Genomic DNA, 47304 nt, shown 5'->3' on the forward strand with positions numbered 1-47304 from the left:
CGATTGAACGTAAACGGAAAATTTGCGAATGCATCCCGATGGCATTTCGACGTCAAGTGATTGTCAACAGCCCCTAGCGGAGCGCCAGCCAGTAGTCCATCTCCGGGGCTTCCGAAAATGGCGATCGGGCGACGTCAAAGGTGAAGTACGCGGGCTGATCCGCTACAGCGAAGTGGCTATCCGGCAGCCATGCTCCAAAGATGTACTGCAATGTGTATTCCCACGCTTGACCGGCGCCGCGGTGGCGGAACCGCGCCTCGCGGCAGGGGGGGCGCATCAGTGCTACGACGCCCTCCGGCAGTCCCGCGAATTCAGTCACTTCGACGCAGGCCATGACGTAACCTTGGATGCTGGTTTCGTCGGCGCCAACAATGTCGCTGCAGAGTCCGGCAAGCGCATTTGCGCGAACCGGGATCCGGCCGATGAGGGGCTCAAATGTCTTCCACGCCTCGGCCCCAAGTTCGATCAAGTCGAACGCCTCGGGCGTGACCGAGAACTCGGTCTTTACGCCCACCAGTCGGCGAGCCGGGCTGTCGATGAACTCGGGGGTCGTGCTGAGCCCCTTGTGCATGTGCGCGAGGTAGTCGGTGGTGATGTGCGGGATACCGCGTGGCAGCTTCGGCGGCTTGCCGGCTGCACGGAACTCCCGTGGGCTGGTACCAAACTGCGCTCTGAAAGCCCGCGTGAATGCCTCGTGAGTTTCGAAGCCGGCGCCTAGCGCGATGTCGATAATGTTTTGTTGCGTTTCAAGAAGCTCATAGGCGGCGCGAGTCAGGCGCCGGCGGCGGATGTAGTCCTTGACCGTTTCGCCAACTGTTGCGCGAAACACACGCAGGAAATGCCAGAACGACATCTCGGTTTGCGCGGCAAGTTCCTGAATGTCGAGCGGGTCATCGAGGTGGTCATCGATGTAGTCGATCGTGGCCTGGATTCGGACGATGCTGGCAGGTAAGCGTTCCATGGCAAGACTGTACCGCAGAGGCTGTGCACTTCGAAATCCGCCGCCGCAAGTTTCGCGATTCTGGCGGTTGACTGTAGTCAAACTACATTATGGGCTCATAAGAATTCTTGACATATTTCGCAGCCACGAGCACATTTGCGCCTCGATCGCCATCGGCTGCGCGCACACATAAGTAACAAAATTACAACATCGGCGATCGGATAACCAATCTTTGCTTGGAGGTGACAAATGACAAGTCAAAGCATTGGGGAAGTCATGAAGCGCGCGCGCTCAATGGTGGCTATCTCCTGCTTGGCAATCCTGGCCGCGTGCGGCGGTGGCGATGATAATCCGCCGCCACCCCCTCCGCCGGAAACGGAACTCTCGTTCCTGAATTCGACCGAATTCCAGAAGGTCCTCTATCCTGTGCCGGCTGAAGCTGCGGCGGCAGCAACTGCGGCTGCAGGTACGACGACGCTGACCGTTCATTACAAGCGCAAGGATGGTGTCTACACCGGCTGGCAGCTCCATACTTGGGGTGCGGGCAAGGACCCGGGCTGGAACGTGGGCTACAACGCCACCGGCACCGATGCATTCGGCGCGATTTACACGCCGGAGCTTTCTGCCAGTACTGGCGATGTCGGCTACCTGTTCCACAAGGGTGATACGAAAGACCACGGCGGTGCTGATCAGAAGTACACGCTGGTCGCGGGCGCTAACGAGATCTGGCGCATCGAGGGTGATTCCGCAACCTACACCAAGAACCCGGATACCGCTGGTCCTGTCGATGTCTCGACGATTCGTGTTCACTACAAGCGCTTTGACTCAAACTTCGATGTTTGGGGGCTTCACCTCTGGCCGGCAAACGGCATTGACGTGACGAAGCTTCCGGCAGGCGTTGTGATCGACAAGTGGGATACGCCGGTGACCTTCGCCCAACTGGGTGGTGTCGTGACGGGTGCGGATGTCGTGTTTGATCTTCCGGTTGTGAATCCCAAGGACGACGCGACCAAGAAGACGCTTGAGTTCATCATCCATGGCACCGCGGCAAACTCGAACGGTGGCACCAACAACAAGGATGGTCGCTCGGACAACATCAAGATCAACTATGCGAACCTGACGGTTACCAATGGTGTTGCGGATGTCTGGCTGGTGCAGGAAGACTCGACCGTCTACACCGCGGTGCCCGATACGCGTTCGGCTTCCACCAAGGATGCAAAGGCCTACTGGCTGAGCAAGTCGCTGATCCAGTGGCCGCGTGTTGATGGTACGGGCAAGTTCAAGCTCTATTACTCCGCAAAGGCGCAGATTGTTGCCAAGAAAGACGCTGCTGTTTCGGGCGCCGATGGTTCTATCACATTGACAGCTGGCGGCACCGTGCCGACGGATGTCGCTACCCGCTTCAAGTACGTGCCGGCCGGCGTGGTGCTCTCCGTTGCCGATGCGGATGTTGCAAAGCTGGGTTCGGCGCTGACCGGCCAGGTTGTCGTCGTTCAAGAGAACGCAGAGGGTAAGGTTCAGAACGCAACGACGGCGCAGCTTGCTGGCGTGCTTGATGACCTCTTCTCGGGTGCTGGTGCGGCCACTGATCTGGGCGTAACCATTGCTGACGGTAAGACGACATTCAAGGTCTGGGCGCCGACCGCTCAGCAAGTCAAGCTTGGTCTCTACGACACAGCGACGGGCGAGGGCAAGACGCTTGATCTGATGCAGAAAGATGCTGCAACCGGCATCTGGTCGCTGACCCTTTCGGCGGATCTGACTGGCAAGTACTACGTGTTCGTCGCCGATGTGTTCGTGCGCGGCGTCGGTATCGTGCGCAACCGTGTGACTGACCCGTACTCGGTCAGCTTGAATGCCAACTCCAAGCGCAGCTACATTGCGGATCTCGGGGCGGCAAACCTTAAGCCTGCCGATTGGGATACCACTGCAGCGCCCTCGCTTGCAGCCCAAGAGGACATGACCATCTACGAACTGTCGGTGCGCGATTTCTCAGCGAACGACAGCTCCGTTTCGGCGGCGAATCGTGGCAAGTACCTTGCCTTTACCGAGGTGGAGTCGAACGGCATGAAGCATCTGAAGGCGCTGGCGGATGCTGGCCTGACGGATGTTCATCTCCTGCCGGTCTTTGACTTGGCTACGGTTCCTGAAGTCGGCTGCGTGACGCCTGATACCTCGGGCTCGACCGCAGATTCGACCAAAGCGCGCGATGCAATCAATGCCGTGAAGGACAAGGATTGCTTCAACTGGGGCTACGACCCGTTCCACTACACGGCACTTGAGGGTAGCTACGCGACCGACGCAGATGATGGCGCTAAGCGTATTCTTGAGTTCCGTCAGATGGTGGTGGCAATGCACAAGGCGGGCCTGCGTGTGGGTATGGACGTGGTGTACAACCACACCAGCGCACATGGGCAAAATGCCAACTCGGTGCTTGATCGTCTGGTTCCGGATTACTACCAGCGTCTGAATTCGACTGGCGGCGTCGAGAACTCGACCTGCTGTTCGAACACGGCAACCGAAAACCTGATGATGGGCAAGCTGATGGTGGACTCGGTGAAAACCCTGGCTACCCAGTACAAGATTGACTCCTTCCGTTTCGACTTGATGGGGCATCAGCCGCGCAAGACGATGGAAACCCTCAAGACCACGGTGAATACTGCTGCAGGTCGCGATGTGTTCTTGATCGGTGAAGGCTGGAACTTCGGCGAAGTCGCTAACGGTGCGCGTTTCGAGCAGGCTTCGCAGCTTTCGCTCAATGGTTCGGGCATCGCAACCTTCAGTGACCGGGCTCGTGACCGTATCCGCGGTGGCGGCTGCTGTGACGACGGTAGTGCTTTCCGTACCCAGGGTTATGTCACGGGTCTCTTCTATGACCAGAACGACGCGGCCTCTGGGCACACGAAAGAAAGCCTGATGGATCACGCCGACATCGTTCGCGTTGGCCTGTCTGGTTCGATCCGTTCGTTTGCCTTCGAAGGGCGTGATGGCGTTGTCAAGACCACCGAAGCGTTTAAGTATGGTGACGACCCGGCAGGCTACGTTCTTGATCCGCAGGAAGTGGTCAACTATGTGGAGAACCATGACAACCGCACTTTCTGGGATGGTTCTGTAGCGAAGCTGCCGAAGGCTACGAGTCTTGATGATCGTGTTCGCGTCCAGACGCTGGCTTCTGCGCTTAATGCATTCAGTCAAGGTGTCGCGTACTTCCATGCAGGTCAGGACATCCTGCGTTCGAAGTCGATGGACAACAACAGCTACAACTCGGGTGACTGGTTCAACCGTATTGACTGGACATACAACGCCAACAACTTTGGTGTTGGCCTGCCGGTCAGTGGCGACGAGAGCCTGGCGAAGACCTTCCTGAGTGCTGCCGTGGTTGGCAACTACACACCGGGCAAGTCGCAGATCACCGCAGCTGCGGGCATGTTCCGCGACCTGCTTGCGATCCGTAAGAGCTCGGAGCTGTTCCGCCTGCGTAGCGCCGACGACATCAAGAAGTGTCTGAAGTTCTACAACACCGGTGCCGCGCAGGAGCCGACGGTCATCGTTGGTCACCTCAACGGTACGGCGTGCCCGACCAATGCCAACTTCAAGCAAGTGATCTATCTGGTCAACGTCGACAAGCTCGCACACGACGTAACGATCGATGCTCAGAAGGGCATGGCCTACACGCTGCATCCGGTTCAGGCTGCAGGTGCCGATGCAGTCGCCAAGACTGCAGCGTATGACAACGCAACCGGCAAGTTCTCGATCCCGGCACGTACTGCGGTTGTGTTCGTGACGAGCATTGATGCTCCGACAGCCCCCACCGGGCCTGTGACCGTGACCTTCAAGGTCACCGCCAGCACGGTTTTTGGTGAGAACGTCTATATCGTCGGTGATCAGCCGGAAATCGGGAACTGGGGTACTAGTGCCGACACTTTCCGCCAGTGTTCGGCTGATGCCTACCCCGTTTGGAGCTGTGCCATTACGTTCCCGACAGCTGGTACCGCGATCAACTACAAGTTCCAGAAGATCAATGGGTCTGCTGTGACTTGGGAGAGCGGCGACAACTATTCGTATGTGGTTCCGTCGGCAGCTGCGACTGTCGATAATGGCGCCTTCCGGTAGTAGTCTCACTCGCTTAAGTAAGCGGAAAGCAAACCGCCCAGTTTCGACTGGGCGGTTTTTTTTGGGGCGCCCGATTAAGGGCTGGGTCGTTCGGGAGAGCCGTGGATAGCCGTAACACGTTCCTCGGGGGCTCACGATCGTTTGGTTGGCGCGATGTATTTAGCGCTGGCCGAACTGGCAATGCCGCACCGATGCCGTCCCTTGGCTAAGCGAACAGCCGGATTCGTGCCGCAGCCGGTTGCGGCATGCACACTACGCTGTTAGCTGGCTTTCTTCTGCTGCCGGTAAAAATGGTCCGAAACGGTCGCTAGAAACTCCGGCGTCATCTCGTTCCAGTTGCGCCAGGTTGGTACGCCATCAAGGCGCATGAAGGGCACGGTGATCCCCAGTGAGCGGGAGCGTTCCATGAGCTGCCGGTACTGCGGCGGCGCACAGCCTTCGGTAGTGCAGAAGAGATGCAGCCGGAAGGGTTGCTTGTCGAGCTGACCGGCGATGACTTCGTCGCTGAAGGTTTCATTCATCGGTACTACCAGACTGAAGGCCTTGGGGTGTGCGAGCGAAAGCGCCAGCGGGCCGAATTCGCTGATCGACATGCCGCCAATTGCGCGTTGCGCAGGGTCGTTTGTGACCGGGTATTGTTTGGCCAGCCATGGCAGTGCGGTCTGCACGACAGCCTCGGCGTACTTGGGCATCGGGTGACCGGCATGCCCCCCTGGCAAGAATACGGCGAACGGGCGCAGCAGGCCTTGGGCAAGCAAGTTATCCATGTATTGCTTGATGCGCCCATTGGTGGCCCATTGGTTTGCGCGCATCTGGTGGCCGTGCATGAGCACGAGCAGCGGGAGCTTGTCTTTTTCCTTTGTGCCGGGCGGCAGATAGAGCTGGCCCGGCAGGCTGCCGTTGAGTTTGGGGCAGGGGATGCTCAGATCCAGCAACTCGCCGCGGGCGACTTTGGGCTTGTCTAGCCAGTCACCTTCGCCGAGAAACAGGTAGGAGTGGCACTCGCCCATGCCCATGCCGTCTTCTGCCAGCAAAGGGTTGAGCGGGTCCGGGATGCGACGGGTGTCGACGTCGAATTTGTAGTGCCACTGGCCACGCCGCAATTGCAGCTTCAGATGCCACTCACCGTCTGGCTTGCGTGACATGGGGAGCCGCGCGTTCTGCCAGTGTGTCATGTCGCCGAACAGGAATACTTCTTTCGCTGAGGGTGCATAAAGCGAGAACTCGCAGGGCAATAGCGAACCCGCGAGATCTGATTGTGTGAGGATGAGCGAATGAAGTCCGAATGGCATGCATACCTCCTGGGAGCGCGATTCTAGCAGTCACGGCGCACAACAGTTCGCTTGCTCCCGCCTGTTTGATTGCCGGCTTGATTCGGCGCAACACGCGTTTGCGCTGCAACGCGCTTGGTCTATGCGCTAAGCTCGACAAAGATACGACCCGACAGCGCTGCTGTGGTTCCGTTGCTTGTCATGGCGTTAATGCCCTGCGCGGGCCTGCAATGCGCTCTGCAACTCGTTGCGCAGTGTACGGTAGTGGTTGAACCGCATGGTCGAGATGCCGCCCGATACAAGTGCGGCCAATAGCGCGCATCCCGGTTCAGCGTCGTGGCGGCAGTCACGGAATCTGCATTGTCCCAAATGCGGCCGGAACTCACGAAACGCCCACGCGAGGGCGTCTTGCGAGAGATGCGCCAGTCCGAACATCTGCAGTCCAGGGCTGTCGATCAGTTCGCCGCCGCCGGGCAGCCGGTACAGGCGTGAGAACGTGGTGGTGTGTTTGCCAGAATCGAGCGCGGTCGAAATCTCAGCGGTGACGGCTTGCGCATGCGGGATCAGTCCGTTTGTCAGCGTCGACTTTCCCATGCCGGATTGCCCGACGAGCAGGCTCACTTCGCCTGCAAGGTGGTGACGGACAATCTCGACACTTTGCTTTGCGCGGGTTTCCAGCACGGTGTATCCGAGTGACGCAAAGTTCGCCAGTGCGGCGCGGGCCGTCTCAAGGCGATAAGTTAGGTCCGCCTTGTTCAGCAGGATCAGCGCCTTGACGTCCTGGTCCTCAGTTGCGCAAAGGCAGCGGGTGAGGAGCTCCGGGCTGAAACTGGGTTCGGTGGCGACGACGATAACGACCTGCGTGACGTTTGCGGCAATCAGTTTCTGCTTGAAGGCATCTTCCCGGTAAAGCAGGCTGGTTCGTTCGTGCAGCCGTTCGATCACGCCTTGGTCGGGAGCAGTCGGGGTGGCCGTCACTTCAACACGATCGCCACAGGCGAATGCGCTCTTCTTTGCGCGGGTGTAGCACAGCAGGCGGCTGCCATCGGCAAGCTCAACCTCATACTGCCGCCCAAAAGCGGCGACGATTGTGCCGTCAAGGCCTGACTTCATGCGGCGCGCAACCGGGCAACGCGAATCGGCGCTGGCGGATGGGAATCGTAGAACGCCGAGTAAAGCGGGTCTGGCGTGAGCGTCCCCGCATTATCGCGATAGAGTTTCACCAGCGCGGAGACGAGGTCCTCCGCCCGTGCGTGTCGTGCTGCGTACGCATCGGCCTGGAACTCATGGCGGCGCGACCAGAGACTGGTCAGTGGCGTGAGCGGGAAGGTGAATACTGGCAGCGCAAACAGCACCAGCGCAAGCGCGGCTGCGTCCCCCGTGGCCGACATGCCGAGCCCGGCAAAGAACCAGTCTTGCGTCATTAGCCAGCCGAGTAGCCCGAGTACCGCAAGGCTCATCAGTGCCATGACGGCGACCCTCTGCCACAGATGCTTGAGCTTGAAGTGCCCGAGCTCGTGGGCAAGCACGGCTTCAACTTCTTCCGGTGCCAGCTTTTCGATCAGGGTGTCAAAGAAAACGATTCGCTTGGCTGCGCCAAATCCGGTGAAGTAGGCATTGCCGTGTGCCGAGCGCTTTGAGCCGTCCATCACGAACAAGCCGGAGCTGCGGAAGCCGCAGCGGGCCAGCAGGGCTTCAATGCGCTGTTTCAGATCGCCCTCTGCGAGCGGTGAGAATTTGTTGAAAATCGGGGCGATCACGATGGGGTAGAGCACCATCACCAGCATGTTGAAGCTCAGCCAGAATGCCCACACCCAAAGCCACCAGTTCGGGCCCGTCGCTCGCATCATCCACAGGACGACCGCCATGACCGGTAGGCCAATGATGATGGCCACCATTGAGCCTTTCACCAGATCGAGCACAAAGGTCGTCGGTGATGTCTTGTTGAAGCCGAATTTCGCTTCGGTAACGAAGGTGCGCCAGATCGAGAATGGCAGTCCGACCATGAACGAAACCAAGGAAATCGCAGACAGGAAAGCCACGCCATGCCAGAGCCCGCCCGACTCAAACCAATTGGCGCAGGTGGTGTGAAGCCATTGCAGCCCGCCGCCGAGGGTCAGGCCGAGCAACAAGCCGGTCTCGACCAGCAGTTCGAACGTGCCAACCTTGAGCCGCGCCTGGGTGTAGTCGGCCGCCGTCTGGTGTGATTCGAGGGAAATGCGGTCAGCAAATGCGGCTGGTACCGCCGGGCGATGCGCGCCGACGTGCCTTGACTGCCGATGGGCCAGCCAAAGCCTCAACCCAAGGGTGAGCGCAAGGGCTGTCAAGAAAAGCGTGCTGAATCCCGATGCTGTCATGTGCTGGTGCCAAATGGCGCGATGCGTTTGCGCGCCGGGGCCTGTGAGAGAATGGAGCTTTGAAACAGGAGCGTGCGATTATGGCACAGGACCCGAATTGCCTAGTCTGGGTGGATATGGAGATGACCGGCCTGGAGCCCGACCGTGATCGTGTCATCGAGATCGCCGCAATCGTCACCGATGCGCAGCTCAATGTATTGGCAGAGGGGCCGGTTCTGGTCGTGCGTCAATCGGATGCGGTGCTCGATGGCATGGACGACTGGAACAAGAAGACGCACGGCAACAGCGGCTTGATTGACCGGGTTCGTGCTTCGGCCACCGATGAGGCGGCTGTTGAGAAGCTGATGTTGGAATTTCTGACGCAGTATCTGCCGCCTCGCTCAAGCCCGATGTGCGGCAACTCGATCTGTCAGGATCGTCGCTTCATGGCCCGCCACCTGCCGGGCCTGGAGGCATGGTTCCACTATCGCAACCTTGATGTGAGCACTCTCAAGGAGCTTGCCAAGCGGTGGAACCCGCCCGTGTTTGCCGGGCTCAAGAAACAGGGCGCTCACACTGCGCTTGCCGACATCCGTGAATCGATCGAGGAGTTGCGCTACTACCGCGACACCTTCCTCAAGCTTGCCTGAGGCAGGCCGGCTGCCTTAGCCGCGGCGATAGAGCACGAACTGCTCCTCGGTGCGGCGGCGGCCACGGATCAGCTCCCAAGCCTGGTTCCAGCCAGATCCGGGCTGCAGGGCTTGCGAGCGCCCGCTGCGATACACCAGCAGCCACTCGCAACGGGTGACGCCTTGCTCTGCCGGCTCGAACACCAAGTCTTGGTGGTAAAGCAGCGCGGCACGCTGGGCGTGCCCCATGCCGGTTTCACCCACGCACGCATGAGGCTTCGCTGCGATCTCGGCAGCCAGGGTCTTGGCGACTTGGGCGTAGGACTTGTCGTAGTCCGCGTAGGGAAGAAACAGCGTGATTGCCAGTGCCCACACGAAGCTTGTGCCCACCGCCCACGACAGAGCGCCGCGCAGCGGCGAACGCGGCGGGCGCAGAATCAGCGCCAGCCAGCCGAGCGTCAGCGCTACACCAAGCGCGACCGCCCAGCCGGAGATATCGGGCGTGTAGCCGGGCACCAGACGGGCCACGTTGCGCGAGATCGGGGCTGGCCAGCCGAAGTGCTGGGCGTACCACGCCAGCCAGATGAAGATCCCGAACGCGAGGAAGGCCATCCGGCCAAACCAGTCGAAGGCACTTGCGGCGCCGCGTCTGAGCGTCATGACGCCGTCTGAGGCCAGCAGAACCAGCGGTGGAATCAGCGGCAAGGCGTGGGCCGGGCGGAGCGGGCCCGTCGTGGCGACCAACAAGCCAGCCAGGATCAGGGCGGCGAGTGGAAGCAGAATTCTGGTCTCCCAGATGCTCTTCCGCTCGTACCAGATCGTCCACAGTGCGATCGGCCACAGCGGCCACATGAACCAGGCAAGCAGTTCGACCAGTTTTCGGGCGTTGAAGAGGTGCTCGCCATGCGGCGTGATCGAATAGATCTCGTTGTACCACCATTCGGCGAAGTGCTCGGGCTGGGTGGCGAGAATCATCAGCGGCCAGATCAGCGCGATGGCAACCGCGATTGCGGCGCCAAGCCAGAGCGAGGCGATCCGCGCGGGTGTCCGGCATTCGGAACACAGCCCGGGCAACAGCACCCAGAGTGGCATCAGGATCATGATGGCGGGCATGCCTGCCGCAAGCGTTGCGAGCCCGATCGCGGTGCCGGCGATGAGCGCGCCACGGCGGGGGGTCTTGAGAAATTCCGCGAATCCGAGGAAGGCTGCCGCGGTGCAGGCAAGCAGGGCGAGTTGCGGTTGCACTTCGTGTGCATGCGTCAGCAGGCCGAGTGTTCCAAGTCCCAGCAGCACCGCCGCGCGATCTGCGGGGCTTCCGTAGAGGCTGCGGGCTGCCTTGGCGAGGCAGATCAAGGTAGCGGCGACGAACAGGCCCGACGCGAGTCGGGCTGCATTTGGAGTGTCGATCAAGCCGCCAAGCAGCTTTGCGAGAAGCGCGCTGACCCAGAAATACAGCGGGCCTGCATCAAAGTAGGGGCGATCCGCAATGGCGAGCGAAAGCCAGTCGCCAGTGCGCAGGATTTGATGCACGACGCCGAAGTTCGCTGCATCGTCCCCGCGCCAAGGGCCATGATCGATCAGGCCCGGCAGGGCGTAGAGCGCAAAAAGGAGCCAAAGCGCCCAGACGGGAAGGCTGACTGTCGATGGGGTGCGTGGTGGATGGGCCATGCCTGTTTTTCTTGGAGGAGCCCTGGGGTTTCGGGCCAGCCCGGATTCTAGCGCGTCGGCTTTGCGGCGCGGCTTTGCCGGTGGGGTGTTTGCGGTGCGCAAAACAAAAAAGGCAGCCGGAGCTGCCTTTTCTGGTGGGGCGCCAGCTTAGGCTGGGCGACCGTACTTCTGGCGGAAGCGCTCGACGCGACCCGCGGTGTCAACGATCTTTTGCTTGCCCGTCCAGAACGGGTGGCATTCCGAGCAGACTTCGATGTGGTAAGCATCTTTGGCCATCGTCGAACGGGTGGTGAAGGCGTTGCCACAGGAGCAGGTGACCTTCACTTCGTTGTACTTCGGATGAGTATCGGCTTTCATTTGCAATCCTTTGCGCGCGATCGGCGGGTGTGACCGACCAAGTCGGAGAATCGGCGATGATCGCATGCAATCTCTGAATAAGTCAAGGTAGTGATGGCTGGCATAATCGGGACCGTTGATTCTTCTGGTGGTGCCTCGATGACTGCCGTACTCGCTGATCCCGGAGGGGAGTTCCTGGTTGCATGCCTTTGTGCGCAGTGGTGCGGTACCTGCCGCGACTATCGACCCGGGTTCGAGTCGCTTTCGATGCAGTTTCCGCAGGCGGGTTTTCTATGGGTGGACATCGAAGACCACGCGGATGAAATTGGCGATATCGACGTTGAGAACTTCCCGTCCATCCTGATTCAACGCGACGAGGCCGTGCTGTTCTTTGGCACCGTGTTGCCGGATACGGCCTTGCTCAAGCGCTTGCTTGAAACCTTCATTGCTCAGACAACAGCTGAGAGCGCGGCCTACGCCCAGGCGACGCCTGAACGCCGTACTTGGCAGCAGGAAGCAAACCTGCGGCGACTACTTCTTGGCGGCTGACTTTCCGATGGCAGAAAAGCAAACGGCAGCGCCGAGGCGCTGCCGCTTTTGTTGGGCCCTTGCTGAAGCTTAGCGCTTCATGGCTGCGGCCAGCGCGTCCGCGACGTAGTCGAGGTTTTTGCTGTTCAGCGCGGCCACGCAGATGCGGCCGGTCGAAACTGCGTAGATGCCGAATTCGTTCTTCAGCACCTCGACCTGCTCGGCCGATAGGCCGGTGTAGGAGAACATGCCGCGCTGACGCGTCACGAAGGACAGGTCACGCGTGACGCCGCGGGCGGCGAGGCGCTCGGCGAGGCCCTTGCGCATTTCGCGGATGCGCAGGCGCATGCCGGCCAACTCGTCTTCCCACTGTTGGCGTAGTTCTGGGTTCGACAACACGGCTGCAACCACCGCGCCACCGTGTGTCGGCGGGTTGGAGTAGTTGGTGCGGACGACGCGCTTTACTTGCGAGAGCACGCGGGCGGACTCTTCCTTCGATGCGGTGACGATCGACAGCGCGCCGACGCGTTCGCCGTACAGCGAGAAGGACTTCGAGAACGAGCTCGAAACAAAGAATTGCAGGCCGCTGGCCGAGAAGGCCCGCACCGCGACGGCGTCGGCATCAATGCCATCCGCAAAGCCCTGGTAGGCCATGTCGAGGAAGGGGACGAGACCCTTGGCGCGGCACACTGCAACCACTTCTTCCCACTGCGCGTCGGTGATGTCGGCGCCGGTCGGGTTGTGGCAGCAAGCGTGCAGCACGATGATCGAGCCGGCTGCAAGGCTCTCGAGCTTGGCCTTCATGCCCGCGAAGTTGGCGCCGCCGGTGGCCGCGTCGTAGTACGGGTAGGTGTCGACCGGGAAGCCGGCGGACTCGAACAGCGCGCGGTGGTTTTCCCAGCTCGGGTCCGAGATGTACACGGTCGCCGCCGGGTTGAGACGCTTGAGGAAGTCGGCGCCGACCTTGAGTGCGCCGGTGCCGCCGAGCGCTTCGACCGTAATCACCTGGCCGTTGGCGATGAGCGCTGAATCCTTGCCCAGCAGCAGGGTTTGCACGGCGTTGTTGTACGCGGCAAGGCCTTCGATCGGCTGATAGCCGCGCGGCGGCATGGCGTCGAGGCGCGCCTTCTCGGCCGCCTTGACTGCGCCGAGCAGCGGGATCTTGCCGTTGTCGTCGTAGTAGACGCCCACGCCCAGGTTCACCTTGGTGGTGCGGGTGTCGGCGTTGAAGGCTTCGTTGAGGCCGAGAATCGGGTCGCGCGGGGCCATCTCCACCGCGGCAAAAATCGAGGCAGTCATCGGAACTCCAGGTCGTTTGGTCGCGACGTTTCGGGGGGAAAGCCGCTGGAAATCAAGCTTTTAAGTTTAGCACGCACGCCGGAGGGCAGTCGCCGCCAAGCGTACGTGGGCGAAGTCGTCAGAGGATCAGGTTCTTGATGGCATCGTCTTTGCGGGCAAGGTAGTGCGTCGAGTGGATGCGGCGGATCGTGCGCGATTTGCCCCGGATCAGCAGCGTCTCGGTGGTTGCGAAGGTGCCGTCGCTGGTGACGCCTTCGAGCAGATCACCCTTGGTGATGCCGGTGACTGCGATGATCACGTTGTCGGTGCGGGCCATCTCGTCCAGTGTGAGCACGGTTTCTACCGCGATGCCCATCTTCGCGCAGCGCGCACGTTCCTCGGCGCCGAGCGCGACATTTTCCGGCGTCGCGCCCTTGGCTACGTCGCGCGGAATCAGGCGGCCCTGCATGTCGCCATCGAGCGCGCGGGCAACGGCGGCAGAGACCACGCCTTCGGGGGCGCCGCCGATGCAGTAGAGCATGTCAACTTCGTTGTCCGGCATGCAGGCCATTACTGATGCTGCGACGTCGCCGTCCGGGATCGCGAAGACCTTGCAGCCGAGCGCGTGCATTTCCTTGATTGCGGCTTCGTGGCGCGGTTTGGCCAGCGTGATCACGGTCAGGCGGTTGAGCGGTTTGCCGAGTGCAGCCGCGACCGAGCGCAGGTTCTCTTCAAGGGATTTGTGCAGGTCGATCGCGCCCTTGGCCGGGTTGCCGACGATCAGCTTCTCCATGTACATGTCTGGCGCGCGCATGAAGCTGCCCTTGTCGCCCGCAGCCAGCACTGCAACTGCGTTGTTCTGGCCCATCGCTGTCATGCGGGTGCCGTCGATCGGGTCGACCGCGATATCCACGCCGTCGCCGCCGCGGCCGACGTGCTCGCCGATGTAGAGCATGGGCGCTTCGTCGATTTCGCCTTCGCCGATGACGATCTCGCCGTCGATCTGGATCTGGTTCAGCACGAAGCGCATCGCCTCGACGGCGGCGCCGTCCGCCTTGTTCTTGTCGCCGCGGCCGAGCCACTTATAGCCAGCAAGTGCGGCGGCTTCGGTGACACGGGTGAATTCGATCGCAAGTTCGCGTCTCATGGTGTGAGTCCTGTCGTGAGCGGGCGCGCGGGTGGCGGGCCGGCGGGTAAATTCAGGGGCGGGATTGTAAACGGAAGGGGCGCCGCGTGCCGGCCGGCGTGAAATGGCCGGCTGGCGAACTCCCGGCGCGGCATACAATCCAAGGTTCGGCCAGTTTCCCCGGAGCGCCCGTCGTGATCGTCGAATACCCCGGTAGTCCTTTTCGTTTGCACCAGCCGTTTCCGCCGGCTGGGGATCAGCCCGTGGCCATCGAAAAGCTCGTCGAAGGTGTTGAGGACGGGCTGATGTTCCAGACCCTGCTGGGGGTGACGGGCTCGGGCAAGACCTACACGATGGCGAACGTCATCGCGCGTACCGGCAAGCCCGCGCTGGTGTTGGCGCCCAACAAGACGCTCGCCGCGCAGCTGTATTCCGAATTCCGCGAGTTCTTCCCGGAGAATGCGGTCGAGTACTTCGTTTCGTACTACGACTACTACCAGCCCGAGGCTTACGTGCCTTCGCGCGACCTCTTCATCGAGAAGGATTCGGCCATCAACGAGCACATCGAGCAGATGCGGCTCTCGGCGACCAAGAGTCTGTTGGAGCGGCGCGATGTGGTGATCGTCGCGACGGTATCGTGCATCTACGGTATTGGCGATCCGGTGGATTACCACAGCATGATCCTGCACCTGCGCGAGGGCGAGAAAATGCCGCAGCGCGAGGTGGTGCAGCGGCTTGTCGGCATGCAATACAGCCGATCGGACATGGATTTCAAGCGCGGCACCTTCCGTGTCCGCGGGGACGTGATCGACGTGTTCCCGGCCGAGAACGCCGAGCTGGCGGTTCGTCTGGAGTTGTTTGACGACGAGATCGAGCACATCACCCTCTTTGATCCACTGACCGGGCACCTCAAACAGAAGCTTGGGCGCTTTACGGTCTTCCCTTCCAGCCACTATGTGACGCCGCGCGCCACCGTGCTTCGGGCGATCGAGGGGATCAAGGAAGAGTTGCGCGAGCGAGTGGCCTTCTATGTGAAGGAGCAGAAGCTGGTCGAAGCGCAGCGCATCGAGCAGCGCACGCGCTTCGATCTTGAGATGCTGACCGAGCTGGGTTTCTGCAAGGGCATCGAGAACTACTCGCGGCACCTGTCCGGGCGTGCGCCGGGCGAAGCGCCGCCAACCCTGATCGACTACCTGCCGCGCGATGCGTTGATGTTCGTCGATGAGTCGCACGTCGCGATTCCGCAGGTGGGCGCGATGTACAAAGGCGATCGCGCCCGCAAGGAGAACCTGGTCGGATACGGCTTTCGCCTGCCCTCGGCGGTGGATAACCGGCCGCTGAAGTTCGATGAATTCGAACGCTTGATGCCGCAGACCGTTTTTGTCTCGGCGACGCCGTCCACCTACGAAGAGCAGCACCAGGGGCAATTGGTGGAGCAGGTGGTGCGGCCCACCGGCCTGGTTGACCCGACGATCCTGGTACGGCCCGCGATCACCCAGGTCGATGATTTGCTGACCGAAATCCGCAAGCGCACGGCAGTGGAAGAGCGCGTACTGGTAACGGTGCTGACCAAGCGCCTGGCGGAAGAGTTGACGGATTACCTTGCCGAAAACGGCATCCGGGTGCGCTATCTGCACTCGGATATTGATACGGTCGAACGGGTCGAGATCATTCGCGATCTGCGGCTTGGCCAGTTTGATGTCCTCATCGGTATCAACCTGCTGCGCGAGGGGCTGGACATCCCCGAGGTGTCGCTGGTGGCGATTCTCGACGCGGACAAGGAGGGTTTCCTGCGTTCGGTGCGCAGCTTGATCCAGACTATTGGCCGTGCCGCGCGCCATCTGAATGGCACCGCGATCCTGTACGCCGACCGGATGACAGATTCGATGCGTGCCGCGATTGATGAGACCGAACGTCGCCGCAATAAGCAGATCGCCCACAACACGGCGAACGGCATCGTGCCAAAGTCTGTGAACAAGCGCATCCGCGACATCATCGACGGCGTTTACCACGAGGGCGATGCCGCCGCGGCACTCAAGGTCGCCGAGGCGAATGCCGACTACGCCTTGATGGATGAGAAAGCGCTGGCCAAGACCATCAAGAAGCTTGAGAAGGAAATGCTGGAGCACGCCCGCAACCTTGACTTCGAGAAGGCCGCGGCCGCGCGCGATGAACTATTCCGTTTGCGGCAGCGCGCATTTGGCGCTGATCAGCACGGTTCAAGCTGAAACCGATTCACCACCACAGAAAAACTAGATCAGAGCATGAAGCGCGTATTGTTTGTATGTACCGGCAACATCTGTCGATCGCCCACCGCCGAAGGCGTGGCGCGGGTTTTCTTCAACCAGGCCGGGCTCGATGTCGACGTCGACTCGGCCGGTATTCAGGGTATCCATGCCGGTGAGGCGCCCGATCAGCGATCACAAAAGGCGGCAATGCGGCGTGGCTTTGACTTGTCGAAGCAGCGCGCGCGCAAGATCGCCGCGGCTGACTTCACCCAGTTCGACCTCATCTTCGCAATGGATCGTGGGCATCTGACGCAAATGAAGCGGATCTGCCCGCCGGAACTGCAAGGCAAGCTCAAGCTCTTCCGTGATCTCTTGCCCGGGCAGGAAGGTCTGGATGTACCAGACCCTTACTACGGCGGTGAGGCGGGTTTCGAGCATGTCCTCGATCTCTGTGAGGACGGGGTTGGTGCCTTGATGGCGGCGCTGCGCGCAAACGCCCTCTGAAGCCCCGCCGGGGAAGGCCCGGCAAGGGCACGCCTGAAGGAGAAACGGGCCACTCGCTTGCGCGGGTGGCCCGTTTTGCCGTGGTGCGACCGCAGCTTAACCGTTGCGGGTTTCCACTTGCTGCAGCGGCTCCTCAGCCACCGGCGGGCGGCTCACGCGCGGGCTGCGGCGGCGTGCGGGCGCTTGCGGCACCTCCGGCGCGGCAAGCGGCGCGCGGCGCTCGCTTTGGGTTTCGATCATCACCAGGTCATCGCTGCTCAGCACCGCGCTCAGGTCGAACGGAAGCTGTGCCTGGGCGCGCGCTGCGGCTGCGCGAACGGGCAGGGGCTCGTCACTGACTTGCGCAGCCGGCGCCGCTTGGGCCGGCTTGGTCACGACTTCAACGAACTCGCTCGCGGCCGGTGCCGGCGCGGGCTGCGCAGGTTCAAGCGGCGCCGCTTCTGTCGCGACGGCTGCCGCCGCTACGGGTTCCACTGCGGCCGGTGCGTCAATGGCGGCCGATGTGGTGGCTTCGGCGACGGCCGGTTCCGCCGGTGTCGACGCGATGGCCTGAGCGGGCTCAGTGACCGGCGACTCGGCGACCGGGGCTGCGGCGGCAGCCTCTGCGGCGCTGGCGATCGCAGCGGCTTCAGCCTCTGCGGCAGCCTTGGCCGCGGCTTCAGCAGCCGCTTCCGGCGTCGGGTAGAACATGGTCTCGACGGGTGCGCGGCGCTGGCGACGCTCACGGTGAGCCTGCCGTTCGGCATCGCGCTCAGCGCGGCGCGCCTTCGCTTCGGCGCGGCGTGCAGCCTCGGCTGCGGCCTGGGCTTCGGCTGCGGCTGCAGCAGCTTCGGGCGTCGGGTAGAACACCTGCTCGACCGGGCGCAGCTCGTCGCTGCCTTGGGCTTGTGCTTCGCCGGCGCCTTCATGGTTGCGACGTTCGCCGCCACGGCGACCGCGCCGATTGCGGCGGCGGCTGCTGCCTTCCGCTTCTGCGGGGGCATTGGCGATTTCCGTTTCCGGGCCGGCTGCCTGCGCGGCGGCGTCGCTGATGGCGATCTCGGTTTCCGGTGCGGCCTGCTTGGGCTGGCGCGGTGCGCGTGGCTCACGCGGCTCGCGTGCTTGGCGCGGGCGGCGTTCCTGATCTGCCTGGGCCTCGCGCTTCTCGCCCCGCTCGGCACGCTGCTCGTCGCGGCGGCTGCGCTCGCCTTCGTCGCGCTGCGGTTTGTTGGTGTCGACTTCCGCTTCTACCTTGGCCGACTGCTGACGGTCGCGACCACGTCCTTCGCCACGGCTGCGGCCTTCTTCGCGGTTCTTCTGGCCGTCGCGGTTGCGCTCTTCGCGGTTGCCACGTCCACCGCGCTCGCCGCGGTTGCGCTCACCCCGGCGGCCTTCGCGGGGGCTGCTCTTGGCCTCGCTTGCCGGGGCGGCGACCACCTGGGCCGGTTCGGCTTCGCCACCACGCAGCCAGGTCATGATGCGCTGGAAGAGGCCGGGCTTGGCCGGTGCTGCGGCAGCCGGTGCTGCGGCAGCCACGGGCTTGGGCTCGACGACGGGCGGCGGCTGATCCGGCACGAAGGAGCGCAAGGCTGCTTCCTGCCGCGCCGGCTTGGCCTCCGTGTTGGCCGAGGGCGGCGTGTAGGTGGCGTCCGCGGGCATGGCGGCCATCTTGTAGCTGGGCACGTTCAGCTCTTCTGCGTTGAGCTGGTCGTGACGCAGGCGAACGATCTCGTGCGCCGGCGTTTCAAGGTGGCGGTTCGGGATCAGCAGCAGATTGACTTTGTGGCGCAGTTCGATCTTCGCGATATCAACCCGCTTCTCGTTCAGCAGGAAGGTGGCAACGTCGACCGGCATCTGGCAGTGCAGGGCGCCGGTGTTTTCCTTCATCGCCTCTTCTTCAAGGATGCGCAGGATGTGCAGCGCAGCCGATTCGGTCGAACGGATGTGGCCGGTGCCGGTACAGCGCGGGCAGGTGATGTAGCTGGTCTCGGCCAGGGCCGGACGCAGGCGCTGACGAGAGAGTTCGAGCAGGCCGAAGCGGCTGATCTTGCCCGTCTGGACGCGCGCACGGTCATGGCGAAGGGCGTCGCGCAGGCGGTTTTCCACTTCGCGCTGGCTCTTCGGGTTTTCCATGTCGATGAAGTCGATGACGATCAGGCCGCCAAGGTCGCGCAGGCGCAATTGGCGGGCCACTTCGTCGGCGGCTTCAAGGTTGGTCTTGAGGGCGGTTTCTTCGATGTCGGCGCCACGGGTTGCGCGGCCGGAGTTCACATCCACCGATACCAGTGCTTCGGTGTGGTCGATCACGATGGCGCCGCCCGAGGGCAGGCTCACCTGCCGCGAATAGGCAGACTCGATCTGGTGCTCGATCTGGAAGCGCGAGAACAGCGGCACATCGTCGCGGTAACGCTTCACGCGGTGGATGTTGGCCGGCATCACATGGTTCATGAACTGACGCGCCTGCTCGTAGACGTCGTCGGTGTCGATGAGGATTTCGCCAATGTCGCTCGAGAAGTAGTCGCGAATCGCGCGGATCACCAGGCTGCCTTCCTGGTAGATCAGGCATGCGCCTTTCTCTTCTTTGGCGGCACCTTCAATGGCGCGCCAGAGTTGGGCGAGGTAGTTCAAGTCCCACTGCAGTTCTTCCGCGGCGCGGCCGATTGCGGCGGTGCGTGCAATCATGCTCATGCCGGAGGGCACGTCGAGTTGGTCGAGCGCGTCGCGCAGTTCGGTGCGCTCATCACCCTCGATACGGCGCGATACGCCGCCGCCGCGCGGGTTGTTCGGCATCAGCACGAGGTAACGGCCGGCGAGCGAGATGAAGGTGGTCAGGGCTGCGCCCTTGTTGCCACGCTCGTCCTTCTCGACCTGGACGATCAGTTCCTGGCCTTCCTTGATCGCGTCCTGAATGCGCGCGCGCGAGGCCTCGACGCCTTCCTTGAAGTAGGCGCGCGAGATCTCCTTGAACGGCAGAAAACCGTGGCGCTCGGCGCCATAGTCGATGAATGCCGCTTCGAGACTGGGCTCGACGCGTGTGACAACGCCCTTGTAGATGTTGCTCTTGCGTTGTTCCTTGGCGGCCGATTCGATATCGAGATCGATCAGTTTCTGACCATCTACGATTGCGACGCGCAGTTCTTCGGCCTGCGTCGCGTTAAATAACATGCGCTTCATTTGGTCTTGTTCTCCCGCGCGCAAGCGGGCAGAACGAACCGCACCGCCCGATTCGGGCGGCGTACTCAGATTGTCGGGAACGCTGTCATGCGATGGTTCGTTTTCAAAAAGAGTCGCGGGATTCGTACTGAACGGCCCTGCAGTCTCGGCGAAAAACGCCGACCGCTCAGGGCCTTACATTCTGCAAGCTGCGCGCCAACTATGTGGTCAAGTGTTTTTTGGGTACCATCGCGAGCTTTTGTGCTCCAGCGACGGTTGGCTTGGCGTTCATTCAGGGAGCAGAGCTCATCGCCAACTGGTCAGCACCTGCATTCTGCAAGGTGCAGCCCGAGCCGGACGTACCGGACGAACCTAGGCAGTATATTCAACATGGTCTTGCAAGGCAAAACCCCGTCCGCCCCTCCGGCTGTTCAGCGCGTTCTCATCGACGAACATGACGCGGGCCAGCGGATCGACAATTTCCTCATCCGCATCTGCAAGGGCGTTCCCAAGAGCCTCATCTACCGGATTCTTCGCAGCGGAGAAGTGCGCGTGAACAAGGGGCGCATTGACCAGACCTATCGCCTTGCGCTGGGGGACGAGGTCCGCATTCCGCCTTTGCGTCTCGCCGAGAAGGCTGACAAGGCCGCCATTCCCGGGCGGGAGTTTCCGATCCTGTTTGAGGATGAGGCGCTGCTTGCCATCAACAAGCCGGCGGGCACGGCCGTGCATGGCGGAAGCGGCGTGAGCTTTGGTGTGATCGAACAGTTGCGGCAGCAACGGCCAGCGCAGCGGTTTCTGGAGTTGGCGCATCGGCTTGATCGCGAGACGTCTGGAATCTTGCTGATCGGCAAGAAGCGTTCGGCGCTGAGCCGGCTGCATGACGTGTTGCGCGAAGGCGGGCTCGACAAGCGCTACTTCGCGCTGGTGGCGGGCAAATGGCCGAATCCGGTGCAGCACATCAAGCTTGCGCTGACCAAGTACCTTACCGAGGACGGCGAGCGTCGCGTCGCGGTGGACAAGGATGGCAAGGCCTCGCACAGCATCGTCCGTCTCGTTGCGCGCTGGGAACGATTCAGTCTGGTCGAAGTCCAGATCAAGACAGGGCGAACCCACCAGATCCGGGTGCATTTGACGCATCTGGGGTTTCCGCTTGCCGGTGACGACAAGTACGGCGACTTTCCCCTCAACAGAGCTTTGCAAAAGGAAGGGCTCAAACGGATGTTCCTGCATGCCGCCAGCCTTGTTGTGCCGCATCCGGTTTCTGGCGAGCCGCTCGAGCTCAAGGCGCCGCTGCCGGATGATCTGGCTGCGTTCGTCGCGCACCTCGATTCCACCGAGCCCCGCAGCTATGGCTGAGCGCCGCTTTGATCTGATCGTCTTCGATTGGGATGGCACGCTGATGGATTCCACCGCAACCATCGTTGTGGCGATCCAGGCGGCGTGTGCGGATCTGGGGCTGCCGGTTCCGACGCGTGAGCAGGCCAGCCATGTCATCGGACTGGGTCTCGCGGACGCCCTTCACGCGGCGGTTCCGGCGCTGGATCCGGCTGACTATGCGCGGATGGTTGAGCGCTATCGGCATCACTACTTTGCGCGCGATGCCGAACTGGTGCTGTTCGACGGCGCGAGCGACATGGTCGCGGCACTCAATGACGCCGGTTATGCCTTGGCTGTTGCAACCGGCAAGAGCCGAAAGGGGCTTGACCGTGCGTTCGAGGCGAGTGGCCTGGGCGCGCAGTTCCATGCTTCGCGGACGGCAGATGAAACCTTCTCGAAACCTCATCCGGCCATGCTGCTGGAACTGATTGAGGAGTTCGCCGTCTTGCCGTCGCGGACCCTGATGATCGGCGATACGACTCATGACTTGTTGATGGCGAAGAATGCGGGCACGGCTTCGGTGGCGGTGAGCTTTGGCGCTCACCCGCGCGAAGCGCTGGCGGCAGAGGCGCCGCTGGCCCTGGTGGATTCGATCGCCGAGCTTCATCAATGGCTGCAGTTGAACGCCTGATCTGCGCGAGCGAAAGTGTCCTTGAAGGGGGCGATGGAATTCGTTTCCCGGTCAAGACCGCATTCGGTGAAGAGACCGGTTTTGTCGTGCGATATCGCGGTGAAGTGCGTGCGTACGTGAATCGCTGTGCGCATGTGCCGGTTGAACTGGATTGGCAGCCTGGCCGGTTCTTTGATGACTCGGGCTTATACTTGATTTGTGCAACGCACGGTGCGCTTTACGACCCGGCCGGCGGGCATTGCCTGGCCGGCCCTTGCCGCGGCGGACGCCTGCCGCGGCTCGATGTAGTGGAGCGCGACGGAAACATTTACCTGATTGAGAAGGCTGCATGAGCGAACAAAACTGGGAACGCAGTTTGATTGAGAATCTGGCAACCGAGGCACTCAAAGAGCAGCGCCGGCGTCGGCGCTGGGGCATCTTCTTCAAGTTTCTTGGTATTGCTTACGTTGGTGCCTTTTTCTGGATCATGTGGTCAGGCCGCAGTCCGGATGGCGTGGATGGCGGGCCTCATACCGCGGTGATCGAGATCGACGGAGTCATTGCGTCGAACACACCGGCCAGCGCGGCCCGGGTGAATACCGCCTTGCGTGAGGCCTTCAAGTCCGAATCGGTCAAGGGCGTGATCCTCAAGATCAACAGCCCCGGCGGCAGTCCGGTTCAGGCTGGCGCGATCTACGACGAAATCCGGCGCCTGAAGGCGAGCAAACCTTCCTTGCCGGTGTATGCCGTGGTTGAAGAGCTTTGCGCATCGGGCGGTTACTACGTTGCGGCCGCCGCCGACAAGATCTATGTCGACAAGGCCAGTCTTGTCGGTTCAATCGGCGTCGTCATGGATGGCTTTGGCTTCACCGACGCGATGCAGAAATTTGGCGTCGAGCGGCGCGTTTATACGGCGGGCGACAACAAGGCGTTTCTTGATCCGTTCTCGCCGTCGGTGCCGCGCCACGTTGACCATGCAAACGCGATGCTGCAAGAGATCCATGCGCAATTCATCGACGCGGTCCGCAAAGGGCGTGGCAAGCGCTTGAAGGAGAGCGCGGATACGTTCTCTGGACTTGTCTGGACGGGATCGAGAAGCATCGAGCTGGGTCTGGCTGATGCCACGGGTACGGTGACCTCGGTTGCGCGAGATGTCATCAAGGCCGAAAAAATGAACGACTACACCCAGCGCGAGCCCGCGTTCGAGCGGTTTGCCCGCCGACTCGGCGGTGTTGCCGCCGAGGCTTTCTCTGAGGCTTTGGTGGAGACCCGCTTCCGCTGACCGGTTCAGGTGCGCCGGCTCGCTTCAGCCAGAACCAGGAAAACCGTGGGGCGCCGGTCAAGATCCGGCGCTTCGCGTTTTCGCCAGCGCGCGATGGTGTCAGTGCTGATCCATTCACCCTCTGTGGTGACCTCGCGCGCAACGCATAGCCGGGTGTCTGGCGCGAGCACCGTGGTCAGCGCGTTGAACATCGAGAGGTTGCGGTAGGGCGTTTCGATGAAGATCTGCGTGCGCTGATGTTTGCGCGACTCTTTCTCCAGTTCGCGTAGCGCGATGATCCGATCGGCGTCCTTGACTGGAAGGTAGCCGTGAAACGCGAAGCTCTGCCCGTTGAGGCCTGAAGCCATCAGGCTCAAGAGAAGTGAAGATGGCCCGACAATCGGCACCACGCGAATGCCCAGTTCGTGCGCGCGCCGAACCAGAAGTGCGCCAGGATCTGCGACCGCCGGGCATCCGGCTTCCGACATCAGTCCGATGTCATGACCCGCAATGGCGGGTGCCAGCAATGCGTCGAGTGCCGTGTCTGGTGCGTGCTTGGGCAACTCGCTGATCGAGAGGGTCTGCACCGGCGCCGGGTGCCCCATGCGCTTGATCTCAGCGCGTGCCGTCTTCGCGTTTTCGACAACGAAGTGGGTGAGTCGGTGAGTGAGCGTCTGGCTGGCGGGCGGATGGAGCCACTCGGGTGCGGCGGGGCCGAGGGCGACGGGGATCAGGTAGAGAGTGCCGGTCATCAGATTGTTTGCACGCCCGCGTCGCGCAAGAGTTTGCAAAGTGCAATCAGCGGCAGTCCGACCAGTGCGTTGGGGTCGTCGCCGCGAATGTAATCAAGCAGCGTGATGCCCAGCGCTTCGGACTTCGCGCTTCCAGCGCAATCCAGCGGCAATTCGCGTGCGACGTAGCGTTCGATCTCGGCCGCGCTCAGCTGTCGGAAACCCACGTCGGTGGGCGCGCAGATCACCGGAGCATTGCCGGTTTGCGTGTCGAGCAGGCATACCGCAGTGTGAAAGGTGATCGCTCGTCCGCTCATCTGGTGCAACTGCGCGATCGCGCGCTCAACGCTGCCCGGCTTGCCGAAGCGCTCCGCGCCTACGCTAGCCACCTGGTCGGATCCGATGATCAGTGCGCCGGGGTGGCGTACCGCAACGGCGCGCGCCTTCTCGACGGCGAGGCGCATTGCGGTGGCGGCCGGTACCTCGTCGGGTAGAGGGGTTTCGTCGGTTTCTGGGCGGTCCGTTTCGAAGGGGATTGCCAGTCGTTGCAGGAGCTCTCGACGGTATTGAGAAGTCGAGGCGAGGACGATCTTGCGCATTGGGGGTGATGGCCATGCAGCACGCGGACTGCAATCGCCTTTGACAGGAAGGGCTTCGGATAATATCATTGCTCGTTTATGTCGCAAGAGCATGCAGTTTTGCCGGCGTGGGTGATAGCCGATCCGTTCGAGTTTGCACGGCGCGGAAGCATCTTGTCGGGCACCGTCGAGTTCGAGTCGATGCCGCGGTTCATGGGTGAATTGGCGAGTCCTCAAGGTCAGGTGCAGGCCGAAGTGCGGGGTAGCGTCGTCGATGGCGAGTGCTATCTTGAAATTTCGCTTGAAGCTGAGCCGACGGTAGTCTGTCAGCGCTGTCTCAAGCCTCAGCAGCTGAATCTCGCGCTGGATGCGCGGCTTCTGCTGGTGGCGCCGGGGCAGCCAATGCCTGATGACGAGCTGGAGGATGATTCCTTCGATCCGGTCCTCGCGGACCGGAATCTCGACATGCTGGCGATCATCGAAGACGAGTTGCTGCTCGGACTGCCGATTTCGCCGCGACATGATGTTTGCGACACCCCGCAACCCCGCGAACGGGACGACAGCGAGTCGCCCTTCGCCGCGCTGGCGAACCTGCGCGGGGCGGGAAAGAAGCGTTAAGCGTTGAATCCACCCGTTTCGGGCTGGGTCTGGTTATTGAATATTGAGCGAAGGAGCATCAAATGGCTGTTCAACAGAACAAGAAGTCGCCGTCCAAGCGCGGCATGCATCGTGCCCACGATTTTCTGACGGGGCCTGCGACCGCTGTCGAGCCGACGACCGGTGAAGTGCATCTGCGTCACCATGTGTCGCCGTCGGGTGTGTATCGTGGCCGTAAGGTCATGAAGGCAAAAGGCGAATAAATTCCTCTTTTGACGAAACGGCGCCAGGGTGCCTGGCGCCGTTTTCATTCGTCCCTACCCTCCAGTCCAAATTCGATGCAGGTGACACTCGCGATCGACTGTATGGGCGGTGATTTTGGCCCTTCGGTCACACTGCCGGCAGCCCGCAAGTTCCTGCGCGATGATCCATACGCCAGCGTACTGCTCGTCGGCTTGTCTTCAATCGAGTCAGACGCGGCGGCGCTCGCTTCTGAATTCTCCGGTCGTGTCCGTTTTGTGCCTGCGACTCAGGTCGTTGAAATGCACGAGGCGCCCGCGTCGGCGATCCGCGCGAAAAAAGACTCGTCGATGCGCATCGCCATTAACCAGGTCAAATCCGGCGCTGCTCAGGCTGCCGTGTCTGCCGGCAACACTGGGGCGCTGATGGCGATTGCGCGATTTGTCCTCAAGACGCTTGATGGCATTGACCGCCCGGCGATTGCTTCGATTCTCCCGGCGATGAACGGTCAGACCTATGTGCTTGATCTGGGCGCAAATGTCGACTGTTCGGCCGAGCATCTGTTGCAGTTTGCGATCATGGGTTCAATGTTGGTCTCCGCCCTTGAGCACAAGGAGCGGCCAACGGTTGGTCTGCTCAACATCGGCGAGGAAGAGATCAAAGGCAATGAGATCGTCAAGCGGGCGGCCGAATTGCTGCGTGATAGCGGCCTGAATTTCTACGGCAACGTCGAGGGTAATGACATCTACAAAGCGACGACCGACGTCGTGGTTTGCGATGGTTTTGTCGGAAACGTTGCGCTCAAGGCGTCAGAGGGTGTCGCGCAGATGCTGGCGACAACCCTGCGCGAAGAGTTGACGCGCTCCTGGTACACGAAGGCGGTCGCCCTGCTGGCGGCGCCCGCATTGCGGCACTTCAAGCAAAGAGTTGACCATCGGCGCTACAACGGCGCGGCTTTGCTCGGGTTGCGCGGCGTGGTGTTCAAGAGCCACGGCTCTGCCGACGCATTTGCATTTGAGTGCGCGTTGATGCGTGCTGCCGAGGCGGCACGTAACCAGGTGGTCGATCGGATTGCGGCGCGGATGAGCGCACATATGGCAACTGAGGAGGTGACGCAGTGATCTATTCGAAGGTCGTAGGGACAGGCAGCGCGTTGCCGGGGGAGCCGGTGACCAATGACGATCTGGTCGCGCGCGGCATCGATACGACCGATAGCTGGATCATGGAGCGCACCGGGATTCGCGCGCGCCACCTTGCTGGTGAGGGGGTCACTTCAAGCCAGCTTGGCGCGCAGGCGGCACGCAAGGCGCTGGAGGCGGCCGGGTGCGCGGCGGCAGATGTCGATCTGATCATTGTTGCGACCTCGACGCCGGATCAGGTCTTCCCGAGCACCGCTTGTCTTGTGCAGTCGGCCCTGGGTGTGTCGGGTTTCCCGGCGTTTGATGTCCAGGCCGTTTGCAGTGGTTTCGTTTATGCACTGACGATCGCTGACAAGTTCATTCGCTCTGGCTCGCATCGCCGCGCCTTGGTCATCGGCGCCGAAGTCTTTTCGCGGATCATTGACTGGAACGATCGACGCACTTGTGTGCTGTTCGGCGACGGTGCCGGCGCTGTGCTGCTGGAGGCCTCCGACAGCCCAGGATTGCTCGCAACCTCGTTGCGTGCAGACGGTAGCCAGCACGAGATCCTCGAGGTGCCGGGCAATATCAGGAACGGCCATTTTGAGGGCTCGCCATTCGTTCACATGGATGGTTCGGCGGTGTTCAAGCTGGCCGTGCGCGTATTGGGTGAGGTGGCGGTTGAGGTGCTTGAGCAGGCGGGTCTCGCGCCGGATCAGCTGGACTGGCTGATTCCCCATCAGGCCAATATCCGGATTCTGCAGGCAACCGCCAAGCGCCTCCATTTGCCATTCGAGAAACTGGTGGTGACGGTCGATCGGCACGGGAATACGTCTGCGGCCTCGGTGCCGCTGGCGCTGGATACGGCGGTGCGCGACGGCCGAGTGAAACCCGGTCAATACGTCATGCTGCAAGGTGTGGGTGGCGGGTTTACCTGGGGCGCAGCACTGCTGCGCATGTAATCCCGAGTGAGGACATGATGACTTTTGCTTTTGTGTTTCCTGGTCAGGGTTCGCAATCGGTCGGCATGATGGCCGCTTACGGCGACTCGTCGATCATCCGGGCGACGTTCGACGAGGCGTCTTCGTCTCTCGGCGAAGATCTTTGGGCGATGTGCAGCGAAGGGCCTGCGGAGCGTCTTGCGCTGACCGTCAATACGCAACCTTTGATGTTGACCGCCGGCGTAGCGGTCTGGCGCGCCTGGTTGGCGGCGGGCGGCGCCAAACCGGCTCTGATGGCGGGCCATAGTCTGGGCGAGTACTCCGCCTTGGTCGCGGCGCAGGCCTTGTCGCTGGCGGACGCCGTGAAATTGGTGCGTTTGCGTGCGCAGGCGATGCAAGATGCGGTGCCGGCTGGCACAGGTGGAATGGCCGCGATTCTTGGTCTTTCGGCGGACTTGGTTGCTCAGGCGTGTGCCGACGCGGCTCAGGGTGAAGAGGTGGGTGCTGCCAACCTGAACGATCCGAATCAGATTGTGATCGCAGGTCATGCGGGTGCGGTTGCTCGCGCTTGTGAGCTCGCAAAATCCTTGGGCGCCAAGCGTGCGCTACCTTTGCCCGTCAGCGCACCCTTCCACAGCGCCCTGATGCGCCCAGCAGCCGAACGCTTGCGGGTGGCACTAGATGGCGTCGACGTTTGCACGCCTGTAATCCCGGTTATCAATAATGTCGATGTTGCGAAGCTTGCTGACCCGGCATCGATCCGGGATGCGCTGGTACGGCAGGCCTATTCGCCGGTTCGTTGGATCGAAACCGTGCATTCGATGGCGGCGCAAGGTGTGTCGCGGATCGTCGAGTGTGGGCCCGGCAAAGTCTTGATGGGCTTGGTCAAGCGCTGCGCGGCAGGCCCCGAGGCCTTGGCTTTGTCCGACAGTCAGAGTCTTGACACCGTACTCGCATTGACAAAAGAGGAATTGGCATGAGCGCTCTAGAAGGACAAATCGCGCTGGTGACTGGTGCGAGCCGGGGCATCGGCCGCGCAACGCTGCTTGAGCTTGGGCGCCAAGGAGCTGTGGTCGTGGGGACCGCGACATCCGATTCGGGCGCGGCTTCGATCACTGCCGCACTGGAAGAGGCGGGTCTGAAGGGCGCAGGCTTGCGTCTTGACGTGACCAATCCGGATGACTGTGAAGCCGCTATCGCAAAGATTGAGGCTGATTTTGGCCAGATCGCGATTCTGGTCAATAACGCCGGAATCACGCGCGACAATATCGCAATGCGGATGAAAGACGACGAGTGGGATGCGGTGCTCGATACCAATCTTAAAGCCGTGTTCCGAATGTCCAAACTGGTCATGCGTGCGATGATGAAGGCGCGCTACGGCCGCATCGTGAATGTCACGTCGGTTGTCGGTTCTTCTGGCAATGCCGGGCAGGCGAACTACGCTGCGGCAAAGGCAGGCGTTGCGGGCATGACACGCGCACTGGCGCGAGAGCTTGGCAGCCGCAGCATTACCGTGAACTGCGTTGCGCCTGGATTCATCGATACCGATATGACACGCGCGCTCAGTGATGGGCAACGTGATGGCTTGCTTGGGCAGATCGCCTTGGGGCGTCTTGGTCGTCCTGAAGAAATCGCGGCGACGGTGGCGTTTCTGGCGTCGCCGGCCGCAAGCTATGTGACGGGCGTGACCCTTCATGCTAACGGCGGTATGTATATGTCCTGACTGGGCTGATGCCTAGGCAGGATAGGCCTTCGGGCCGTTTTTGTGGTTTCTTTTTTGATAAAATAGGGCGGTTAATCACCCCCGCTATATGGGAAGGAGTAGTCAATGGAGAACATCGAACAACGCGTCAAGAAGATCGTTGCCGAGCAACTCGGGGTCAATGAGGCTGACATCAAGAATGAGTCTTCCTTCGTAGACGATCTTGGCGCTGACTCGCTGGACACCGTTGAACTGGTCATGGCGCTCGAAGAAGAATTCGAATGCGAAATCCCGGACGAAGAAGCCGAGAAGATCACCAGCGTTCAGCAGGCAATCGACTACGTCGTTGCCAACAAGAAGTAAGTCGTTCTTTTAACCTTCTTACTCGATCCGGAGCGCACTTTGGGCGGTCGTAGAGTCGTCATCACCGGACTGGGCATCATCAGCCCGGTCGGTAATTCAATCTCCGAAGCCTGGGACAACATCCTGAATGGGCGTTCCGGCATCTCCCGCATCACGAAATTTGATGCTACGACCTTGCCGGTGCACATTGCCGGCGAGGTCAAGAATTTTGACGTGTCGGCGTATGTTTCCGGTAAGGAAGCGCGGCGGTATGACACGTTTATTCATTTTGGCCTTGCAGCGGCAATCGATGCGCTGAAGGATGCCGGGATCGCTGAGCATCCGGCTGACGCAGAGCGGGTTGGCGTTTGCATCGGGTCTGGTATCGGAGGCTTGCCTCTGATCGAAGATACCTGCCAAGCCACTGCACAGGGTGGGGCGCGCAAGATTTCGCCTTTCTTTGTGCCGGGGTCAATCATCAACATGATCTCTGGCTTGCTGTCGATTCAGTACGGATTCAAGGGGCCGAACTTCGCGACCGTCAGCGCGTGTGCAACTGGCAATCATGCAATCGGTGAAGCGCAGCGCTTGATCGAGTACGGCGATGCCGATGTGATGATCGCCGGCGGAGCGGAATCCACCGTGTCCTTCCTTGGGATGGGTGGCTTCTGTGCAGCACGTGCTTTGTCGGGCCGTAACGACGACCCGGCAGGGGCGAGCCGGCCTTGGGATGCGGAGCGCGACGGCTTCGTGCTGGGCGAAGGTGCTGGTGTCTTGGTGCTCGAAGAGTATGAGCATGCCAAGGCACGTGGCGCCAAGATCTATGCCGAATTGGCTGGTTACGGCATGAGTGCCGATGCCAACCATATCACCGCCCCTTGCGAAGATGGCGAGGGTGCTTCGCGAAGCATGCGCAATGCACTGCGTAACGCAAAGGCGGAAGTGAGCGATGTGGCCTATGTTAACGCGCATGGCACTTCGACGCCTTTGGGTGACAAGGCTGAGACAACGGCGGTCAAGCGTTGCTTTGGCGATCACGCATTCAAGCTTGCGGTGAGTTCTACCAAGTCAATGACCGGCCATCTGCTTGGCGCAGCAGGCGGAATCGAAGCGGTCTTTACGACCCTGGCAATTCGAGACCAAGTCGCACCGCCAACGATCAACCTGCATTCTCCGGGTGAAGGTTGCGATCTGGACTATGTGGCCAATGTCGCCCGTCCGATGGCGATTGATGTGGCGATGTCCAATTCGTTCGGATTTGGCGGCACCAACTCGACCCTGGTGTTCAAGCGCGTGTAAGAGACTGCCTTGCTTGTTGAAAACCCGATGAGGCTCGAGGGCGTAGTTCGCCCCCGGGCCTCTTGGCTTTTCTGGAGTGGCGTTGCGATCTTGCACGGGGTGGCCACGTTTGCGCTGCTGGTGACGCCAGTGCGCCTGGGCGGCGTATTTGTGGCGGGCCTGACGCTGATCGGCGGTTCGGCGGTTCTGGGGTTTGTGCAGTGGCGACGAAGTCGAGCGCTGGTTTTCCGTCTGGCAGACGACGGCTCAGCCTACTGTGTTGCCGACGCAGGCGGCGCCGAACCCGCGATTGAGTTTGCGCGATCGACGCGCGACTTGGGGGTCATCCTTGTTCTTGTCTGGTCCGAGGCGGGGAGCCACGCAGTTCGACGGACGATTGCGACGCGAGGCGCGCTGAGTGGGGCTGAATGGAGATTGCTGCGCGCCTGGTTGCGTTGGCGCATGCCTAGCGTTGACGGGTCCAGCGTGGCTGGCCCGCCGGCCAGCGCGGATTCCTGATCACGATGGATTTTCCCTCGGCCTGCGTGGCGGGGTAGTCGCGACTGAAGTGAAGCCCGCGGCTCTCTTTTCGCGCCAATGCGCCGCGCACGATCAATTCGGCACTGACCACCAGATTCCGCAACTCGATCAGATCATTGCTGACGCGGAAGTGCGCGTAGTACTCGTCAATTTCGCGCGTCAACAGAGCAATTCGATGCTTTGCGCGTTGCAGGCGCTTGGTGGTACGGACGATGCCGACATAGTCCCACATGAACCGCCGTAGCTCGTCCCAGTTGTGGGCAATGACCACTGCTTCGTCCGCGTCGGTGACCTTGCTTTCGTCCCATTCGGGCAGCGAGTCGGCGATGTCTCTCGGGTTGGCGCAGATGTCGCGTGCAGCGGCCTCGCCGAAAACAACACACTCCAGGAGCGAGTTGCTGGCCAGCCGGTTTGCCCCGTGCAGGCCGGTACATGCGGTTTCGCCAACCGCATACAGACCCGGCAAGTCGGTGCGCGCGCGCAGATCGGTCAGTACGCCGCCGCAGGTGTAGTGCGCAGCCGGCACCACCGGGATAGGTTGGCGGGTGATGTCAATGCCCAGTTCAAGGCAGCGAGCATGAATGTTCGGGAAGTGGCTCTTGATGAAGTCTGCTGGGCGATGGCTGATGTCCAGATAGACGCAGTCAGCCCCGTGCCGCTTCATTTCATAGTCGATCGCGCGCGCAACGATGTCCCGCGGCGCAAGCTCAGCACGTGGGTCGTGGTTGGGCATGAATCGAGTGCCGTCAGCGAGCTTGAGTAAGCCGCCTTCGCCGCGCACCGCTTCGGAGATCAGGAACGACTTTGCTTGCGGGTGATAGAGACAGGTGGGGTGAAACTGGATGAACTCCATGTTCGCGACGCGGCAGCCCGCGCGCCATGCCATTGCGATGCCGTCTCCCGTCGCGGTGTCCGGATTCGTCGTGTAGAGGTAGACCTTTCCGGCGCCGCCGGTGGCAAGGACGGTGTGCCGAGCTGCAAAGGTCACGACCCGGTCGGCGGTGATGTCGAGGATGTAGGCCCCCAGGCAGCCCTCGTCACCCCGACCCATGCGATGCGCGACGATCAGGTCGACGGCAATGTGGTGTTCGAATACGCGGATGTTCGGATGGGCGCGAACCTTCTGTGTAAGCGTCTCCTGAACGGCGGCGCCGGTGGCATCCGCAACGTGCACGATGCGGCGGTGGCTGTGTCCGCCTTCGCGCGTCAGGTGCATGTTGAGCGGGCCTTCTTCGGCGGGCGTGAAGGGTACGCCTTGCGCGGCGAGCCACTGGATTGCCTCGCGTCCGTGTTCAACCACGAAGCGCGTGGCTCCGGTGTCACAGATGCCGGCTCCGGCGATATGCGTGTCCTGGACGTGCGCATCAATTGAGTCCATCGGATCGACGACTGCCGCAATGCCACCTTGTGCCCAAGCACTGGCACTGTCTTCAAGCTGGCATTTCGTGACGAGAGCGACGGAGTGCTGGTCCGCAAGACGCAGCGCAAGCGATTGGCCGGCGAGGCCGCTGCCAAGGATCAAAACATCGAACTGGAGCACGGGGTCTAGGGGCGCAAGAGACGCGCGGGCAGAAGGGGTTTTGAATATAGCACGCAGCCGCCACTGCCATGCCAGGCTTGATCAAGCGCTAAAGCCCCTTGTTACGACTGAACTATTTTCGCGGGGCCGGGTCTGTTGCGGTGAAGGCGGATGCCCCGTGAGGCTGGGTTATACTCGATTGGCGCCAATCAGAGCGCGAACCAATCCCAAGATACCCTGCCCAATGAGTGATCGTCAGATAGACCAGCAACTAGTCGAGCGTGCGCAGCGCGGGGACAAACAGGCTTTCGGCCTGCTTGTCTCGAAGTATCAGCGCAAGCTTGGGCGGTTGTTGTCGCGGATGATCAGGGACGCGGCTGAAGTCGAGGATGTGACCCAGGAAGCATTCATCAAGGCGTATCGCGCGCTGCCGACGTTTCGTGGCGATAGTGCGTTCTACACATGGTTGTACCGGATCGGGATCAACACAGCAAAGAACTATCTCGTATCACAGGGGCGGCGCGCCCCGACTTCGACCGACATCGATTCTGATGAAGCCGAAGGTTACGAAGAGGGCGACTTGCTGCGCGACAACGACACCCCGGAACGCTTGCTGGCGACCAAGCAGATTGGCGAAACAGTCAATCTGGCGATGGAGGCCTTGCCCGAAGAGCTTCGCACCGCGATTGTGCTGCGTGAGATCGACGGTTTGAGTTACGAAGAGATTGCGACAGTGATGAACTGTCCGATCGGAACGGTCCGATCACGGATTTTTCGCGCACGGGAAGCCATTGCAGAGCGTCTGCGGCCCTTGCTCGATACGAGTCCGGATAGAAGATGGTGAGAGACATGACTGAACAGATTTCCGCCTTGTTCGATGGCGAACTCGACGCGGCAGAGACCGATCGAGTGATGCAGGCGTTGCGAGGCGATCACAGTGCCCGCGCCAGATGGAGTGAATGCGCGCTGATTGGCGATACGCTGCGTGGCGAGGCTGAGTTCTCGAAGGATCTCACGGCGGCGATCATGGCGCGGCTGGACGACGAGCCGACCGTGCTGGCCCCGGTTGTACGGAGCGCACCTGCTAATCGTGGTCTGCGTTGGGATCGTTATCTTCCTATCGCCGCCACGGTAGCCGGTGTTGCGGTTGTCGGCTGGATGGGCTTGCGCAGTGAAGTGGGGCCCGCTCAGATGGCGCTGGTGAAGCCGGCGGTGGTGGTTCAGCCGGTATCGGCCAATGATGCGGATCGTGCATATCTGCTGGCGCACCACGGTTATTCGGGTGCCCAAACGGTTCCTGCTGTTGGGTATTACGTACGCACAGCTTCCGAGCAAGGTGGAGCGCTCGCACGATGATGCGTGGTGTGATCGCCTGCGTCGCCGCGCTCTGGTGCGCCGGGGCCGCAGCCGCTGGCGCGACACAGGAGGCGCTTGACTGGCTCGCGAAGGTTAGTTCAGCCTCACAGCGCTTGAGCTATGCCGGGACCTTCGTTTATCAGGCAGGGCGAACGACGGAAACGTCCCGTATCACCCACATCAGTGATGCAACCGGCGAATACGAGCGCCTGGAGACCCTTGACGGACCACCGCGCGAAATCGTCAGGGCCAATGGCGATGTGCGTTTCTACCTTCCCGCAGAGCGGGTTGTCATTACCGATCGTGCGGTGCAGCGCCGCTTTCCGGCTTGGGCGCTCGTCTCCCCTGAGCATTTGATCGCAAACTACTCCGCGCGGCTGGGGCCGGTCGAGAAGATCGCCGGCATGTCGGCGCGTCAAATCGTGATGGAGCCGCGCGATGGTATGCGATATGGCCATGCGTTCTGGGTTGAGCCTGCAAGCGGTCTGATGCTCAAGTCGCGGACCATGGATGCGACGGGTGCCACGGTTGAGCAGTTTGTCTTCTCGGAAGTGACCGTTGGCGGCGTGATCGAGCGCGACAAAGTCCGCTCGCGATTTGCCAGCACCGCGAGCGAGTGGCGGGAGCTGAATGTGCGTGGCGAGCCTGCCAAGCTGCAGGACAGTGGTTTTCACTGCAATTTGCAGGTGCCGGGCTTCCGCCAAGTCAGTGTGGTGAAACGTCAGATCAAAGGTAGCGGTAGCGAGGCGTTCCACCTGGTGTTCTCTGATGGTTTGGCCACCATGTCTGCCTTTGTTGAAACGGTGGCTGCCGACAAAGCCCCGCCGGTTGTGGGAGAGAGCCTCGCCGGGCCCACACGTATTTACAAACGGGTGCTCGGTGGCAAATACCTGGTGACCGCCATGGGCGAAGTGCCGGCCGAGGCCGTGCGGCGATTGGCGGAATCCATTGAGGTTCGCGATAAATGAACGTTCGTAAGGCGGTCGTGCTCCGCATGGAAGGTGCCGCTGCAATCGTGAAGCTGGATGCACAGGGCGGTTGCGGGCGTTGCGCCGAATCGGGCGGTTGTGGCTCTGACGTGTTGGGGCAGTTGTTCGGGCCGCGTTGCCGCACTTATCAGGCCGAGGCGCTTCACCCATTTGCTGCTGGCAGTGAAGTCGAGGTCAGTGTTGAAGCTCGCGCGCCGCTGATCGCAGCGCTGCTGGCCTATGGTGTGCCTTTGATTGGCCTACTGCTGGGCGCGTCGCTGGGCGCCTTGTTCGGAGGCGATGCAGCGGCCGCTGGCGGTGCCGTGGCGGGCCTTGTGCTGTCCGCGATTGTTGCTACCGCAGCCGTTCGCCGCCGCGGCGCACAGCTGCGGGTGCGGATCCTTGAAACTGATCAGACCGGTTCATGATTTGCGCCGATAGCATCTTTTCTCGGGCGCTAGGCAGTCTTGCCTTGAGCCTTGCCTTGGTGACGGGGCCGGCCATGAGCAGTGCGTTAGCCCGCGACCTGCCGGAGCTTGCGGATCTTGTCGATCGATCGGCTCCGGCTGTGGTGAATGTGAGCACGCAGCAGCTTGCTAAACAGGCAAAGCGCAGTGGGCCGGATGCGCGCGATCCGATGCAGGATTGGTTTCGGAAGTTCATGCCCAAGCATCCTCAGGTGCCTCGAGATGAGGAGGACGAAGAGGGCATGGGTTCTGGTTTCATCATCTCGCAGGATGGCTACATCCTTACCAATGCGCATGTTGTCGATGGCGCTGACGAAATCTTGGTAAGGCTCACCGACAAGCGTGAGTTTCGCGGCCATCTTGTCGGGGCTGATCGTCGCTCCGACGTTGCATTGATCAAAATTGAAGCGACCGGGTTGCCGAAAGTGCAAATCGGCGATGCCGGAAAGCTGCGTGTGGGCGACTGGGTCGTCGCCATCGGCTCCCCGTTTGGTTTCGATCACACGGTGACCGCGGGGATTGTCAGTGCGAAAGGGCGATCGCTTCCCGACGAGGGGCTGGTTCCCTTCATACAGACCGATGTTGCCATTAACCCGGGCAACTCGGGTGGGCCCTTATTCAACTTGAAGGGTGAGGTCGTCGGCATCAACTCGCAGATCTATAGCGAGACGGGGGGCTTCATGGGGCTGTCCTTTGCGATCCCGATTGACGTCGCGATGGATGTTCAGGGGCAGCTACGTGCCGCAGGCCGTGTGACCCGGGGGCGCATCGGCGTCACTATCCAGGAGGTGACCAAGGACGTCGCAGACAGTTTTTCGTTGAAGAGTCCTCAGGGGGCTCTGGTCAGTGCGGTTGAGCCGTCCAGCCCGGCAGACCGTGCCGGCATCGCGGTCGGTGACGTGATCTTGAGATTTGATGGCAAGGTGGTGGCGTCGTCGACAGATCTGCCCCGGGTGGTCGGCGCCACGAGACCGGGTTCAAGGTCGGTCGTTCAGATCTGGCGCCGTGGCGCTGTGCGAGACCTTGGCTTGATTGTGGAAGCGTTTGCGGAAGAGCCGGTCAAGCTTGCGGCGCGTGCGCCAGTCAAACGGGCGGATAGCGCAGGATCAAACCGCCTCGGGCTTGTCGTGGCGCCGCTGAGTGCGGACCAGCGCAAGCAGATGCGCAAGGAGGGCGGTGTTGCGATCAAGGATGTGCGCGGGATAGCTGCCCGAGCGCAGTTGCAGGGTGGAGACCTGATCGTGGCTGCCACACGGAAGGGTTTGCCGGTCGAGTTTCGCAATGTCGAGCAGTTCAACCGGTTTGCTGCGGCGGTGGATCAGGGCGAGAGCGTGTCTTTGCTGGTTCGTCGTGGGGACACCCAGAGCTTCGTCAGTTTGCGAGTGCCGGAGCTGCAGTGAGGCTTCAGGATCCGGGTGGATCGGCTATACTCGCGCGTTGTCCAACTTGATGGATTCCTGAGAAGGGTGCGGCAACGCGCCCTTTTTTCGTGGCATGCAGCACATCAGAAACTTTTCGATCATTGCTCACATCGATCACGGCAAGTCGACCTTGGCGGACCGACTCATCCAGCGCTGCGGCGGTCTGGCCGATCGTGAAATGGAAGCCCAGGTGCTTGACTCGATGGATATCGAGCGCGAGCGCGGGATCACAATCAAGGCTCAGACCGCGGCGCTCAGCTACCGCGCGAAGGATGGGCAGGTTTATAACCTCAACCTCATCGACACGCCCGGCCATGTCGACTTTTCGTATGAAGTGAGTCGATCGCTTGCTGCGTGCGAAGGTGCGCTGCTTGTCGTGGATGCTTCGCAAGGGGTCGAGGCACAGACGGTGGCTAACTGCTACACCGCCATTGAGCAAGGCGTCGAAGTCGTCCCGGTGCTCAACAAGATGGATCTGCCCTCAGCGGATCCGGACGCGGCGCGCCAAGAAATTGAAGATGTGATCGGGATTGACGCGATCGAGGCAATCCCCTGCTCGGCGAAGACCGGAATGGGCATTGACGAGATCCTCGAGGCGGTCATCGCGAAGGTGCCGGCGCCGCGTGGCACGCTGGATGCGCCGCTGAAGGCGCTGATCATCGACTCCTGGTTCGATAACTACGTTGGTGTCGTGATGCTGGTTCGCGTGGTCGACGGGGTCTTGCGGCCGAAAGACAAGATCCTCTTTATGAGCAATGGTGCGCAGCATCTTTGCGATCAAGTGGGCGTCTTCACGCCGAAATCGATCGGCCGTGACCAATTGTCGGCGGGCGAAGTGGGTTTCGTGATTGCTGGCATCAAGGAGCTGACCTCGGCCAAGGTGGGTGACACCATCACCGTGCTCAGTTGGCCTGCCTCGTCGCCGCTCGAAGGCTTCAAAGAGATCAAGCCGCAGGTTTTTGCGGGGCTCTATCCGGTTGAGGCGAGCGAATACGATCAGCTTCGTGAGTCACTTGAGAAACTCAAGCTGAACGACGCGTCATTGCAGTATGAGCCCGAAGTTTCACAGGCGTTAGGTTTTGGCTTCCGCTGTGGATTCCTCGGCTTGTTGCATATGGAGATAGTCCAGGAGCGCCTCGAGCGCGAGTTCGACATGGATCTCATCACCACCGCACCGACGGTGGTCTATGAGGTCGTGCTCACGGGCGGTGAAGTCATCAAGGTCGAGAATCCGGCAAAGCTTCCGGAAGTCTCAAAGATCGACGAAGTGCGTGAACCTATCATTACTGCCACGATCTTCGTGCCGCAGGATTATCTGGGCCCGGTTATCACGCTCTGCAACCAGAAGCGCGGCAGTCAGGTCGATATGCACTACCACGGCCGCCAGGTGAAGCTTGTCTACGACCTGCCGATGGCTGAAGTCGTCATGGACTTCTTCGACAAACTGAAGTCGGTTTCGCGAGGCTATGCTTCGCTTGATTACGACTTCAAGGAATACCGTACAGCAGATGTGGTGAAGCTTGACATCCTAGTGTCAAGCGAGAAAGTGGACGCGCTTTCGGTCATCGTTCATCGAGCCAATGCAGTCTATCGCGGACGGGAATTGGCTTCAAAGCTGCGCGAACTCATCCCGCGTCAGATGTTCGATGTTGCCGTTCAGGCGGCGATCGGTTCGCATATCATTGCCCGTGAGACGATCAAGGCTCTGCGCAAGAATGTTCTCGCCAAGTGCTATGGCGGTGACATCACCCGAAAGAAAAAACTGCTCGAAAAGCAAAAAGCCGGCAAGCGTCGCATGAAGCAGGTTGGCAACGTCGAGATCCCGCAGGAGGCGTTCCTTGCGGTGCTTCGTGTTGAAGACGGCAAGTAAGCCCACAACAATCACCCTGGAGCTTTCGTGGATTTTGCGTTGATTCTTTTTGTGCTGTCTATCGTCACCGGCGTGCTATGGGCTGCGGATCGATTTGTATTCCGAAAGAAAAGGCCGGCGGAAGCGCCTGAGCCGATATGGGTTGAGTGGGGGGCTGGGTTCTTCCCAATCCTGCTTGCGATTTTCTTGCTCCGCTCCTTCCTGGTGGAGCCATTCAGGATTCCTTCTGGATCAATGATCCCCACGCTATTGGTGGGGGACTTCATTCTGGTGAATAAATTCGCCTACGGTATTCGCCTTCCGGTGATCGACAAGAAGGTCATTGATTACGGAACGCCTAAGCGCGGCGATGTCGTGGTGTTCCGTTACCCGCAGAACCCAGCACAGGACTACATCAAGCGTATCGTCGGTTTGCCGGGCGACAAGATTGAATACATCAACAAGCGTTTGACGATCAATGGTGAGTTGATCGCGGTTACGCAAGTGGAAGACTACCTGCATGCAGATCGACTGCAGTACTCCCGGCGCTTCAACGAAAAGCTAGGTGATATCGAACATCAGATCTTGAATGATGCGGATATGCCGGCCTTCGTTGCGCAACCCTTGCCGTTTGCCGGGCGTGAGCACTGCACTTATACGGTTGAAGGTGTGCGATGCACGGTGCCTGCTGGCCACTATTTTGCCATGGGCGATAACAGAGATCAGAGTTCTGACTCCCGCGTTTGGGGGTTTGTGCCTGATGAAAACTTGCGTGGCAGGGCTTTCTTTATCTGGTTCCACTTCGGTGAGTGGTCCAGAATTGGTTCGTTTCACTAATGACGGAGGTGCAGATGCGAAAGCGGGAAAGAGGGATTTCTCTCGTTGGTACCATGATAATGGCCGCACTTGTCATTGGCGGAATTGTCTTGGCGATGCGTTGCGTGCCTGTGTATAACGAGTATTTCGCCATTCAGAAGGCATTCAAGACGATCGCGTCAAGCGGCGAGGCTGATAGTCCAGAGGCTGTTAGAAAGATGTTTGAGTTGCGCTCGGCTGTCGATGACATTACGTCGATTAAGAAGACCGATCTCATCATCAGCAAAGAGAACAATCGCTATGAAATAAGCGCCGACTGGCAAAGAACTGTGCCACTTGGCGGGCATGTGAGCTTATTGTTTCAGTTCTCTGCTTCGAGTTCGGTTAAGGCAGAGACAAGCAATTAGCCGTGAACCTGGATGCTCTCTCCCGTGCTTTGGGTTATCGGTTTTCGTCGTCGGCGCTTTTGATTCAAGCGCTTACTCATCGTAGCTTCGGCGCGTCGCATAATGAGCGACTGGAGTTCATTGGTGATGGCGTCTTGAATTGCGTTATCGCCCGAGCCTTGTTTGATCGCTTTCCAGATCTGGATGAGGGGGGGCTTTCCCGATTGCGCGCGGGCTTGGTCAAGCAAGACGCACTTCATGCGCATGCCTTGAGCCTCAGCTTGGGTGGGATGCTACGACTTGGAGAGGGCGAGTTGCGTAGCGGGGGACATCAGCGCCCTTCGATTCTCGCGGATGCCCTTGAAGCGATTTTCGGCGCGATCTTTCTGGATGCAGGATTCGATGCCGCGAGCAAGGTGATCAATCGGATTTACGCACGCTCAATCGCGGAAATTGATCCGGCGTCGGCGGGTAAAGACCCGAAAACTGCGTTGCAGGAGTGGCTCCAGGCTCGGCGTCATGCATTGCCGAAATACGAAATGGTGATCGTGCGTGGCGAAGCTCACTCGCAAGAGTTCGAGGTGTCGTGTTTGATACCGGCGTTGATGATAGAAACAAAAGGACGTGGCGCCAGCCGCCGCGCTGCGGAACAGCAAGCTGCGCGTGACGCGCTTGATCGGATAGAGAAACTATGATCGGCGAGACTGATACGGGCGGGAATGGGTTTCGGACAGGTTTTCTCGCGATTGCTGGCAGGCCCAATGTCGGCAAGTCGACCCTTCTTAATCATCTGATCGGGCAGAAGATCAGCATCACTTCGCGTAAGGCGCAGACAACCCGGCATCGCGTGACAGGTGTCTTGACGAACGCCACGCACCAGTTTGTCTTTGTCGATACCCCAGGTTTCCAGAAGCAGCACACGAACGCCTTGCACCGTGCGATGAATCGCAGTGTCACGCAGACGCTCGCTGACGTAGACGTCGTGCTATTTGTCATTGAGGCGGGAAAGTTCCAGACTGCCGATCGTGCTGTAATGGAGCTGTTGCCGGCCAATGTGCCCGTCGTTCTGGTGATCAACAAGATTGATCGAATTGCAGATAAAGGGCAGTTGCTTCCGTTCATTGCATCGATGGCGGCCGAGCGTGAATTTGCGGCGATCGTGCCGCTTTCCGCTGAAAGCGGTGCCAATTCAGAGGAGCTGATTAAGGCCTGTGGCCCGCTTCTTCCGGAGCAGCCTGCGATTTTTGGGGAAGACGATATTACTGACCGCAGTGAGCGTTTTCTTGCGGCGGAGTTTATTCGGGAAAAGCTGTTTCGGCTGCTGGGTGAAGAGCTTCCTTATGGTTTGGCGGTTGAGATCGAGAAGTTCGAAATTGAGGGGGCGGTGCGCCGCATCTTCGCAGCAGTGATTGTCGATCGACCCAGCCATAAGGCGATGGTCATCGGGCGCGGTGGTGAGAAGCTCAAGCGGGTGGCCAGTGAGGCCCGGGTTGAGCTTGAGAAGTTGTTTGACGGCCCGGTGTATCTTGAGGTCTGGGTCAAGGTCAAAGGCGGCTGGGCGGATGACGAGCGCGCCTTGAAGAGCCTCGGCATCGAGTAAAAGTCGGTGCTGGGTTCCGTAGTGCTCAATAAATGAGTGGCAAGCGTGTAGAGCAGCAGCCCGGATTCGTACTCCATGCATATCCCTGGCGGGAGACGAGTTTTGTTGTTGACGTGCTGTCGCGCAACCATGGTCGGGTTCCGCTGATTGCCAAAGGCGCGCGGCGTCCGCGTTCCGCGATGCGGGGTCTGCTGCTTGCATTCCAGCCGCTTGAATTGAGCTGGAGTGGTACAGGGGAACTCAAGACGCTGGTGTCGGTGGATTGGTCAGGCGGCCTTCCTTTACTGTCCGGCAGCGCACTGATGTGTGGCTACTATGCGAATGAGTTGCTTGTCCGTCTTCTGCCTCGCGAGGACCCACACCCAAAGCTGTTCGATGCGTATGCCGCCTTGCTTCAGGCCTTGGCGCATGGTCGGCCGCAGGACCTTGCGCTGCGCTTGTTTGAGCTGGCTTTGGTGCGGGAATTGGGCTACGCGCCCACCTTCGATATTGATGCGGACGGCGAACCGGTAAGTCCTGAGTGCGACTACATCTTTATAATTGAGCAAGGTCCCGTGAAATTGCAGGACGGGCAATCGGGTGAGCAGGCCTTATCAGGACAAACATTGCTTGATCTCGCCAATGCTGACTTGAGTGCATCGGAATCGCTCACTCAAGCAAAGAACTTGATGCGACGCCTGATCCATCATCTGATCGGCGGCACGCTCGAATCGCGACGTATCTTTATGGAGTTGCAGGAACTGTGATTGAACTTGGCGTCAATATCGACCATATTGCAACACTGCGCCAGGCGCGCCGTACCTATGAACCCGATCCCGTCTGGGGTGCCGTTGAGGCGCACCTGGGGGGCGCTGATGGCATTACGGTGCATTTGCGCGAAGATCGGCGTCACATTCAGGATGAGGATGTGCGTCGCCTGCGCGAACTCACCCACATCAAATTGAATCTTGAGATGGCGGCAACCGACGAAATGGTTGCGATTGCCTGCCGCCTTCGGCCCGAAATGGCGATGCTGGTGCCTGAAGGGCGCCAAGAGGTGACAACGGAAGGCGGTCTTGACATCGTTGCTAACGAATCACGGATTCGGGAGTCGATTGCCCAGCTGGCCGACGCTGGCATTCAGTCCAGCGTGTTCATTGATGCCGAATTGGCGCAGGTCGAGGCCGCGGCAAGAGTGGGCGCGCGGGTTTGCGAGATCCACACCGGCCCCTATGCCGAAGCGTTTCATCTGAAGGGGCGCGACGCACGCAGCCCAGCCGTGCTGGCCGAGATCGACAAGATCCGCGCAGCCGGAGCGGCAATCGTGGCGCATGGCATGCGCTTCAATGCGGGGCATGCGCTTAACTACTTCAATGTTCAGCCCATCGCGGCTTTGTCGGGCGTGCGCGAATTGCACATTGGTCACGCGATCGTCAGTCGTGCGGTTTTCGTCGGACTGCGCGATGCCGTTGGCGAGATGAAGCGCTTGATGCGCGAAGCGGCAGCATCACCTCATCAATATGGCTGATCAGTCGGTCGCATGATTGCCGGAATCGGTACCGACATCGTGTCGATCGCGCGTATTCGGACATCGCTTGATCGACACGGTGAAGCGTTTGCGGCTCGCATCCTCGCCGAATCCGAATTGACTGAGTTCCACGCTGTGCGCGACGGCGCCCGTTTGCTCGCCAAGCGCTTCGCCGCGAAAGAGGCGTTTTCCAAGGCGTTTGGCACTGGGCTTCGCGCGCCCGCCACATTCCATGCAATTGCCGTCGAGCATGATGAGCTGGGAAAGCCTCTTTTCGTGTATGACCGCGCTTTGTCTGATGCAATGCGCGAGCGCGGCTGGGTCGCCCATCTCTCGATCAGCGATGAGAAAGAAAGCGTCGTGGCATTTGCGGTGATCGAAACGGTCTGATCACCCTTTGGTTTGCAGCCCAATTCCGCCAGAAAAGGAACGCCCTTGAATCCGGTCCACTTGCCGCTTGGCCCCGTGATGTGCGATGTCGCAGCCTTCTCGTTGACCGATGATGAAAGGGTGCGGCTTTCCCACCCATTGGTGGGTGGTGTGATCCTGTTCAAGCGAAATTTCGAATCGCCAGAACAGCTTGCGGCGCTGACGCAAGAAATTCACGCGCTCCGCTCGCCGAATCTGATTATCGCGGTGGACCATGAAGGTGGCCGAGTGCAGCGATTCCTTGGTGGCTTCACCCGCTTGCCGCCCATGCGGGCGCTCGGTGAGCAGTGGGTACGCGACCATGTGGCGGGTCTTGAACTTGCGCGCCAGACAGGCTACGTGCTGGCTGCAGAATTGCTTGCGCATGGGGTTGATCTGAGCTTCACACCGGTATTGGATCTGGACTACGGGCGTAGCGCTGTCATTGGCGATCGTGCGTTTTCAGGTGATCCGGGCATTGTTGCTGCACTTGCCCAGGCTTTGGTGGCGGGCCTGGGTGAGGCGGGCATGGGGGCCGTGGGCAAGCATTTCCCGGGGCACGGCTGGGCTGAAGCCGATTCGCATGTCGGGATTCCGCGTGATGAACGCAGCTTTGAACAGATCTGGGCGAGCGACATCGCGCCCTATCGACATCGGCTCGGTCGGCAATTGGCCGGCGTGATGCCCGCGCATGTGATTTATGAGCACGTAGACGCGCAGCCGGCCGGCTTTTCTCCTTACTGGCTTCAGGCGGTTTTGCGGGAGCGACTGGGTTTTGATGGGGTTGTCTTCTCCGACGACCTGACCATGGAAGGTGCATCGGTCGCCGGGGACATTCTTGCGCGCGCCGCGGCGGCGCATGCGGCTGGATGCGACATGGTTCTGGTCTGCAATCGCCCGGATCTTGCTGACGATCTGCTGGCGCGCTGGGCGCCCGAGATCCTTCCGCGCAGCACGGCGCGAATTGAAGCGCTCAGGCCTCGGCAAGCAAAAGACCCGTTTGAACTTGCGGTCGAGCCGCGTTATGTCGCGGCTCAGCGAGCGGTGTCCGAACTTGTGGCGTCGCTTGGCTGATTGCCGTGAGCTTTGATCCGCGCGAGTTTCTGCGCAATCTATCGGAAGCGCCCGGCGTCTATCGAATGATCGGAGCAGGGGAGGAGGTTCTCTACGTTGGTAAAGCCAAGAACCTCAAGCGCCGTGTCACCAGTTATTTCCAGAAGCAGCATCCGAGCCCCCGCATTGCCTTGATGGTGTCGCGAATTGCGCGCGTTGACACAACGGTCGTTCGATCCGAGACCGAAGCGCTGATCCTCGAAAACAATCTGATCAAGACGCTCAAGCCGCGATACAACATCCTTTTCCGCGATGACAAGAGCTACCCCTACATCATGCTCAGCGGAGACGCATTCCCCCGGATCGCCTACTACCGCGGCGCATTTGCCAAGGGCTCGCGATACTTCGGGCCGTTTCCTGGTTCATGGGCGGCGCGCGAGAGCGTAAACCTCATCCAGCGCATGTTTCGCTTGCGCACCTGCGAAGAGAGCGTGTTCGCCAATCGATCACGCCCGTGCTTGCTGCACCAGATCAAGCGTTGTACCGCACCCTGTGTCGGCCTGATCTCGCGTGAGGATTACGCGCAAGACGTGCGTTTGGCCTCGCTGTTTCTCGATGGTCGGCATGGCGAGATCATCGATCAGCTCACCGGACAAATGCAGCAGGCCGCGGAGCGCTTTGCCTACGAAGAAGCGGCGTTCTTCCGCGATCAGATTCGTGCACTGCAAACGGTGCTTCACAAGCAGTTCGTCGATTCCGGGCGCGATGAGGACGTGGATATCGTCGCATCGGTTGAGGCGGCTGGCGTCGTCTGCGTGAATCTGGCGATGGTTCGTGGGGGGCGGCATCTGGGCGACCGGCCGCAGTTTCCGCTGGGCGGGGAGGGGGTTGGCGCCGCAGATGCGCTGCTCGCCTTCATTGAACAGCACTACCTGCAGCACCCGGCGCCGCCACGATTGATCGTCGTGGGGGCCTCGGTGGAGGCGGTTCGCGCCTTTGTCGACGATACGCTGGACTTGCGAATGGCAACGGTCGGGCCGCGCTTCGAGGCTGAAAAGGCGTGGGCGGAGATGGCCGAGCAGAATGCCAGGCAGGCCCTTGAAGTGCGCTTGCGAGAGTCGGGGCGTGTGAGCGACCAGCTTGAAGCGCTGCGCCAGGCGCTTGAGCTCCCAGAGGCGCCGGCGCGAATTGAGTGCTTTGATATCAGCCACACGATGGGCGAAGCCACCGTTGCTTCATGCGTCGTATGGGAAGGGGGCGGCATGAAGAAGTCAGAGTACCGCCGGTTCAACATAGCGGGGATCGAGCCGGGCGACGACTATGCCGCCATGAGGCAGGCGCTTGAACGACGCTACGGAAAAGTGGCGGCCGGCGAGGGTGTGCGGCCTGACCTCATCCTCATCGATGGCGGAAAGGGGCAGGTGGGCGTTGCGCACGAGGTCCTGGTCGAGCTTGGCCTTGCGTCGATTCCGATGCTGGGTGTTGCCAAGGGCGAGGAGCGCAAGGCTGGCCTCGAGCAACTGATCTTTGCCGAGCGCTCCGATCCGCTCGTCCTTGGTGGTGAGCATCCTGCGCTGCATTTGATCCAGACCGTGCGTGATGAAGCGCATCGTTTCGCAATCACTGGAATGCGCGCGCGGCGCGCCAAGGCGCGCATCGGATCGCGCCTTGATGACATCCCGGGCATCGGTCCGACACGCCGCAAGAAGCTGATCGAATCGTTTGGCGGCCTGGCTGGTGTCAAGGCCGCAACGGTGGAGGATCTGTGCCGTGTCGAAGGGGTCAGCCGAAAACTCGCAGAAGCGATCTACAATGCGCTTCGCGACTGATCGCCAGTAGCCCCACTCCACGCGCAAATGCAGCTAAATATTCCAAATACATTGACCTGGGCTCGTATCGTCCTGATCCCATTGTTTGTTGGCATTTTCTATTTGCCGGTCTCCTGGCTTTCGATGCCCGACAAGAACCTTTGGGCATGTGTGATGTTCGTGCTGGCGGCGGTCACCGACTGGTTTGACGGCTATCTGGCCCGCAGGCTGGGTCAAACGTCGGCATTCGGGGCGTTTCTCGACCCGGTTGCAGACAAACTGATGGTCGGTGCTGCGCTTGTCATGCTGGTCGAACTGGGGCGTGTCGATGCGCTGATCGCATTCGTCATCATCGGGCGCGAAATTACGATTTCCGCCTTGCGCGAGTGGATGGCCCAGGTGGGCGCTTCGCGCAGTGTTGCCGTGTCTTTCATCGGAAAACTCAAGACGACCGCGCAGATGATCGCGATCCCCGTCTTGCTGTACGACCAGACATTGTTCGGGTTGCCGGTGCACCAGACCGGCACTGCCCTGATTTGGATCGCGGCCGTACTGACACTCTGGTCGATGGGCTACTACCTCAAGCGTGCCGCGGCGGCGCTTTCTGAAGTAGAAAAGGGTTGACGCAAAGAAATTTTGGCCTATAATTCATGTCTCTGCGATGCGGGAGTAGCTCAGTTGGTAGAGCGCAACCTTGCCAAGGTTGAGGTCGAGAGTTCGAGACTCTTCTCCCGCTCCA

At 60.7% G+C, this 47304-nt stretch carries 45 protein-coding genes and 1 tRNA gene; 34 read left to right on the forward strand and 12 right to left on the reverse strand.

What is annotated here, in order from left to right; genetic code table 11:
• Positions 1–73 precede the first annotated feature (73 nt).
• The gene (locus OPU71_RS19170) at positions 74–961 is read right to left on the reverse strand and encodes an AraC family transcriptional regulator (RefSeq protein WP_267729680.1); all 888 of its coding nucleotides are present in this window, start codon (positions 959–961) and stop codon (positions 74–76) included.
• Positions 962–1189: 228 nt separating this feature from the next.
• Here OPU71_RS19170 and OPU71_RS19175 point away from each other — a divergent pair, with 228 nt between their 5' ends.
• Positions 1190–5053 (forward strand): alpha-1,6-glucosidase domain-containing protein, encoded by a 3864-nt coding sequence (locus OPU71_RS19175; RefSeq protein WP_267729681.1) that lies wholly within the window; start codon positions 1190–1192, stop codon positions 5051–5053.
• 260 nt (positions 5054–5313) lie between these two features.
• On the opposite strand, the gene OPU71_RS19180 is transcribed toward OPU71_RS19175, so the two are convergent.
• From OPU71_RS19180 to OPU71_RS19190, 3 genes are all read right to left on the reverse strand, one after another.
• The gene (locus OPU71_RS19180) at positions 5314–6345 is read right to left on the reverse strand and encodes an alpha/beta hydrolase-fold protein (RefSeq protein WP_267729682.1); all 1032 of its coding nucleotides are present in this window, start codon (positions 6343–6345) and stop codon (positions 5314–5316) included.
• 186 nt (positions 6346–6531) lie between these two features.
• Positions 6532–7437, reverse strand: a complete 906-nt coding sequence (gene rsgA, locus OPU71_RS19185; protein ID WP_267729683.1) for a ribosome small subunit-dependent GTPase A — start codon at positions 7435–7437, stop codon at positions 6532–6534.
• On the reverse strand, positions 7434–8681 hold the full coding sequence (locus tag OPU71_RS19190) for a M48 family metallopeptidase (protein ID WP_267729684.1): 1248 nt from the start codon (positions 8679–8681) through the stop codon (positions 7434–7436). Before OPU71_RS19190 ends, rsgA begins: the two co-directional genes overlap by 4 nt.
• A gap of 80 nt (positions 8682–8761) precedes the next feature.
• On the opposite strand from OPU71_RS19190, the gene orn reads away from it, so the two are divergent.
• Positions 8762–9310: an oligoribonuclease gene (gene orn, locus OPU71_RS19195; RefSeq protein WP_267729685.1), complete on the forward strand. Its 549-nt coding sequence runs from the start codon at positions 8762–8764 to the stop codon at positions 9308–9310.
• Between the two features lie 15 nt (positions 9311–9325).
• Here orn and OPU71_RS19200 read toward each other — a convergent pair whose 3' ends face one another.
• Together OPU71_RS19200 and rpmE are read right to left on the reverse strand one after the other, a co-directional pair.
• Positions 9326–10957 carry an ArnT family glycosyltransferase gene (locus OPU71_RS19200; RefSeq protein WP_267729686.1) on the reverse strand — a complete coding sequence of 544 codons (1632 nt, stop codon included), beginning with the start codon at positions 10955–10957 and terminating at the stop codon, positions 9326–9328.
• A gap of 147 nt (positions 10958–11104) precedes the next feature.
• Positions 11105–11314 carry a 50S ribosomal protein L31 gene (rpmE, locus tag OPU71_RS19205; RefSeq protein WP_267729687.1) on the reverse strand — a complete coding sequence of 70 codons (210 nt, stop codon included), beginning with the start codon at positions 11312–11314 and terminating at the stop codon, positions 11105–11107.
• Between the two features lie 138 nt (positions 11315–11452).
• On the opposite strand from rpmE, the gene OPU71_RS19210 reads away from it, so the two are divergent.
• Positions 11453–11842 (forward strand): thioredoxin family protein, encoded by a 390-nt coding sequence (locus tag OPU71_RS19210; protein ID WP_267729688.1) that lies wholly within the window; start codon positions 11453–11455, stop codon positions 11840–11842.
• Between the two features lie 69 nt (positions 11843–11911).
• On the opposite strand, the gene OPU71_RS19215 is transcribed toward OPU71_RS19210, so the two are convergent.
• Together OPU71_RS19215 and glpX are read right to left on the reverse strand one after the other, a co-directional pair.
• Entirely contained in the window at positions 11912–13120 is a 1209-nt protein-coding gene (locus tag OPU71_RS19215) for an amino acid aminotransferase (RefSeq protein WP_267729689.1), read from the reverse strand.
• 118 nt (positions 13121–13238) lie between these two features.
• Complete coding sequence (gene glpX, locus OPU71_RS19220; RefSeq protein ID WP_267729690.1) at positions 13239–14246, reverse strand: class II fructose-bisphosphatase; 1008 nt, start codon at positions 14244–14246, stop codon at positions 13239–13241.
• A 173-nt stretch (positions 14247–14419) separates the two neighbouring features.
• Between glpX and uvrB the strand changes: the two genes are divergently transcribed.
• Together uvrB and OPU71_RS19230 are read left to right on the forward strand one after the other, a co-directional pair.
• Positions 14420–16453, forward strand: coding sequence for an excinuclease ABC subunit UvrB (uvrB, locus tag OPU71_RS19225; RefSeq protein WP_420712403.1), 2034 nt, complete (start codon positions 14420–14422; stop codon positions 16451–16453).
• Positions 16454–16489: 36 nt separating this feature from the next.
• Positions 16490–16957 (forward strand): low molecular weight protein-tyrosine-phosphatase, encoded by a 468-nt coding sequence (locus OPU71_RS19230; RefSeq protein WP_267729691.1) that lies wholly within the window; start codon positions 16490–16492, stop codon positions 16955–16957.
• A gap of 96 nt (positions 16958–17053) precedes the next feature.
• Here OPU71_RS19230 and OPU71_RS19235 read toward each other — a convergent pair whose 3' ends face one another.
• Positions 17054–20110, reverse strand: a complete 3057-nt coding sequence (locus OPU71_RS19235) for an Rne/Rng family ribonuclease (RefSeq protein WP_267729692.1) — start codon at positions 20108–20110, stop codon at positions 17054–17056.
• 369 nt (positions 20111–20479) lie between these two features.
• Here OPU71_RS19235 and OPU71_RS19240 point away from each other — a divergent pair, with 369 nt between their 5' ends.
• The 4 genes from OPU71_RS19240 to OPU71_RS19255 are packed head-to-tail and all read left to right on the forward strand — an operon-like array spanning position 20480 to position 23361.
• Positions 20480–21448, forward strand: coding sequence for an RluA family pseudouridine synthase (locus tag OPU71_RS19240; RefSeq protein ID WP_267729721.1), 969 nt, complete (start codon positions 20480–20482; stop codon positions 21446–21448).
• Positions 21441–22100, forward strand: a complete 660-nt coding sequence (locus OPU71_RS19245; protein WP_267729693.1) for an HAD family hydrolase — start codon at positions 21441–21443, stop codon at positions 22098–22100. Before OPU71_RS19240 ends, OPU71_RS19245 begins: the two co-directional genes overlap by 8 nt.
• Positions 22079–22432: a Rieske (2Fe-2S) protein gene (locus tag OPU71_RS19250; protein ID WP_267729694.1), complete on the forward strand. Its 354-nt coding sequence runs from the start codon at positions 22079–22081 to the stop codon at positions 22430–22432. The genes OPU71_RS19245 and OPU71_RS19250 overlap by 22 nt, the downstream gene beginning before the upstream one ends.
• A complete protein-coding gene (locus OPU71_RS19255; RefSeq protein WP_267729695.1) occupies positions 22429–23361 on the forward strand; it encodes a S49 family peptidase in 933 nt (310 codons plus the stop codon). Before OPU71_RS19250 ends, OPU71_RS19255 begins: the two co-directional genes overlap by 4 nt.
• A 5-nt stretch (positions 23362–23366) precedes the next feature.
• Here the strand turns inward: OPU71_RS19255 and OPU71_RS19260 are convergent, their stop codons facing one another.
• Both OPU71_RS19260 and OPU71_RS19265 read right to left on the reverse strand, forming a co-directional pair.
• The gene (locus OPU71_RS19260; RefSeq protein WP_267729696.1) at positions 23367–24092 is read right to left on the reverse strand and encodes an SAM-dependent methyltransferase; all 726 of its coding nucleotides are present in this window, start codon (positions 24090–24092) and stop codon (positions 23367–23369) included.
• Positions 24092–24670, reverse strand: coding sequence for a Maf family protein (locus OPU71_RS19265; RefSeq protein ID WP_267729697.1), 579 nt, complete (start codon positions 24668–24670; stop codon positions 24092–24094). The genes OPU71_RS19260 and OPU71_RS19265 overlap by 1 nt, the downstream gene beginning before the upstream one ends.
• A 153-nt stretch (positions 24671–24823) precedes the next feature.
• Between OPU71_RS19265 and OPU71_RS19270 the strand changes: the two genes are divergently transcribed.
• From OPU71_RS19270 to fabF, 8 genes are all read left to right on the forward strand, one after another.
• Positions 24824–25267 (forward strand): YceD family protein, encoded by a 444-nt coding sequence (locus OPU71_RS19270; protein WP_267729698.1) that lies wholly within the window; start codon positions 24824–24826, stop codon positions 25265–25267.
• Between the two features lie 62 nt (positions 25268–25329).
• Positions 25330–25509, forward strand: coding sequence for a 50S ribosomal protein L32 (rpmF, locus tag OPU71_RS19275; protein ID WP_172197842.1), 180 nt, complete (start codon positions 25330–25332; stop codon positions 25507–25509).
• 75 nt (positions 25510–25584) lie between these two features.
• Positions 25585–26607: a phosphate acyltransferase PlsX gene (plsX, locus tag OPU71_RS19280; RefSeq protein ID WP_267729699.1), complete on the forward strand. Its 1023-nt coding sequence runs from the start codon at positions 25585–25587 to the stop codon at positions 26605–26607.
• Positions 26604–27566 (forward strand): beta-ketoacyl-ACP synthase III, encoded by a 963-nt coding sequence (locus tag OPU71_RS19285; RefSeq protein WP_267729700.1) that lies wholly within the window; start codon positions 26604–26606, stop codon positions 27564–27566. The genes plsX and OPU71_RS19285 overlap by 4 nt, the downstream gene beginning before the upstream one ends.
• 17 nt (positions 27567–27583) lie before the next feature.
• The gene (gene fabD / locus OPU71_RS19290) at positions 27584–28525 is read left to right on the forward strand and encodes an ACP S-malonyltransferase (protein WP_324256087.1); all 942 of its coding nucleotides are present in this window, start codon (positions 27584–27586) and stop codon (positions 28523–28525) included.
• Positions 28522–29268, forward strand: coding sequence for a 3-oxoacyl-ACP reductase FabG (gene fabG, locus OPU71_RS19295; protein WP_267729702.1), 747 nt, complete (start codon positions 28522–28524; stop codon positions 29266–29268). The genes fabD and fabG overlap by 4 nt, the downstream gene beginning before the upstream one ends.
• 105 nt (positions 29269–29373) lie before the next feature.
• Entirely contained in the window at positions 29374–29610 is a 237-nt protein-coding gene (gene acpP, locus OPU71_RS19300; RefSeq protein ID WP_172197857.1) for an acyl carrier protein, read from the forward strand.
• 39 nt (positions 29611–29649) lie between these two features.
• Positions 29650–30888: a beta-ketoacyl-ACP synthase II gene (gene fabF, locus OPU71_RS19305; RefSeq protein ID WP_267729703.1), complete on the forward strand. Its 1239-nt coding sequence runs from the start codon at positions 29650–29652 to the stop codon at positions 30886–30888.
• A 445-nt stretch (positions 30889–31333) separates the two neighbouring features.
• Here fabF and nadB read toward each other — a convergent pair whose 3' ends face one another.
• Positions 31334–32947, reverse strand: coding sequence for an L-aspartate oxidase (nadB, locus tag OPU71_RS19310; protein WP_267729704.1), 1614 nt, complete (start codon positions 32945–32947; stop codon positions 31334–31336).
• A 223-nt stretch (positions 32948–33170) separates the two neighbouring features.
• On the opposite strand from nadB, the gene rpoE reads away from it, so the two are divergent.
• The 17 genes from rpoE (at position 33171) to OPU71_RS19395 (ending at position 47304) form a co-directional block, all read left to right on the forward strand.
• Positions 33171–33770: an RNA polymerase sigma factor RpoE gene (gene rpoE / locus OPU71_RS19315; RefSeq protein ID WP_267729705.1), complete on the forward strand. Its 600-nt coding sequence runs from the start codon at positions 33171–33173 to the stop codon at positions 33768–33770.
• A gap of 5 nt (positions 33771–33775) precedes the next feature.
• Positions 33776–34282, forward strand: a complete 507-nt coding sequence (locus tag OPU71_RS19320) for a sigma-E factor negative regulatory protein (RefSeq protein WP_267729706.1) — start codon at positions 33776–33778, stop codon at positions 34280–34282.
• Positions 34279–35250, forward strand: a complete 972-nt coding sequence (locus tag OPU71_RS19325) for a MucB/RseB C-terminal domain-containing protein (protein WP_267729707.1) — start codon at positions 34279–34281, stop codon at positions 35248–35250. The genes OPU71_RS19320 and OPU71_RS19325 overlap by 4 nt, the downstream gene beginning before the upstream one ends.
• Positions 35247–35678 carry a SoxR reducing system RseC family protein gene (locus OPU71_RS19330; RefSeq protein ID WP_267729708.1) on the forward strand — a complete coding sequence of 144 codons (432 nt, stop codon included), beginning with the start codon at positions 35247–35249 and terminating at the stop codon, positions 35676–35678. Before OPU71_RS19325 ends, OPU71_RS19330 begins: the two co-directional genes overlap by 4 nt.
• Before the next feature lie 44 nt (positions 35679–35722).
• Entirely contained in the window at positions 35723–37117 is a 1395-nt protein-coding gene (locus tag OPU71_RS19335; RefSeq protein WP_267729709.1) for a DegQ family serine endoprotease, read from the forward strand.
• Positions 37118–37211: 94 nt separating this feature from the next.
• On the forward strand, positions 37212–39008 hold the full coding sequence (gene lepA, locus OPU71_RS19340) for a translation elongation factor 4 (RefSeq protein ID WP_267729710.1): 1797 nt from the start codon (positions 37212–37214) through the stop codon (positions 39006–39008).
• Positions 39009–39035: 27 nt separating this feature from the next.
• Positions 39036–39824 carry a signal peptidase I gene (lepB, locus tag OPU71_RS19345; protein ID WP_267729711.1) on the forward strand — a complete coding sequence of 263 codons (789 nt, stop codon included), beginning with the start codon at positions 39036–39038 and terminating at the stop codon, positions 39822–39824.
• 14 nt (positions 39825–39838) lie between these two features.
• Positions 39839–40210 (forward strand): DUF4845 domain-containing protein, encoded by a 372-nt coding sequence (locus OPU71_RS19350; RefSeq protein WP_267729712.1) that lies wholly within the window; start codon positions 39839–39841, stop codon positions 40208–40210.
• A gap of 2 nt (positions 40211–40212) precedes the next feature.
• Positions 40213–40884: a ribonuclease III gene (gene rnc / locus OPU71_RS19355; protein WP_267729713.1), complete on the forward strand. Its 672-nt coding sequence runs from the start codon at positions 40213–40215 to the stop codon at positions 40882–40884.
• Positions 40881–41789, forward strand: a complete 909-nt coding sequence (gene era, locus OPU71_RS19360; RefSeq protein ID WP_267729714.1) for a GTPase Era — start codon at positions 40881–40883, stop codon at positions 41787–41789. The genes rnc and era overlap by 4 nt, the downstream gene beginning before the upstream one ends.
• 32 nt (positions 41790–41821) lie before the next feature.
• Complete coding sequence (gene recO, locus OPU71_RS19365; protein WP_267729715.1) at positions 41822–42535, forward strand: DNA repair protein RecO; 714 nt, start codon at positions 41822–41824, stop codon at positions 42533–42535.
• Entirely contained in the window at positions 42532–43296 is a 765-nt protein-coding gene (locus tag OPU71_RS19370; protein WP_267729716.1) for a pyridoxine 5'-phosphate synthase, read from the forward strand. Before recO ends, OPU71_RS19370 begins: the two co-directional genes overlap by 4 nt.
• Before the next feature lie 12 nt (positions 43297–43308).
• Positions 43309–43686 (forward strand): holo-ACP synthase, encoded by a 378-nt coding sequence (gene acpS, locus OPU71_RS19375; protein ID WP_267729717.1) that lies wholly within the window; start codon positions 43309–43311, stop codon positions 43684–43686.
• Positions 43687–43764: 78 nt separating this feature from the next.
• Positions 43765–44778, forward strand: a complete 1014-nt coding sequence (nagZ, locus tag OPU71_RS19380; RefSeq protein WP_267729722.1) for a beta-N-acetylhexosaminidase — start codon at positions 43765–43767, stop codon at positions 44776–44778.
• 65 nt (positions 44779–44843) lie between these two features.
• Entirely contained in the window at positions 44844–46586 is a 1743-nt protein-coding gene (uvrC, locus tag OPU71_RS19385) for an excinuclease ABC subunit UvrC (RefSeq protein WP_420712404.1), read from the forward strand.
• A gap of 27 nt (positions 46587–46613) precedes the next feature.
• Positions 46614–47189, forward strand: a complete 576-nt coding sequence (gene pgsA / locus OPU71_RS19390; RefSeq protein ID WP_267729719.1) for a CDP-diacylglycerol--glycerol-3-phosphate 3-phosphatidyltransferase — start codon at positions 46614–46616, stop codon at positions 47187–47189.
• Between the two features lie 39 nt (positions 47190–47228).
• Positions 47229–47304, forward strand: a tRNA-Gly gene (locus OPU71_RS19395).

The sequence above is a fragment of the Niveibacterium sp. 24ML genome, from assembly GCF_026586805.1.
Taxonomy (GTDB): Bacteria; Pseudomonadota; Gammaproteobacteria; order Burkholderiales; family Rhodocyclaceae; genus Niveibacterium.

Coding starts and splice junctions, on each gene's coding strand:
- OPU71_RS19170 (WP_267729680.1), bottom strand. CDS start 961: ATGGAACGCTTACCTGCCAGCATCGTCCGAATCCAGGCCACGATCGAC.
- OPU71_RS19175 (WP_267729681.1), top strand. CDS start 1,190: ATGACAAGTCAAAGCATTGGGGAAGTCATGAAGCGCGCGCGCTCAATG.
- OPU71_RS19180 (WP_267729682.1), bottom strand. CDS start 6,345: ATGCCATTCGGACTTCATTCGCTCATCCTCACACAATCAGATCTCGCG.
- rsgA (WP_267729683.1), bottom strand. CDS start 7,437: ATGAAGTCAGGCCTTGACGGCACAATCGTCGCCGCTTTTGGGCGGCAG.
- OPU71_RS19190 (WP_267729684.1), bottom strand. CDS start 8,681: ATGACAGCATCGGGATTCAGCACGCTTTTCTTGACAGCCCTTGCGCTC.
- orn (WP_267729685.1), top strand. CDS start 8,762: ATGGCACAGGACCCGAATTGCCTAGTCTGGGTGGATATGGAGATGACC.
- OPU71_RS19200 (WP_267729686.1), bottom strand. CDS start 10,957: ATGGCCCATCCACCACGCACCCCATCGACAGTCAGCCTTCCCGTCTGG.
- rpmE (WP_267729687.1), bottom strand. CDS start 11,314: ATGAAAGCCGATACTCATCCGAAGTACAACGAAGTGAAGGTCACCTGC.
- OPU71_RS19210 (WP_267729688.1), top strand. CDS start 11,453: ATGACTGCCGTACTCGCTGATCCCGGAGGGGAGTTCCTGGTTGCATGC.
- OPU71_RS19215 (WP_267729689.1), bottom strand. CDS start 13,120: ATGACTGCCTCGATTTTTGCCGCGGTGGAGATGGCCCCGCGCGACCCG.
- glpX (WP_267729690.1), bottom strand. CDS start 14,246: ATGAGACGCGAACTTGCGATCGAATTCACCCGTGTCACCGAAGCCGCC.
- OPU71_RS19230 (WP_267729691.1), top strand. CDS start 16,490: ATGAAGCGCGTATTGTTTGTATGTACCGGCAACATCTGTCGATCGCCC.
- OPU71_RS19235 (WP_267729692.1), bottom strand. CDS start 20,110: ATGAAGCGCATGTTATTTAACGCGACGCAGGCCGAAGAACTGCGCGTC.
- OPU71_RS19240 (WP_267729721.1), top strand. CDS start 20,480: ATGGTCTTGCAAGGCAAAACCCCGTCCGCCCCTCCGGCTGTTCAGCGC.
- OPU71_RS19245 (WP_267729693.1), top strand. CDS start 21,441: ATGGCTGAGCGCCGCTTTGATCTGATCGTCTTCGATTGGGATGGCACG.
- OPU71_RS19250 (WP_267729694.1), top strand. CDS start 22,079: ATGGCTGCAGTTGAACGCCTGATCTGCGCGAGCGAAAGTGTCCTTGAA.
- OPU71_RS19255 (WP_267729695.1), top strand. CDS start 22,429: ATGAGCGAACAAAACTGGGAACGCAGTTTGATTGAGAATCTGGCAACC.
- OPU71_RS19260 (WP_267729696.1), bottom strand. CDS start 24,092: ATGACCGGCACTCTCTACCTGATCCCCGTCGCCCTCGGCCCCGCCGCA.
- OPU71_RS19265 (WP_267729697.1), bottom strand. CDS start 24,670: ATGCGCAAGATCGTCCTCGCCTCGACTTCTCAATACCGTCGAGAGCTC.
- rpmF (WP_172197842.1), top strand. CDS start 25,330: ATGGCTGTTCAACAGAACAAGAAGTCGCCGTCCAAGCGCGGCATGCAT.
- plsX (WP_267729699.1), top strand. CDS start 25,585: ATGCAGGTGACACTCGCGATCGACTGTATGGGCGGTGATTTTGGCCCT.
- fabD (WP_324256087.1), top strand. CDS start 27,584: ATGACTTTTGCTTTTGTGTTTCCTGGTCAGGGTTCGCAATCGGTCGGC.
- fabG (WP_267729702.1), top strand. CDS start 28,522: ATGAGCGCTCTAGAAGGACAAATCGCGCTGGTGACTGGTGCGAGCCGG.
- acpP (WP_172197857.1), top strand. CDS start 29,374: ATGGAGAACATCGAACAACGCGTCAAGAAGATCGTTGCCGAGCAACTC.
- rpoE (WP_267729705.1), top strand. CDS start 33,171: ATGAGTGATCGTCAGATAGACCAGCAACTAGTCGAGCGTGCGCAGCGC.
- OPU71_RS19320 (WP_267729706.1), top strand. CDS start 33,776: ATGACTGAACAGATTTCCGCCTTGTTCGATGGCGAACTCGACGCGGCA.
- OPU71_RS19325 (WP_267729707.1), top strand. CDS start 34,279: ATGATGCGTGGTGTGATCGCCTGCGTCGCCGCGCTCTGGTGCGCCGGG.
- OPU71_RS19330 (WP_267729708.1), top strand. CDS start 35,247: ATGAACGTTCGTAAGGCGGTCGTGCTCCGCATGGAAGGTGCCGCTGCA.
- lepA (WP_267729710.1), top strand. CDS start 37,212: ATGCAGCACATCAGAAACTTTTCGATCATTGCTCACATCGATCACGGC.
- OPU71_RS19350 (WP_267729712.1), top strand. CDS start 39,839: ATGCGAAAGCGGGAAAGAGGGATTTCTCTCGTTGGTACCATGATAATG.
- era (WP_267729714.1), top strand. CDS start 40,881: ATGATCGGCGAGACTGATACGGGCGGGAATGGGTTTCGGACAGGTTTT.
- recO (WP_267729715.1), top strand. CDS start 41,822: ATGAGTGGCAAGCGTGTAGAGCAGCAGCCCGGATTCGTACTCCATGCA.
- acpS (WP_267729717.1), top strand. CDS start 43,309: ATGATTGCCGGAATCGGTACCGACATCGTGTCGATCGCGCGTATTCGG.
- nagZ (WP_267729722.1), top strand. CDS start 43,765: ATGTGCGATGTCGCAGCCTTCTCGTTGACCGATGATGAAAGGGTGCGG.
- uvrC (WP_420712404.1), top strand. CDS start 44,844: ATGATCGGAGCAGGGGAGGAGGTTCTCTACGTTGGTAAAGCCAAGAAC.
- pgsA (WP_267729719.1), top strand. CDS start 46,614: ATGCAGCTAAATATTCCAAATACATTGACCTGGGCTCGTATCGTCCTG.